At 66.2% G+C, this 57671-nt stretch carries 54 protein-coding genes, 1 pseudogene and 2 riboswitches (1 of these 57 running past the window's edge); of the genes and pseudogenes, 31 read left to right on the top strand and 24 right to left on the bottom strand.

All coding sequences use genetic code 11. The features are described 5' to 3' along the window. Positions 1-1225: the 3' portion of a phospho-sugar mutase gene (locus AU198_RS01920; RefSeq protein ID WP_064345755.1), read on the top strand. It extends 404 nt beyond the left edge of the window; 1225 of the gene's 1629 nt are visible here — the last part of the coding sequence; its start codon lies off the left edge, out of view; it ends in the stop codon at positions 1223-1225. Here AU198_RS01920 and upp read toward each other — a convergent pair. After that, positions 1222-1845 (bottom strand): uracil phosphoribosyltransferase, encoded by a 624-nt coding sequence (gene upp, locus AU198_RS01915; protein WP_064345754.1) that lies wholly within the window; start codon positions 1843-1845, stop codon positions 1222-1224. The genes AU198_RS01920 and upp overlap by 4 nt on opposite strands. Positions 1846-1895: 50 nt before the next feature. Here upp and AU198_RS01910 point away from each other — a divergent pair, with 50 nt between their 5' ends. The 10 genes from AU198_RS01910 to AU198_RS25645 all read left to right on the top strand — a co-directional run bounded on the left by AU198_RS01910 (position 1896) and on the right by AU198_RS25645 (position 9282). Further along, positions 1896-2186 (top strand): type VII secretion target, encoded by a 291-nt coding sequence (locus tag AU198_RS01910; protein WP_064345753.1) that lies wholly within the window; start codon positions 1896-1898, stop codon positions 2184-2186. Between the two features lie 3 nt (positions 2187-2189). Continuing rightward, entirely contained in the window at positions 2190-3233 is a 1044-nt protein-coding gene (locus AU198_RS01905; RefSeq protein WP_064345752.1) for a C40 family peptidase, read from the top strand. Between the two features lie 11 nt (positions 3234-3244). Then, positions 3245-4702 (top strand): recombinase family protein, encoded by a 1458-nt coding sequence (locus tag AU198_RS01900; protein ID WP_156431450.1) that lies wholly within the window; start codon positions 3245-3247, stop codon positions 4700-4702. A 247-nt stretch (positions 4703-4949) separates the two neighbouring features. After that, complete coding sequence (locus tag AU198_RS26055; protein ID WP_156431449.1) at positions 4950-5168, top strand: hypothetical protein; 219 nt, start codon at positions 4950-4952, stop codon at positions 5166-5168. Continuing rightward, a complete protein-coding gene (locus tag AU198_RS26050; protein ID WP_156431448.1) occupies positions 5165-5317 on the top strand; it encodes a hypothetical protein in 153 nt (50 codons plus the stop codon). The genes AU198_RS26055 and AU198_RS26050 overlap by 4 nt, the downstream gene beginning before the upstream one ends. Positions 5318-5588: 271 nt before the next feature. Further along, positions 5589-6488 carry a helix-turn-helix domain-containing protein gene (locus tag AU198_RS01895; RefSeq protein ID WP_064345750.1) on the top strand — a complete coding sequence of 300 codons (900 nt, stop codon included), beginning with the start codon at positions 5589-5591 and terminating at the stop codon, positions 6486-6488. A gap of 534 nt (positions 6489-7022) precedes the next feature. After that, positions 7023-7247, top strand: coding sequence for a DUF2188 domain-containing protein (locus tag AU198_RS01890; protein WP_064345749.1), 225 nt, complete (start codon positions 7023-7025; stop codon positions 7245-7247). 120 nt (positions 7248-7367) lie between these two features. Beyond that, entirely contained in the window at positions 7368-7604 is a 237-nt protein-coding gene (locus AU198_RS01885; RefSeq protein WP_064345748.1) for a hypothetical protein, read from the top strand. A gap of 74 nt (positions 7605-7678) precedes the next feature. Continuing rightward, positions 7679-8263: a DUF732 domain-containing protein gene (locus AU198_RS01880; protein ID WP_197415988.1), complete on the top strand. Its 585-nt coding sequence runs from the start codon at positions 7679-7681 to the stop codon at positions 8261-8263. A gap of 395 nt (positions 8264-8658) precedes the next feature. Next, the gene (locus AU198_RS25645) at positions 8659-9282 is read left to right on the top strand and encodes a DUF732 domain-containing protein (RefSeq protein WP_082690816.1); all 624 of its coding nucleotides are present in this window, start codon (positions 8659-8661) and stop codon (positions 9280-9282) included. A 52-nt stretch (positions 9283-9334) separates the two neighbouring features. Here the strand turns inward: AU198_RS25645 and AU198_RS01875 are convergent, their stop codons facing one another. From AU198_RS01875 to AU198_RS01865, 3 genes are read right to left on the bottom strand one after another with little or no spacing between them, the layout of a single operon-like run. After that, positions 9335-12748 (bottom strand): DEAD/DEAH box helicase family protein, encoded by a 3414-nt coding sequence (locus AU198_RS01875; protein ID WP_064345746.1) that lies wholly within the window; start codon positions 12746-12748, stop codon positions 9335-9337. Positions 12749-12761: 13 nt separating this feature from the next. Beyond that, positions 12762-13946: a restriction endonuclease subunit S gene (locus tag AU198_RS01870; protein ID WP_064345745.1), complete on the bottom strand. Its 1185-nt coding sequence runs from the start codon at positions 13944-13946 to the stop codon at positions 12762-12764. Then, positions 13943-15400, bottom strand: coding sequence for a type I restriction-modification system subunit M (locus tag AU198_RS01865; RefSeq protein ID WP_064345744.1), 1458 nt, complete (start codon positions 15398-15400; stop codon positions 13943-13945). The genes AU198_RS01870 and AU198_RS01865 overlap by 4 nt, the downstream gene beginning before the upstream one ends. Positions 15401-15604: 204 nt before the next feature. Between AU198_RS01865 and AU198_RS01860 the strand changes: the two genes are divergently transcribed. Next, positions 15605-16210 carry a recombinase family protein gene (locus tag AU198_RS01860; RefSeq protein ID WP_064345743.1) on the top strand — a complete coding sequence of 202 codons (606 nt, stop codon included), beginning with the start codon at positions 15605-15607 and terminating at the stop codon, positions 16208-16210. A 250-nt stretch (positions 16211-16460) separates the two neighbouring features. On the opposite strand, the gene AU198_RS01855 is transcribed toward AU198_RS01860, so the two are convergent. The 6 genes from AU198_RS01855 to AU198_RS01830 all read right to left on the bottom strand — a co-directional run bounded on the left by AU198_RS01855 (position 16461) and on the right by AU198_RS01830 (position 22093). Further along, on the bottom strand, positions 16461-17372 hold the full coding sequence (locus AU198_RS01855) for a toll/interleukin-1 receptor domain-containing protein (protein ID WP_064345742.1): 912 nt from the start codon (positions 17370-17372) through the stop codon (positions 16461-16463). Positions 17373-17690: 318 nt separating this feature from the next. Beyond that, positions 17691-18188 (bottom strand): hypothetical protein, encoded by a 498-nt coding sequence (locus AU198_RS01850; protein WP_231744540.1) that lies wholly within the window; start codon positions 18186-18188, stop codon positions 17691-17693. Positions 18189-18310: 122 nt separating this feature from the next. Then, positions 18311-19957, bottom strand: coding sequence for an Rv0964c family protein (locus AU198_RS01845; protein WP_064345740.1), 1647 nt, complete (start codon positions 19955-19957; stop codon positions 18311-18313). Between the two features lie 11 nt (positions 19958-19968). Further along, positions 19969-20223 (bottom strand): hypothetical protein, encoded by a 255-nt coding sequence (locus AU198_RS26860; protein ID WP_502689251.1) that lies wholly within the window; start codon positions 20221-20223, stop codon positions 19969-19971. A 378-nt stretch (positions 20224-20601) separates the two neighbouring features. After that, positions 20602-21018 carry a CBS domain-containing protein gene (locus AU198_RS01835; RefSeq protein WP_064346009.1) on the bottom strand — a complete coding sequence of 139 codons (417 nt, stop codon included), beginning with the start codon at positions 21016-21018 and terminating at the stop codon, positions 20602-20604. 31 nt (positions 21019-21049) lie between these two features. Beyond that, positions 21050-22093: a zinc-dependent alcohol dehydrogenase family protein gene (locus AU198_RS01830; RefSeq protein ID WP_064345738.1), complete on the bottom strand. Its 1044-nt coding sequence runs from the start codon at positions 22091-22093 to the stop codon at positions 21050-21052. 121 nt (positions 22094-22214) lie between these two features. Between AU198_RS01830 and satS the strand changes: the two genes are divergently transcribed. Beyond that, on the top strand, positions 22215-23480 hold the full coding sequence (gene satS / locus AU198_RS01825; RefSeq protein WP_064345737.1) for a protein export chaperone SatS: 1266 nt from the start codon (positions 22215-22217) through the stop codon (positions 23478-23480). Positions 23481-23569: 89 nt separating this feature from the next. Here satS and AU198_RS01820 read toward each other — a convergent pair whose 3' ends face one another. The 3 genes from AU198_RS01820 to AU198_RS01810 are packed head-to-tail and all read right to left on the bottom strand — an operon-like array spanning position 23570 to position 26399. Further along, a complete protein-coding gene (locus tag AU198_RS01820) occupies positions 23570-24658 on the bottom strand; it encodes an adenosine deaminase (protein WP_064345736.1) in 1089 nt (362 codons plus the stop codon). Between the two features lie 14 nt (positions 24659-24672). Beyond that, entirely contained in the window at positions 24673-25980 is a 1308-nt protein-coding gene (locus tag AU198_RS01815) for a thymidine phosphorylase (protein WP_064345735.1), read from the bottom strand. Next, positions 25977-26399 carry a cytidine deaminase gene (locus AU198_RS01810; protein WP_064345734.1) on the bottom strand — a complete coding sequence of 141 codons (423 nt, stop codon included), beginning with the start codon at positions 26397-26399 and terminating at the stop codon, positions 25977-25979. The genes AU198_RS01815 and AU198_RS01810 overlap by 4 nt, the downstream gene beginning before the upstream one ends. Positions 26400-26659: 260 nt before the next feature. Here AU198_RS01810 and sdhC point away from each other — a divergent pair, with 260 nt between their 5' ends. From sdhC to AU198_RS01785, 5 genes are all read left to right on the top strand, one after another. Continuing rightward, positions 26660-27082: a succinate dehydrogenase, cytochrome b556 subunit gene (gene sdhC, locus AU198_RS01805; RefSeq protein ID WP_082690813.1), complete on the top strand. Its 423-nt coding sequence runs from the start codon at positions 26660-26662 to the stop codon at positions 27080-27082. Then, positions 27079-27570, top strand: coding sequence for a succinate dehydrogenase hydrophobic membrane anchor subunit (locus tag AU198_RS01800; protein ID WP_197415986.1), 492 nt, complete (start codon positions 27079-27081; stop codon positions 27568-27570). The genes sdhC and AU198_RS01800 overlap by 4 nt, the downstream gene beginning before the upstream one ends. Before the next feature lie 13 nt (positions 27571-27583). Beyond that, entirely contained in the window at positions 27584-29338 is a 1755-nt protein-coding gene (sdhA, locus tag AU198_RS01795; protein WP_064345732.1) for a succinate dehydrogenase flavoprotein subunit, read from the top strand. A 35-nt stretch (positions 29339-29373) separates the two neighbouring features. Beyond that, complete coding sequence (locus tag AU198_RS01790; protein ID WP_064345731.1) at positions 29374-30165, top strand: succinate dehydrogenase iron-sulfur subunit; 792 nt, start codon at positions 29374-29376, stop codon at positions 30163-30165. A 143-nt stretch (positions 30166-30308) separates the two neighbouring features. After that, on the top strand, positions 30309-31139 hold the full coding sequence (locus AU198_RS01785; protein WP_064346007.1) for an alpha/beta hydrolase: 831 nt from the start codon (positions 30309-30311) through the stop codon (positions 31137-31139). 81 nt (positions 31140-31220) lie between these two features. Here AU198_RS01785 and AU198_RS01780 read toward each other — a convergent pair whose 3' ends face one another. Further along, positions 31221-34433: an ATP-binding protein gene (locus AU198_RS01780; protein WP_231744538.1), complete on the bottom strand. Its 3213-nt coding sequence runs from the start codon at positions 34431-34433 to the stop codon at positions 31221-31223. 47 nt (positions 34434-34480) lie between these two features. On the opposite strand from AU198_RS01780, the pseudogene AU198_RS01775 reads away from it, so the two are divergent. Then, positions 34481-35146: pseudogene (locus AU198_RS01775) on the top strand (carboxymuconolactone decarboxylase family protein); the annotation flags it as partial. Here the strand turns inward: AU198_RS01775 and AU198_RS01770 are convergent. Further along, complete coding sequence (locus AU198_RS01770; protein ID WP_064345729.1) at positions 35115-36023, bottom strand: sigma-70 family RNA polymerase sigma factor; 909 nt, start codon at positions 36021-36023, stop codon at positions 35115-35117. The pseudogene AU198_RS01775 and the gene AU198_RS01770 sit on opposite strands and share 32 nt — an antisense overlap. Before the next feature lie 106 nt (positions 36024-36129). Between AU198_RS01770 and AU198_RS26045 the strand changes: the two genes are divergently transcribed. Both AU198_RS26045 and AU198_RS01760 read left to right on the top strand, forming a co-directional pair. Further along, on the top strand, positions 36130-36651 hold the full coding sequence (locus tag AU198_RS26045; RefSeq protein WP_064345728.1) for a hypothetical protein: 522 nt from the start codon (positions 36130-36132) through the stop codon (positions 36649-36651). Further along, complete coding sequence (locus tag AU198_RS01760; protein ID WP_231744537.1) at positions 36648-37781, top strand: PrsW family intramembrane metalloprotease; 1134 nt, start codon at positions 36648-36650, stop codon at positions 37779-37781. Before AU198_RS26045 ends, AU198_RS01760 begins: the two co-directional genes overlap by 4 nt. Here the strand turns inward: AU198_RS01760 and AU198_RS01755 are convergent. Next, entirely contained in the window at positions 37778-39274 is a 1497-nt protein-coding gene (locus tag AU198_RS01755; RefSeq protein WP_082690836.1) for a gamma-aminobutyraldehyde dehydrogenase, read from the bottom strand. The genes AU198_RS01760 and AU198_RS01755 overlap by 4 nt on opposite strands. A 110-nt stretch (positions 39275-39384) precedes the next feature. Between AU198_RS01755 and AU198_RS01750 the strand changes: the two genes are divergently transcribed. The 4 genes from AU198_RS01750 to AU198_RS01735 all read left to right on the top strand — a co-directional run bounded on the left by AU198_RS01750 (position 39385) and on the right by AU198_RS01735 (position 43680). Then, on the top strand, positions 39385-39906 hold the full coding sequence (locus AU198_RS01750) for an Lrp/AsnC family transcriptional regulator (protein WP_064345726.1): 522 nt from the start codon (positions 39385-39387) through the stop codon (positions 39904-39906). Further along, positions 39903-41273, top strand: coding sequence for an aspartate aminotransferase family protein (locus AU198_RS01745; RefSeq protein ID WP_064345725.1), 1371 nt, complete (start codon positions 39903-39905; stop codon positions 41271-41273). The genes AU198_RS01750 and AU198_RS01745 overlap by 4 nt, the downstream gene beginning before the upstream one ends. A 79-nt stretch (positions 41274-41352) precedes the next feature. Beyond that, positions 41353-42375, top strand: coding sequence for an SMP-30/gluconolactonase/LRE family protein (locus AU198_RS01740; RefSeq protein WP_064345724.1), 1023 nt, complete (start codon positions 41353-41355; stop codon positions 42373-42375). 81 nt (positions 42376-42456) lie between these two features. Next, complete coding sequence (locus tag AU198_RS01735) at positions 42457-43680, top strand: D-alanyl-D-alanine carboxypeptidase family protein (RefSeq protein ID WP_064345723.1); 1224 nt, start codon at positions 42457-42459, stop codon at positions 43678-43680. Here the strand turns inward: AU198_RS01735 and AU198_RS01730 are convergent. Beyond that, positions 43677-44627 (bottom strand): NAD(P)H-dependent flavin oxidoreductase, encoded by a 951-nt coding sequence (locus tag AU198_RS01730; protein ID WP_064345722.1) that lies wholly within the window; start codon positions 44625-44627, stop codon positions 43677-43679. The two genes, AU198_RS01735 and AU198_RS01730, sit on opposite strands and share 4 nt — an antisense overlap. 25 nt (positions 44628-44652) lie before the next feature. Next, positions 44653-44720: riboswitch (guanidine-III (ykkC-III) riboswitch) on the top strand. Positions 44721-44734: 14 nt separating this feature from the next. On the opposite strand from AU198_RS01730, the gene AU198_RS01725 reads away from it, so the two are divergent. Next, positions 44735-45058 (top strand): DMT family transporter, encoded by a 324-nt coding sequence (locus AU198_RS01725; RefSeq protein ID WP_064345721.1) that lies wholly within the window; start codon positions 44735-44737, stop codon positions 45056-45058. On the opposite strand, the gene yhjD is transcribed toward AU198_RS01725, so the two are convergent. From yhjD to AU198_RS01710, 3 genes are read right to left on the bottom strand one after another with little or no spacing between them, the layout of a single operon-like run. Next, positions 45052-46098 carry an inner membrane protein YhjD gene (yhjD, locus tag AU198_RS01720; RefSeq protein WP_064345720.1) on the bottom strand — a complete coding sequence of 349 codons (1047 nt, stop codon included), beginning with the start codon at positions 46096-46098 and terminating at the stop codon, positions 45052-45054. The genes AU198_RS01725 and yhjD overlap by 7 nt on opposite strands. A 15-nt stretch (positions 46099-46113) precedes the next feature. Beyond that, the gene (gene trpS, locus AU198_RS01715) at positions 46114-47130 is read right to left on the bottom strand and encodes a tryptophan--tRNA ligase (RefSeq protein WP_064345719.1); all 1017 of its coding nucleotides are present in this window, start codon (positions 47128-47130) and stop codon (positions 46114-46116) included. Then, the gene (locus tag AU198_RS01710; RefSeq protein WP_064346005.1) at positions 47127-47942 is read right to left on the bottom strand and encodes an exodeoxyribonuclease III; all 816 of its coding nucleotides are present in this window, start codon (positions 47940-47942) and stop codon (positions 47127-47129) included. Before AU198_RS01710 ends, trpS begins: the two co-directional genes overlap by 4 nt. A gap of 69 nt (positions 47943-48011) precedes the next feature. Here AU198_RS01710 and ephH point away from each other — a divergent pair, with 69 nt between their 5' ends. Further along, positions 48012-48854, top strand: coding sequence for an epoxide hydrolase EphH (ephH, locus tag AU198_RS01705; RefSeq protein ID WP_064345718.1), 843 nt, complete (start codon positions 48012-48014; stop codon positions 48852-48854). Here ephH and AU198_RS01700 read toward each other — a convergent pair. Next, a complete protein-coding gene (locus tag AU198_RS01700) occupies positions 48851-51106 on the bottom strand; it encodes an NADP-dependent isocitrate dehydrogenase (protein ID WP_064345717.1) in 2256 nt (751 codons plus the stop codon). The genes ephH and AU198_RS01700 overlap by 4 nt on opposite strands. A 187-nt stretch (positions 51107-51293) precedes the next feature. Further along, positions 51294-51416, top strand: a riboswitch (SAM riboswitch). A 102-nt stretch (positions 51417-51518) separates the two neighbouring features. Between AU198_RS01700 and AU198_RS01695 the strand changes: the two genes are divergently transcribed. Genes AU198_RS01695 through AU198_RS01685 form a run of 3 tightly spaced genes read left to right on the top strand, consistent with a single transcriptional unit; the run spans position 51519 to position 54739 of the window. Beyond that, on the top strand, positions 51519-52868 hold the full coding sequence (locus tag AU198_RS01695) for a bifunctional o-acetylhomoserine/o-acetylserine sulfhydrylase (RefSeq protein ID WP_064345716.1): 1350 nt from the start codon (positions 51519-51521) through the stop codon (positions 52866-52868). Further along, positions 52868-53989 (top strand): homoserine O-acetyltransferase MetX, encoded by a 1122-nt coding sequence (gene metX, locus AU198_RS01690; protein ID WP_064345715.1) that lies wholly within the window; start codon positions 52868-52870, stop codon positions 53987-53989. The genes AU198_RS01695 and metX overlap by 1 nt, the downstream gene beginning before the upstream one ends. An 18-nt stretch (positions 53990-54007) precedes the next feature. Next, positions 54008-54739 (top strand): class I SAM-dependent methyltransferase, encoded by a 732-nt coding sequence (locus AU198_RS01685; RefSeq protein WP_064345714.1) that lies wholly within the window; start codon positions 54008-54010, stop codon positions 54737-54739. Positions 54740-54817: 78 nt separating this feature from the next. Here AU198_RS01685 and AU198_RS01680 read toward each other — a convergent pair whose 3' ends face one another. After that, positions 54818-55111: a DUF3017 domain-containing protein gene (locus AU198_RS01680; protein WP_064345713.1), complete on the bottom strand. Its 294-nt coding sequence runs from the start codon at positions 55109-55111 to the stop codon at positions 54818-54820. Beyond that, entirely contained in the window at positions 55108-55992 is an 885-nt protein-coding gene (locus tag AU198_RS01675) for a bifunctional methylenetetrahydrofolate dehydrogenase/methenyltetrahydrofolate cyclohydrolase (RefSeq protein WP_064345712.1), read from the bottom strand. Before AU198_RS01675 ends, AU198_RS01680 begins: the two co-directional genes overlap by 4 nt. Positions 55993-56018: 26 nt before the next feature. Here AU198_RS01675 and AU198_RS01670 point away from each other — a divergent pair, with 26 nt between their 5' ends. After that, positions 56019-57242: an NADH:flavin oxidoreductase gene (locus tag AU198_RS01670; protein ID WP_064345711.1), complete on the top strand. Its 1224-nt coding sequence runs from the start codon at positions 56019-56021 to the stop codon at positions 57240-57242. Here AU198_RS01670 and AU198_RS01665 read toward each other — a convergent pair. Continuing rightward, positions 57209-57625 carry a hypothetical protein gene (locus AU198_RS01665; RefSeq protein WP_156431445.1) on the bottom strand — a complete coding sequence of 139 codons (417 nt, stop codon included), beginning with the start codon at positions 57623-57625 and terminating at the stop codon, positions 57209-57211. The two genes, AU198_RS01670 and AU198_RS01665, sit on opposite strands and share 34 nt — an antisense overlap. Between the last annotated feature and the right edge of the window lie 46 nt (positions 57626-57671).

Here is a 57671-nt window from a genome sequence, read left to right as displayed (position 1 = left end):
TGCGGCCGGCATCCAGATCACCGCCTCGCACAACCCGCCGTCCGACAACGGGTTCAAGGTGTTCTTCGGCGGCGGCTTCCCGATCAACTCGCCCACCGATCGCGAGATCGAGGCGGCCATGGCCGAGGCGCCGCACGCCGACGAGATCCCCCGACAGGAGGTCACCCCCGGTGGCGTCGACGAAATACAGCGCTATGTCGAACGCGCGGCCACTCTCCGGCACACCCACGGCGCGGTCCGGATCGCGTTCACTCCTCTGCACGGTGTGGGTGGGGAGTTCGCGCTCGACGCGTTCGTGCGCGCCGGCCTGCCCGACGTGCATGTCGTCGACGAGCAGTTCGCACCCGACCCCGACTTCCCCACCGTCTCCACGGCCAATCCCGAGGAACCCGAGGCGGTCGAAGCCGTCCTGAGACTGGCGGCCGACGTCGACGCCGACGTCGCAATAGCACTGGATCCCGACGCCGACCGATGTGCGGTCGGCGTTCCCACGCCCGATGGGTGGCGCATGCTGTCCGGCGACGAAACGGGTTGGCTGCTCGGCGATTTCATACTCTCGCAGATAGAGCCCGGACCGGTGATGGAGACGACGGTCGTGGCCAGCACCCTGGTGTCATCGCGCGTGCTCTCGGCGATCGCTCGTGAGCACGGAGCGCGGCACGTCGAGACACCCACCGGCTTCAAGTGGCTGTCACGCGCCGACGTCGACCTACCCGGCTGCACACTGGTGTACGCCTATGAGGAGGCGATCGGGCACTGCGTCGATCCGTCCGCGGTCCGGGACAAGGACGGCATCAGCGCGGCGGTGTTGATCTGCGATCTGATCGTCGCGCTGCGCGACCGCGGGCACACGCTGGTCGATGCGCTCGACGACCTGGCCCGCCGCCATGGTGTGCACACCACGACCGCGGTGTCGCGACTCGTGGAGGACACCCACGAGGCCGCCGCGGTGATGAAACGACTGCGGGACACACCACCCGAGCGCCTCGCCGGATACGAGGTGACCGTCACCGATCTGCTGCCCGACGAGGGCACCGACGCAGTGGTCATGACCGGAGGCGACGACGACGTCTGGGTGCGGATGGTCGTGCGTCCCTCCGGCACCGAGCCCAAGGTGAAGTCCTACATCGAGGTTCGCTGTAGCGAGGTCAACGATCTGGCCGCCGCCCGGGAGCGGGCACAGCGCGTGCAGGACGAGCTGCGCGAGGTCGCCGGGCGGCTCTAACGCGGGCCGAATTGGCGGTCCCCGGCGTCGCCGAGGCCCGGCACGATGTAGGCGATGTCGTTGAGGCATTCGTCGATGGTCGCGGTGACCAGCCTGATGTTCGGTGCCGCCTTCTCCAGTGCGGCAAGGCCTTCGGGGGCCACAACGACGCAAACCGCCGTGATGTCAACGGCGCTGCGGTCATACAGCAGTTCGACGGTGTGCACCATCGAGCCGCCCGTCGCCAGCATCGGGTCGAGCACGATCACCGGCTGCGTGCTCAAATCCGCGGGCAGCGACTCCAGATACGGTGTCGGCTCGTGCGTTTCCTCGTCGCGTGCGACGCCGACGAAGCCCACACGCGCCTCGGGTATCAACGCGTGTGCCTGGTCCACCATCCCGAGGCCGGCGCGTAACACCGGTACGAGCAACGGCGGGTTGGCCAGCTGGCAGCCGGTCGTCTCGGCGAGCGGGGTGCGCACGGGCACGGTCTCGACTGCGGCGTCGCGGGTGGCCTCGTACACCAGCATCAGCGTCAGATCGCGAAGTGCCGCCCGGAAGGCGGCGTTGTCGGTGTTCTCGTCGCGCAGAGTGGTCAGTCGTGCGGCCGCCAGCGGGTGATCGACCACGCGCACATCCATGGGGCGACCCTAGCGGGAACCGAGGGTCGCCGCGCCGCGTCCTACTCCATATGCACGCTGACACCGACGCGGTCCGGGCGCTGGCCGCGACCACCGCCGCGCATGCCGACGAACTGGCCACGATCGCTTCGAAGCTGGCCGCGGTCAACACACCCGCCGCCGCGTTCGGTCCGGTCGGCCGGCCGTTCCTCGCAGCCCTGGCCGACGCCGTCGAGAGTGAGGCCCGGATGGTGGCCGCGCTGGGCGATCAGGCCTCGGCGAGCGGTGACGCCGCTTACCGGACGGCGCTCGCCTACGACGACGCCGACGAACGCGCGGGCGCACGGGTGTTCGGCCTGTAGACGATGCCGAGTGCGTTGATCGCCGGGCTGACGGCGCCCCTGCGGGACGTCCAGTCGCTGGTCGGGTCAGGTTCGGCGACCGAGCTCGCGACCGCACTGCGCGATGCGCACAACGCGCTGCGCGAGGTGTCGGCGTCGGTCGACCAAACCTGGGGCCGCGCGGCGCAGCACTGGGCGGGCGCGGGTGCCGATGCGGCGGCGGACGTGTTCACCGCGGCCGTCACGCGGACCGATGAGCTCGCGGAGCGGGTGGGGCGGCTCGGTTCCGCGGCTGAGACGGCAGGCGCCGCGGTGGCGCGCGCTCGGGAACGGCTGATCGACATCGTCGACACCTTCGAAACGCGGGCGGCAGCGCTCGAGCCGTTCCTCGACTCCCCGGGGGTGACCGAGGAGTTGGTCGCCGAGGCGCGGCGTTCACTCGCGGAGGCCGTCGCGGTGGTCGACGAATTGCGCGCCGAACTGGACGGGCACGCCGCCGGCTTTCCCACCGCATCGTCAGCGCCGATGACCGGGCCGGCGCCGACCTCGCCCGCGGGGTTCACCGCCCCGACGGTGCCGTCATCGGGGTTCGGTGGTGGTGGTCCGGGACTGCCGATGGGCGCCGGTGGACTCGGTTCTTCCTCCGGGGGTTCTGGTGCGAGCACGGGCGGTCTCGGCTCGCTGGTGCGCGACATTGCCGAGTGGTCGCGCCCCGAGCCGCCTGATGCCGCGAGGTTCGGCGAGGGCGTGGCGGTGCGGCTGCCGGACGGCAGCACGGCAACCGCACCGAACGCGGTGGCCGCGAGCGCTGTTCGGTATGCCCTGACCCAGCTGGGAGTGCCGTACGACTGGGGCGGCACCACGCCGGGCGTCGGCCTCGACTGCAGCGGGCTCACCCAGTGGGCGTATTCCGAAGCGGGACTGAACCTTCCGCGGTTGGCCCAGGAGCAGGACGTCGGCGTCCCCGTCGCGCCGGGCGACCTGCGGCCCGGCGACCTTGCGGTGTGGGACGGTCACGTGGCGATGGTGGTCGGGAACGGCCAGATGATCGAAGCTATTAGTAAATAGCGGTGCATATAATGAGCACCGTGCGCGCCATCATCTACACGCGGGTTTCCAGCGACCCGGAGAGCAACGGGCGGTCTGTTCAATCGCAAGAGTCTGAGTGCCGCGCCATCTGTGAACGCAACGGCTGGGAAGTCGCCGAGGTTCTGGTCGACAATGACCTTGGCGCGTCCCGACACAGTGCCAAGCACCGGCCTCAATACAAGAGGCTGTTGAACGTGCTCATGCCTGGAGACGTTCTCGTGACATGGGAGGCGTCTCGGGCGCAGCGTGACCTCGCCGCCTATGTTGAGCTGCGCGAAATCTGTGCCGAGCGCGGGGTTTTGTGGTCGTATTCGGGCCGTACGCATGACCTCAGACAGGGGGACGCTCGTTTCTCCACCGGTCTAGATGCGCTGCTTGCCGAGCGTGAAGCAGAGCAGATCCGTGACCGTGTTCTGCGAGGCAAGCGTGCCGCCGCACTCGCCGGTCGCCCAGGAGGCCGTCCCGCGTGGGGCTACAAACGGGCCATCAACCCCAACACCGGCGCAACCGACGGTTGGGTCATCGATACCGAAGCCGAGCCGCTGGTGCGCGAGGTCTTCGACCGCGTCCTGGCGGGCGAGTCCTTGTGGGCCATCACCCGCGACTTCACCGCGCGTGGCCTGAGACCTCCGCAGCTGCAACGTAATGCCCGGCAGGAGTGGAAGCCTCAGGCGCTGCGGGTGACTATCTCTTCGCCTACGTACGCGGGCTGGAGGACCCATCAGGGGAAGCCGTTGGTCGACACCGACGGCAACCGGGTAAGGGGCAGGTGGGAGCCGTACATCACGCATGCCCAACATGAACGTCTGCTGGCGCTCTTCTCCGATCCTGTTCGCAGGGCTACGAGTCACCGAGGACACGAGCCTCGCCACCTGCTCACCGGCATTGCCAGATGCGGCGTTTGCGGCTCGGGCATGCGCTACTCCAACCCGCCTAGCCATCGCTCCCGCGCCGGGCGGTACCTCTGCCAGAAGCGCACCTGTGTTGGTAGGCGGGCAGATGCAGTAGATCTTCTTGTCGAGGAGACGATCCTGGAACGGCTCGGACGACCCGACGCAAGGAAGTTGTTTGCAGACGCCGGGGATGACGCTGCGGTCAAGGCCGTGGAGGAGGCCGACACGCTGCGCAAGCGCCTGGCGTCCTTCCTCAATGAAGCCGCTGAAGGCAACCTTTCAGCGGCATCGCTAGCCGCCCTCGAAGCGACGCTCCAGCCCCAGATCGACGCAGCAGAAGCCAAAGTGCGGGCGACGGGTACATCACCTTTGGTGGCGAAGTTGGCCGGACCAGACGCCCGCGAGCAGTGGAAGCAGTTCTCGGTGAAAGACCGCCGCGCCGTCGTTGCCTCGCTCCTGGACATCACGATCAACAAGGCCGTCCATGGCAACACGCGGCGATTCGATCCACGTGACCTTGACATCAGGTTCAAGACTCCCCAGGTCAGCCCTTAGAACCGACCATGGCGCATACCTATAGTCATCACAAAGAGGAATGAAAATCATTCTGGGCGAAGGCTTTACGCTTCTGAGCGATTTGACGGGCCGTAGTTCGGGGCCTTACTCTATGTAGAGCAAGGCGCTGTTTAACTGCCATGGCAGCGCTGAATAATCACTCACTCTCGTTTTCTGCGACGGGAAACCGCGCTCGCGGCGACACACAGACACAGCCAACTCATGGCGTTGACCGAGAGGTCGTTGTGTGTCCGCCTTTACCCGTGCACGTGCCCGTGTAGCCCTTCTCTGCCAGACGCTGCCTCCCGACGATCCTGTCCTGGTGGAAGCGCGGCGCTTGATGCGCGAAGCCTTCGTCGTCGAGAAGATCTCGGAAATCCTTGGGGACGGCCCCACGCTCACGCCCGAGCTTCGCGCTCGGATCGATGAGGTGCTGACCAGCCGCGAGAAGCAGGTGCTCGCATGATGGACGCCGAGATCGTGGCCGCTATCCGCGCACGCGCCAAGGAGCTGGCCGACGCTGCGCCCCCGCTGACTACCGAGCAGGCGGCACTGCTCATTTCCCTCGTTCGTCGTCATCAGGACCCGCCGACCTCAGCGGGCGACGCCGCATGAGCGCGCACACGTGCCCCCGGCACCGCCACTGTGCCTACACGGGCGACGAGCCTGAACTCTGTTCGATCTGCCACGCCACGACGGCTAAGTGCGGCGGTCGGCACGGCAAGGCCCCAGAAGACAACACCTGGGTGCGTGGGAAGGCGGCGGGGAAAACCAACGGGACCTTGAGGGAGGGCCAGGCCCTCCACCCTTACGAAGTTGGTTCGTCGAAGCTTTCCGTGCGTCAGCGTCCGCCAGGCCCCTTCGGGAAGCGCGGCGGTGGCTCACCGTGATCAAGGACTTTCCAGAACAACACATCCCAAACCGTGCCCTGCCCACGTGGGCAATCGACACGCTGATCTTTGGCATGCCGCAGTACACGTCAGCCCAGAAGATCTGGGGCAGGGCAGTGGCCATCGCGATGTGCATGCAGGCACGGGGCTGGACTGAGGCCGAATACCTCACCGAGTTCATGTCGCGCCCCCAGCGCAAGAACCGAGCCGGTCAGAAGCGCCACACCAACCACCGCCTCTGGGAGCAGATCCAGGCTTACTCCAAGCACGGCAACTCCGGTCGCCAGGAATTGGAGAAGGCGTGGAAGCAGGCGAAGGTCAACCGGCTGGCGGGCGAAGGCCTGACCACGCCAGAGGACCTAGTCAACAACGCCATCGGTACGGCATGGGCCTGGGAGGACCGGCTCGCCGAGGGCAGGGATAACCTGTCAGTTGCTGAGGCAGCGGTGATGGCCTACGTGATTGCCTTCGTCGAGAAGCGCAGGATGGCTAGGGTGACCTGCCCACTGCGGGAAGTCGGTGCATACGCGAACATCCCGAAAACCACCGTCAGTCGCACCCTCCAGAGCCTCGTTGAGAAGGGCTTCCTCGTGAGGTTCTCCCGAGGTATCTGGTCCAAGAAGCCTGGCAACCGCAAGGCGGCGATCTACTCCCTCGGGGACCCTTGCAACCTGCGTTACGGGGGACGCGGTACCCCCAGCGTCGTCGCCGACATATGGAAGCGCTTTGTCGCCGACCGTGACTCCGAGGAGGTGGTGCGGACGCGCGAGCGCGGTGTGTGCGTTTGGGGCCATGGCCTTGCGCCTCAACCCAGATTACTTAGGTCCCCTATCGAGTGGGACATAGGAGTACTTCCCAGGGTGTCCTATGTCCCACAGGGACATCCATACGGGTGATTGCAGGGCCTGACCAGGCCTTATACACAGGAACAAGGCTTTGACCAGGGGTTATATCAAGAGCAGGACCAAGAAGGAACAGCAGGGGACGTACACGCAGTAGTTAGATCAACAGCTACTAGTCTCTGCCCAGTCGCAGTTACGCACCAGGCCGAACACCGCCAGCAGTGGCTGCTTCCGGGCTACGTTCCCAGGAGCGAGTCCAGGTTGCGGAGAAGATCTCCGATGCTCTCGCACCGAAACCGTGTCTGCACGGTGTGATTTGGCCCGCCAGGTGAGACCCTTCCTGAGGGTGCCCATCAGCGTGAATGTGGCGACCTTGAGCGGACCTCAGCCTGTAGGACAGTGACAATCTTTGAGCCGGAAGTCCCTGAGTTCGGCCAATGGTCGCTCGCATTACTGTGAATCGAAGTAAGGGTATTTCGGCATGCACGCAGTCTCGAGGCTAGGCGGCTGTCGCTCCATTACTTGGTTACACGTGCGCTCCGATCGGGAAGACGGTGAAGACAGACATCATCGCGACGAGGAGGCATCGTGGCCAAGGGTGACATCTCGACGTACAACGAAGGCGGCGTCTGGAAGTCGAAGGTCGAGGGCAGCAGTAGGGCGGCACACGCCGGGGGCACAAAGGCGGAGCAGGCAGCCATCGGTCGTCAGATGGCGAAGGCTCGCGGGGTGGAGCACACGATCCGTAATCAGGACGGCACGATCGGCGAGAAGAATTCCTACGGGAACGATCCGCACCCCCCGAAGGGCTGAGAGCAGATTCTCAGCCGCGCGGCTCCAGCCGACGAATGGGCTGACGCGGTACTAGCCCCCGATAAACGTCCGAGATCGCGATGAGACTTCGCCCTATGACGTCTGAGGGACGATGGTCACGTGGCCTCCAGCGACGCCGAGCGGCAACTGCGCGCCGAGCTGGCCGCCGAACTTGGCTTCTACCCGGCCTCCTTGGACCCGGTCGACATCGAGCGCCATCGTCGGCTGAATGCAGCCGCCGACCGAGCGCCGACCATGGACAAGATCCATCGCAAGTACGCACACCTCCGAGAGACGAAGCGCCGCGCGCAGGTTGAGGCTGCCGGGCGTGCTGCGGTGGGCGATCTCTACAAGTAGCCGTTCGGTATGAATCGACGCTGGGTTTGCCTATTGCGCGCCGAGGCGACCCTCTTGGCTGTCAAACTTGCCCGGTGGGGAGACCAACACTAGTTGCTACGGCTTTCGTTGTCGGGGCAGCGTTATCGCTCGGCGGGGTAGCCACCGCTCAGCCCGCCTGGGCTGACTCGTCCCAAGACGACCGGTTCCTTTCAGCGTTGGAGTCGATCGGGTGGACGATCACCAACCCTGCGCTGCTGACGCAACAAGCCCATATGGTCTGCAATGAGGGCCTTGCGCACGGTGTATCGGTGCGAGAGATGAGCACAACGCTCATGAAACAGGGGTACTCGTCACGCGATGCCTCAGCGTTGATCAACAACGCAATTCGCGTGTACTGCCCGAAGTATGCCGCCGCTGGGGCAGGTTCGACCTCTTCAGCTGACAACGACCGGAACGACACGTTCGTCGAGATCCTGAAGCAAGAGTGGGGCATCACTATGGACCACGACGCTGCCGCTGACATCGCCAGCGTCGCGTGCAAAGCACCGATCGCGGGCGTCGGTCACTACCGCACACTGCAGGCACTACAACAGCGCTACCCCCGCTACAGCATCAACACGGTGGGCACCGCCATGGGCGCAGCAGTGGTCGCATACTGCCCCGAGCGGATGCCGTAGCGCTGTCGGAATGCTGCACCGACGTTCTCGGAGGCATCAGATGCTTGGTTACATACCGTGAGGTGTCATCGGTGACACGTTGCCTATCGCAGCGCAGGTTGGCGGTATCAGCGCTCCTGCTTTGGGCACTTGCGCTTACCGTCTCATGCGGCGGTAAGGACCCGGATGATTCGACGAGATGGGCAGCGCTTCCGCGCACCCTAGGCTGCACAGTCCAGCCAGCGGGCGGGACAGTGCAGGACGTACCCCCATCACTACAGGTCGGCCAGGTGACGCTTCGAGACCAGGGCGGCCAACGACTCGCCATAGCGCTCGAATTCCCCGGCGGCGTACCTCCCGACCCAAAGGCGGCGAACGGTCCGTACGGCGTCCGCAGCGCGCCCGGAAGCGTCAGCATGAGCATTCTCGTGCTACCTACCGGTTCTCACGACGAGGACCCGTACCTAGTCATTACGTCACCGCAGCCCGCCACCGGAAGGGGCTGGAACGCGGAGGTGGTGTCGGGTGATACGGACGTCAACGCGTTGCAATCCGCAACGATCAGTGGCACGACCCGCACACTGGTGGTCGATCTTCGTAACCATGCGGGTGCATTCGGCTCAGGAAAGTTCAAAGCCGACGTGCACATCGTCATGACTGTAAGTCAGACGCCGCCAACGAGGCCCATCATTCTCAGCGCTCAACACTGCGATTGGGAAAACGCGGTCAGTGCTGGCAGCTCAGCGCCCTCCCAGTCGTCAAACGCCCAGGTGCCCGGTGCTCAAGCTTGTGGAGTCGGTGATCTCAGCGTCCTCTGCCCAATGGAGCAGGCATTCATCGACGATCTGGAGACTGTCGGGATCACCCCGGCAAGAACTCCAAGAGACTTGGTCAATCTGGGTTGGCGACTGTGCGGCCTGCTTTCGAATCACTCCCGAGACGCCGTGGTCCAAGGAGCGTTTAACGACGGCAAACTCAGCTTGAAGGAATGTCAGGATCTCGTTGACATCGCAAACGGTCGCCTCTGCCCGCAGTTCTGAATAAAAGGATTAGCCGGTGCACGCCGCCTACTGGGCTGGCTAGTTTGTGGCCTCAGACTGCCTCATCGGCAGGCAAGGCGTTGGCCCGCACGGTGTTGAGGATGTCGACGATGTTGTCGACGTCGCCTTCGGCGAACATCGACTCGGGTCCGGTGGCGGCGTAGTCCCGGTAGGGGGACTCGTAGAGCCGGGCTGCTTCCATGACACCGTTGGCGGTCAGCTCGTCGACGATGAGGTTGATGAAGTGCAGCTGGTTGGCGTTGAACCTAGTGCCGTCGAGGTAGCGGGCGAAGGCCTCCAGAGCGGCCTGGCGGTCCAAGCCAACAAGAGACCGAATGAACAATCCAAGGCCGTGTGACTGTTCCTTGGCTCGGGCGATGACTTCGGCATCTCCCGCCCCACTATCCACCAGCATCTGTTCAAGGGCCGCCAAGTCCTCCGGGGTGAGCCCCTTATTGCGGCGCAGTCTCTGAAGTGCCATGTGGTCCTGGTGCTGCTTGAGGTATGCAGCTGCTTTGGCGCGGAATCTCTCCCAGTCGGTGCCGGGAGTGATGCCGGGCAGCTCCACGATCGTCGACTCGGTCAACTCGTCCTGGAAGGACGTGTAAATTACGTCCTTCCTTCCCTTGTCGAGGAACTGCAGCAGACCGCGCAGGCGTCGGCGAGCCACCTCCAGCATGGGCAGCGTGACGTCGACCCACCACTGGTCGCTGGCGACCTCGTCGAGCAGCTCGTGATGGGCGGCCACCGAAGGGATCGTCGTCTTGCCCAGCAAGCCGATGGCGATGTTCTGCACCTGTTCACGTAGCCGCTCGGCACCTCCGGCGTCACCTTGGAGTTGGGCAAGCTGGCGGCGCAGGATCAGCAGGTCGAACCGCTTGGCGTCCTCCTCGTCGTCCTTGTGGGTGGAGGGCAGCCCCGCCAGGTTCTGCGCGATTGTCTCGGCGGCTTCGGAGGTCAACGGGGTCCAGGCCGACCACTGGGCATAGTGCTCGACGAGCTGGCGGTGTGGACGCACCAAGAAATTCTCCAGGTTCATCCCGGCCACCGTGGTGTGAAGCTGGCGGGCGATGTCGAAGCGCAGTCCACGTTCGGTCTCGGTGCCCGATCCCTCCGGCGGCTCCTCGCCCTCGGGTTTGCCGCGGGTATCCAGCTCGGCGATCAGACCCAGCCGGGTCTCGAACAGCCGCTGATTGAGCGACTTCTGCAGCGAGCCTTCTGATCCGGGCAGGTCCTGGTTGAAAAACTCCAGGTTCCCGCAGAAGTCGAAGACGTAGAAGTTCTGCTTGTCCCTGCCGGGACCGAACAGATCAGGGCACAGCCGGGTGCCGCGCCCGATCATCTGCCAGAACTTGGTCTTCGACCTCACCGGCTTAAAGAACACCAAGTTGACCACCTCGGGCACGTCGATGCCGGTGTCGAGCATGTCCACCGAGATCGCGATGTGAGGAGCCTTCTCCGGGATCGAGAAGTCATCAATCAGGCTCTGCGCGTAGCTCATTCCGTGAGTGATGACCCGTGCGAAGTGCCCGGCATGCTCGGGGTACTGGATGTCGAACCGCTGCTGAATGAACTCCGCGTGCCGCTGGTTCTTGGCGAAGATGATGGTCTTGCCCAGCCGATCGCCCTCACTGACTTTCTGCCCCTTGTCCATGAGGGTCGCCAGCACCTGGTCCACTGTGTCCTCGTTGAACAAGAAGCGGTTGATCTCGTCCGCCGAGACCTCGTCCGGGGGTCCGTCTTCACCCCACTCCAGCGCATCCCACTCGTCCTTCTCCTCCTCGGACAGGTCGGAGTACTGGATGCCCTGGCGCAGAAACTTCGTGCCGACTGACACCCCCACCGCCGGAACAAGGAAGCCCTCGTCGACTGCGTCGCCGAGTGAGTAGGCATCGGTGGGCACCCCGTCTTCGAGATGGAAGAGTCGGTAGGTGTTGTGGTCGACCTCGTCCTTGGGGGTGGCAGTCAAACCCACCAAGAGGGAATCAAACCAGGAGAAGATGGCCCGGTACTTCTGATAGACCGACCGATGGGCCTCGTCGATAACCACAAGGTCGAAATGACCGGGACCGAAGACCCGCTTCCCTGAGTCGGTGTTGTTGATCAGGTTCATCATCGTCGGGTACGTGCACACGTAAACCCGCCCGTCGCTCACCTTCTCGGTCACAAGGTTCACCGTGGTCACGTCCGGTAGGTGAGCCTTGAAGGCGTTGGCGGCCTGAACCACCAGTGCGGTGCGGTCGGCTAAGAACAACACCTTCTTGACCCACCCAGCCTCCATAAGCTGCTTGGCCAATGCGATGACCGTCCGGGTCTTGCCCGCGCCGGTAGCCATTACCAACAACGCCTGCCGCTGCTTGGCCATGAAGGCCTCGTCGATAGCCCGGATGGCGTGGTGCTGGTAGTGCCGCTCCACGATCGCCGAGTCGATCACCGCCTCCGTCAATGACTTTCGGGCGTGACGGCGGTGCAGCAGCAACTCCAGCTCGTTGCGGGTGTAGAAGCCCTGCAGTTCACGCGGTGGGTAGCCCCCCGCGTCGTCCCATAGCCAGTGCTGGTAGCCGTTGGTGTAGAAGATGACCGGACGCCGCCCGAATATCGCCTCTAGCCGGTCGGCGTAGAGCTTGGCCTGCTGCTGACCTAGCTGCGGACTCTTGGTGGTCCGCTTCGCCTCGACAACCGCCAGCGGCAAGCCGTCGGCACCCCACAGGACATAGTCGACGTAGCCCTTGCCGTCGGCGGTGGGCATGCCGGTGACTTCGAACTCCCGGTCCTGCTTATCTGTCAGCGGCCAGCCCGCCTCGGCTAACAGCACGTCTATGAACCGGTCGCGGGTTTCAGCCTCGGAGTAGTCGCGGTCGTCGACCTTCTGATTCGCGGCCTGTGCCGCCTTGATCTGCTCGCGCAGGGCGGCGATCTCGGCGTCTTTGGCCGCCGCCAGCTCATCCTTCTCAGCCAGAGCTTTCGCGTGCGCCTCGTCCTGCTCCCGGAACTTCTTGGCGAGTTGGGCCACCTCCTGCCGCGTGAGCGGGGCGGCCTTCTTGGCTAGTGCCGGATCGAAGGCCGCCTTCAGCGGCACCGCCTGAGGGTTGGTCGAGTGATGAAACGCTGCCCACACCATCACGTGATGCAGCTCCCGCAGCGCGTCCAAAGCCGCCCGAGGCGGGATGGGCTTCTGGTCGTGCACCGCGTGGTTCCCGAGCTTCCGGATCAGGTTCAGCTTCGTTGCGATCCCGACCCCGACCTTCGACTTGAAACGGGCGTCATTGATCCGCGCCGACAGATCATCTTGATAGGGCACCGGCAGCGCCAAGACGCCGTAGAGGTACTTCACGACCTGCTCGACCGCCCGGCGGCTGTAGATACAAGCCGACCGAGGATCGCTGAGCGCGTAGCTTTCGGCGCGGGCGCAGTCCGCCTGTACCTCGGGCCAGCCGACCGACTCGACGAAGGCGAAGTTGCTCATCTACCAAAGACCCTCACAGCTGGCCCGAGAAGGCGCGGAGACTCAACGCTCGGGACAGTCCCCTCCCGTGCTCTATTGCCGCTAACTGGCGCAGTCGCTCAGCGCCGATGCGTTCCACGGCTTCCGCGAAGGAGATCTGCATCTCGGTCGGGGGCAAGGCAATAGGGATCGACCTCATCTCGGCGGCGTTGATGTTCGCCTGGTTGACTGCAGCCTTTGCCATTCCACGACGGAGCGCCTGGCCGTACCGGCTAGTCATGAAGGCGTTGACGAACTCTGGCCGATGCTGCGGCTTGAGACGGACCCGGACCAGATAGCCCGCGTAGGCTAAGGGCCGGTCTGTCGCGACCACACACGTCTTGCCGACCTTCTCCTTGCTATTCGTCCGGTTAAACAGCAGGTCTCCCCGCCTCAGCGTGTACCTCGGCACGTCACTGTCGGCGAGGTCAATCCACTTCAAGTCGGCGAGATCAAGCTGCCCGTTGTCAGTGACATTGCCCATGCGCACAATTGGCCAGTCCCCAGCGTCACCCGCCTTTGAGGATGTTCCGTACTGGACGCTCTCAGCCATGTCGCCGATGTGGCCCATAGTCCATCGCATTGGCCATGTCGTGGGGTCGCCGAACATATCCTGGAACACCGCCTGCGTAAGCACGTCTAGTTCACCAAGCACCGAACGCTGCTTCCTCACCACGCCATCGGCCTGGTCGAGGACCGCCGCGATCCGCCGCTGCTCATCAAGCGGAGGAAGGGGTATCGGCAGCGCTGCATACTGTTTGGCGTTGATGTTCGGTTGTGCAACTGCCCGTTGAGCTGATGAGACCCAAGTGCGATAAGCAGGACTCTGCGTGTAGCGGAACACATATGGTGGAAAAACACGGTCGGTGTCGAGTTTGAACCGGATGAGATACCCCGCGTATACGGCGAGCGGCGCGCCAGCGGGGTGCAAGTATGTCTTGCCTACGGTCGCACCGGACCTGGCAAACAAAAGGTCGCCCTCTTTGAGAATGGCCTTCTCCCAGTCGCGGCGGTCGCCGTCCGGTGCCACCGCCTCCGAGTTGAGCCGACCATCGTCTTGAATGTCAGTGATCCTGATATACCTCGGGTCACCATCGCGCCAGTAACGCGACGACAGACCTACTCCGTACTGTCCGGCTGTGTCGGAAAGCTCACCCAACACGACGGTGGGCCAGTTCATGACAGCATCTTTTTCAAGTCAGTCAAGCCCTGCGCTATCTCCGCCTCCAACTGCTCTATGTCGGCGATGATCTCCAGCGGGGACCGATGCTTCACGTCGTCGTGAACGATCTCCTTGTACCGGTTGAGGGACAAGTCGTAGCTCTGGGCGACGATGTCGGCCTTGGGGATGCAGAAGGACTGCTCGGTACGTACCCGATCCCGCTCGGTGCTGTTGCGCTGTTTCCAGCGGGAGAGGACGTCAGGTAGATCGTTGGCCTCCACCGGGTTGCGCTTGTCGTCGAGGGAGTAGCCGTCCGCCCGGACGTCGTAAAACCACACATCATCCGTGCCGCCCGAGTTGGTCTTCGTGAACAGCAAGATGGCGGTCGACACCCCGGCGTAGGGCCGGAACACACCGGAGGGCAGCTTCACCACACCGTCGAGCTTCTGGTCCTCGACGAGGACGCGGCGCAGGTCTTTGTGGGCCTTCGAGGAGCCGAACAGCACACCGTCGGGCACGATGACCGCCGCCCGACCACCCGGCTTGAGCAGCCGCAGGAATAGGGCGAGGAAGAGCAGTTCGGTCTTCTTGGTCTTGACCACCCGCTGCAGGTCCTTGGACGTCGACTCGTAGTCCAGGCTCCCGGCGAAGGGCGGGTTGGCCAGGATGACGCTGTACTTCTCCTGCTCGCCGCTGGCCCCCTCGGACAGGGAGTCGCGGTAGCGGATGTCGGGGGCCTCCACACCGTGCAGGAGCATGTTCATGCTGCCGATCCGCAGCATGGTGGAGTCGAAGTCGTAGCCGTGGAACATGCTGTGGTGGAAGTGCTGGCGCTGGGCGGCATCGGTGAGCACGTCGGGGTGGTTGTCGCGCAGGTACTCGGCGGCGGCCACCAGAAATCCCGCTGTGCCGCAGGCCGGGTCGCAGATCTCGTCGGTGGGCTGCGGGGCGACCATGTCGACCATCAGCTTGATGATGTGACGCGGGGTGCGGAATTGGCCGTTCTGGCCCGCTGTGGCGATCTTGGACAGCATGTACTCGTACAGGTCACCGTTGGTGTCGCGATCGGCCATCGGGATGTCGTCGAGCATGTCGACAACCCGCGACAGTAACTGTGGGGTGGGGATGGTGAACCGGGCGTCCTTCATGTGCTCGCCGTAGGTGGACCCGTCTCCGCCGAGGGTGCGCAGGAAGGGGAAGACCTTCTCGCTCACCGTCTTGTACATCAGCGCCGGTTCGTCGTTCTTGAACACAGACCAGCGCAGGTCCTGCTGCTCCGGGCCGAAGATGAGTCCCTCGGCCTTGCCAGTGCGGCGCGCCTTCTTCTCGGCGAGGGTGTTGAGGTCGTCGAGGCGGCGGATGAACAGCAGGAAGGTGATCTGCTCCATCACCTCCAGCGGGTTGGCGATGCCGCCCGCCCAGAAGGCGTCCCACACCCGCCCGACCTTGCTCTTCAACTCACCGGTGATCACGCCAACCCCTTATCGGTTTACTGCTTCCTCCCGAACCCTACAAAGCGCAGCATTCCCTTATTGGGTGCTTGTCGCCGTGTCTCGAAAACGATCACATCTGAGACAAGGTGCTCTACCGCCTCGGAGGGCCACCAGCACCAGGTCGTGGTGTCTCGAAAGTCAGCCTCAGAAATAGGTGTCTCGGTAGTCGCGTTGTCACCGTTTATGAGTCACGGCGCGGATACCTCCTTCAAGTCCACCGGCACACGCATCGGCTACACCCGCGTCTCCACCGTGTCGCAAACCCTCGGCCAACAGAACGAGGCGCTCGCCGCCGCCGGGGTCATGAAGGTCTTTTCCGACATCATGTCGGGTGCACGCGACGACCGGCCTGGCCTCGCAGCGCTCCTCGACTATGTGCGCGAGGGCGACACCGTCGTCGTGTGGAAGCTTGACCGGCTGGGCCGCAACATGATGCACATCCTCTCGACCCTGAAGGGGCTGACCGACCGGGGCGTCACCCTGGTCTCTGTGACCGATGGCATCGATTCCTCCACTCCAGCGGGCCGGATGATGATCGGCGTCCTCGGGTCGTTGGCCGAGTACGAGCGCGAGCTGATCAAGGAGCGCACGGCACTCAAGCGGAGTGCATCGCGGGCCAATGGCACCCGCTTCGGACGGCCCAGGAAGGTGAGCGACGCCGAGCACATCGCCACCGCGAGACGGATGAAGGTCGACGGCCACACCGTGAAGGACATCGCAAAGTACCTCGGTGTCAGTCGTGCGACCTTATATAGGTATCTAGACGAATCCCTCGTTACCAGGGCGTAAGGGCTGCGTTGGGTCGGGGGATCTTCGACATGTGCGGAGACCGCGTCGCTGATGCCGTTCGGTACGGGTCCCCCACATCACCTAGCCGATGGCCTGTCAAAGTCCCACGATCGATCGTGAAAGCACCACTGTGTGAGCTTGCTAGTCATCTGCCAGTACCTGCGGCCAAGGGGAAGGTAAGCACGACCCGCCGCCTCTGCGCCGTCCTTTGAGGAGCCGCGCACGGGCGGCGAGAGTGCGTGAGCCACCTTCAGTCCTCGATTTTCGTCAGCCGGTTATCGTCTGCTCGTACCCGGACGGGCTGTTGAATGTGGCTGCCGAACTTGATGACCGCTACGGCGTCATGACCCTGCCCATCAACCTCGATTACTCGACCGTCCCCAAAGGCCGAATGGGATACTTCATCGCCTGGCGTCAAGTCCAAGGGTCGTTCCCATCGCAGGTGTTGGCCAAAGCGTTCAGCCGATCGCGGCGCAAAGATTACGTCGAAACCTCGGTCTCCTGCCGTCGGCGCTTCGCGCTGCATCCATAACCAGTTCAAGAGATTCTGTGTATTGGAGTGGCTGGCGGCCGATCCCTGATCGCGTGCGATGTCGCGTACCAATGTGAGTATCTCGTCGAGGACATCGTCGCTGTCTCGCGGCGGCGTCGGGGCTTCTGCCTTCACGGCGACCTTGGCTTCATTGAACCGTTGTTCGTATTCAGTCCAAGCCCGGCCAAAGCGCCGCTTCACCGAGTCAACGTCTACGCCTACAACCTTCGCGATCTCGGCCAAGATGTACTCGACGCCGTCCCTGTTGAGCAGGCTCGCCTGGAATTGCGCGAGTGGTCCTGTGACCTCACTCTTGCGCTCGAAGTCCACGAGACAAGGCGCTACTCGAACCGTTGCGTTCCCAAGGTTCTTGGAAAGCGCTCCGGCCTCATAGTTGAGCCACTGTGAAGTCTGGTTTTGTTGAGTGACGACAATGATGCCGAACGACGTGCCGTCTAACTCCTCGGCTATCTTGGCCAGGTTGCGTTCGCCAGCCCCGATGTTCTCCTCGCTCATGAATGGCTCGACGGCATCGAAGGTTTCTCTGATCAACTCCTGCCATAGATGGGCCACACCCTTTGCTAGCTCCCCCGACCACGAAATGAACACTTTGAACTTGTCTCCCACCACGGGGAGAAAGTACAACGCGGGAGCGGCTCAGATGCGCAGATGGCCCGTCGTGGTTGATGTGCTGTCCCGTGCCGGGGCCACGGCAGCGGCTACACCATCTGGCATGGCGGGAGCCGCCCACTTGAAGATGTTCCTATGTCCGATGCGCTGCTGCGACCGCACCGCTCAGTGGTTGATGGCCCGCACACTTGAGCCAGCCGCTTACAGTCAGCCGATCTTAACGGAGCAGCAGCTGGCACCTCGGTGGTGTCGCATGAGATGTGGGCTACACGTACTGCTCACGCGACACCGTGTGGAGGCCAGCCCAGGCCAGCTGCGCTAGTCAGAGCGAAGCGTCAGCGGAAACGGGATGTCGTCTCGCGCAACATCGGCGGGGAAGCACGGCGACGAGCCTGACAAGGTCGGCGGGAACCCTTCACGCCCGGCGATGACGATCTGGAGGCGGTATCCGTCAGGGGCATACCCGAACTGGTTGGGCTTGCGGAACCCGTCTCGCTCGTAGACATACCAACCCCAACTCCGCCAGATGTCACCGACTTGCTGGACGCTGGCGTCGAGGTTGGTCTCTGGTGGGAGCTTGAGGTCGCCTGAAGTATGAAACCGTGACGGCGCGGTTTTCGGGTCGGGAGGAATGTCTTCGCACCAGCTGTTGTGCCCTGCGCTGCCGTATCTCGTCGCGTCAAGGACCGTCCCTCGGGGCAGCTCGTGCAAGGTGCGGGTGATGTAGTTCAGCAGCGTGTCTTGGGCCTGCTGTTGGGTCTCGGGGACAACGTCTTTCGGGTCCCAACCGGGTGGCGGTGGCGGCGCGGATGTCACGGATGGACCTCCAATTTCGGTAGCCCCGGTTGGCACGGGGGGGCCAAGGCGGTCGTCATTGCTGCAGCCGCTAACCACTGCCATCAACAGGGCAAGTGTTGCAACACATCGAACTAACCGACTCACGGCACCACTTTCGGCGGGGGCATCCCGGCAATGATGGCACCCATGTTGGCCAGAGCGGGATTGCCCTCATCCCAGTAGCTGCTGTGCGCGGCCACTGATGGCAGGTTCAGCCAGGGCGGGCCGGTTGACGGGCCGGGAGCCGCTTCCAACTCGACGGCCCCGAAGCCGTCCCATGTCGGGTTCGGTCCCAGTGCTGCACCGGCGACGAGGTGGATGATGTCGTGCTGTGCTCGGGTGGCGTACACGTTGGCCCCTGCGTCGAGGTTCAGGTCGGAGGCGTGACCGGCCAACATTCCCGGGCTGCCGACGCCAATGACGTTCTCGACGGCCAGGTGATTGCCGCCTGACGCCGCACCCCCAACCAGGGTCGAGCCGTAACTGTGGCCGATGACGGTATCGATCGCCGGGGGACCAGCGTGGGAGGCATGCATGCCGTCGATGAACGTGCTCAGCGCCGCGCCACCAGTCTCCGCTCGGCCCGGGAAGGCGGCCTGCCCTAGATCCATAGGACGGTCGTAGCCCATCCAGGTGGTCACGGCGACGTCGTTCATGGTCAAGCTGGGGTCGGCGTCGAGGGCCGCTCGGAACATGTCCAGTGACTTGCCGTCGCTGCCCTCGAACGCGGCTAGATCCTGGCCAGTGCCGGGCACCAGCGTGGCGCTGTGCGAGGCGGTGTCGGGGTCGCCGATCGACACGGCGGCGTGGCCCTGATCGTCGATCAAGCCCAGGAATCGCGGGACCCCGTCATTGCGGTCGAGCACGCCTTCTACGGCGTGGTAGCCCTCCAGGTTGCGGTGGGCGTTGTCCCACTGCTGTTTCCAGTCCTGCCATGCGCGGTAGGTGGGGATGTTGTCCTTGGGGTTGGGTACCGCGCCTCTGGCCCATCCGGGGTGTTCCTGCGCGAGCCGGTCGATTTCGGCCTGGCTTGACTGGGTCAGTTCGGTCAGGTGCATCCGGTTGTAGTGGTTGCGGTCGACGAAGGGCATGCCCGGGTGGTTGCCGATGCTGTGGTCCTGACGGTAGAGCCAATCCTTCTCTTCGGGAGTGAGCTGTCCCCATAGTTCGTTGAACTGCTCGGGGTCTTCAGGCACGGGCTTGGACAGGGCGTCCTGGATTTCGGGGCGGTTGTCGTGAGGTGTATCGGGTATCGGTTCGTGGCCGGTGGCCATGGCGATCGCGCGGGCAAGATCGTTATCGACGCTGGTGGCCTCGGCAAGGATGGCGTCGAGCTGCGGCTGCAACTGCATCCGCTTCAACTCGATCTCCATCGGATCAGCCCCAGAAGACCCGGGGCCAGGCTCGATCGTGTTGGTGACCGGGTCGATGGTCATACCGAGGCTTTCGGCCTCCGCGCGCAGCCGCGCAAGGTTGGATTTGACCTGTTCGATGCTGTCGGCAGCCTTAGTGGCCGCCTGGGCTACGGCCAACGCTTCGTTGCCGTGGGCATCGAGGTCCTTGCGTGTCTGACCGATCGCTTCCTTGGCTGCCTCTGAGGCATCGCCTCCCCAGGACCCGAATGCCGGAAGGTCGGCGATACCGTCCGCCGCCTCGAAAGCTGCTTCTGCTCGGCTGCGAGTGGCATGGAAGACCTCGCGGACATCGCCCGAATCCCAACGATCGATATCAGCAATGGAGATGGTCACAACTGGAGCATTCAGAGGCCCATGTCCTCGGGCCTGATCCTCTCGGCCGCCGAGGCTATTTCTTCGGCGCTGTGCTGATCAGCCTGCTGATACAGGGCCGCCCCGTCGCGGAGGCGGGCAGCGTGATCAACCATGTGACCGACCAGTCCGGTCGTGACCTTCTGCCACTGAGCCATCGCCGTGCTCAACGCTGCAGCAGATGCACCGGGGACCCCTGCCTGAGCGGCTTCAATGCGGCCATCAGCTATCCCGTGGCGTCTTCCCATGCGATCCGCGTGAGCGTCCACGGTGGCCGCCGAGAGCTGAAGCTCCTCCGGCACAACCTCGACCCAACCCGGCAAGATCCCTCCCCGCAAACCGAGCACAACGTGTTCTGATCACGATACTGGGGCCTCTAGGGAGTCAGACGCACTGATCTGCCGTGCCTCCGGGCAACACGTGAGCCTCTTTACTTCATGCGTTACCAGACGGCAGGTGGCAGGACACATCGAACCTGCTAGAACCTGTTATTGGATCTCTCGTACCGCAGGGCGCGACTGTGACCCTTATTCCCACCCAGTTGAAGCGGGCGATCCGGTGCAGATCTCGCCCATCCGCACCACCAACCTCAACCAAGGTTTTCAGGGCTTCTGGCGGCCGACGGCCTAGCTGACGTCCAGGTCGGCGCCGGCGCCGTAGACCCCGAGCAGGTCGCGGGCTGAGACGATTCCGACCAGTTCTCCGTCGCGCTCGACCAGGACGTGGCGGATGTAGCGGTCCATCATCCGAACCGCCACCTCGTTGACCGTGGCGTCGGCCTCGCACCAGACCAGCTTCTTGCTCGCGACCTCCAGTGCCGGCATCGACAGATCCTGACCGGCGGCCACGGCGCGCACGACGTCCCGCTCGGACACCAAGGCCGAGGGCCGCTCGTCGTCGCCGACGACGATCGCGCCGACCTCGTGCTTGACGAGGGCATCGGCAGCCTCAGCGATCGTGGCGTTCGCCGGCACCCGAGCCACCGGGTCACCGATGACATCAGAAACCGGTGTCGAGCCTGGAGAAGGGAGATTGTCGGTCATGTCCGCCATGCTGCCATCCCGGCCTCGACCATCACGCGGCGGTGAGCACCACCTTCAACGCCCCTGTCTCGGCGGCGTTGCTGAACACGTCGTACGCGGTTTCGAACTCGTCGAGCCGGAACCGGTGCGTGACCATCGGCGAGGTGTCGAGGCGGTGGTTGGCGACCAGCCCGATCAAGGTGGGGGTCGAATAGGTGTCCACGAGGCCTGTCGTGATGGTCAGGTTCTTGATCCAGATGTCCTCGAGGTGCAGCGTCGCCGGCCCCCCGTGGACGCCGATGTTGGCTACGTGACCGCCCGCGCGCACCAGGCGCACGGCCAACTCGAACGTTTCCGGTACGCCGACGGCCTCCATGGTTACGTCTGCCCCGAGGCCACCGGTCAGCTCGGCGATCACCGCGTGCGGGTCGTCGCGACGGTTGTTGACCACCGCGTCGGCGCCGAACTTGCGGGCGGCATCGAGCCTGGAATCCGCCATGTCGATGGCCACAATGTGGCTGGGGCTGTACAACTTCGCGGTGAGGATCGCGGCCAGTCCGATCGGTCCGGCCCCGACGATCGCCACCACGTCACCGGGCCGCACCCGTCCGTTGAGCACACCCACCTCGTAGGAGGTCGGCAGGATGTCGGCGAGCAGGATCATCTCCTCGTCGCTGACGCCGTCGGGAACCTTGTGCGTCGAGTTGTCGACGTACGGCACGCGCACGAATTCTGCTTGGGTTCCGTCGATCAGGTGCCCCAGGATCCAGCCGCCGCCGTTGAGGCACTGCCCGTACGCGGCGTCGCGACAGTACCGGCAGCTACCGCAGGCGGTGACGCAGGAGACCAGTATCCGGTCGCCGACGGCGACGCGCTGCACCGCCGCGCCCACCTCCACCACCGTGCCGACCGCCTCGTGGCCCAGGATGCGCCCAGGCGTCACCTCGGGCACATCCCCCTTGAGAATGTGCAGATCCGTTCCGCAGATCGTCACGGTGTCCACCCGCACAACCGCGTCGGTGGGCGACGCTATGGCCACGTCCGGCGCGTCGGTCCATGACCGTCGTCCCGGCCCGTCGTACACCAGCGCCTTCATATCTGTCTCCTTGGCTCGCGCCCGACGCTACGCCGCATCCCATCACCGATAAGAGTTTCGCGCGGGCGTCGTCACGTGCTGGGCGCACTGGCTCGCAGCCAGGGTGGCTATTGTGTGCCGCATGGCTGCTGACATCGTGGCGATCCGGCTCGGCTTGACCAAGGGCGACCTGTACACGTTATGGGCTCCACGCTGGCGTGACGGCGGCGACGAGTGGGAGGCCTTCCTCGGCAAGGACGAAGATCTGTACGGGTTCGAGTCGGTGGCCGACCTGGTCGCGTTCGTCAGGACCGACAAGGACAACGACCTGGCCGATCACCCCGCATGGGCCAAGCTCACCGAGGCCAACGCCCACCGGCTGGACCCGGCCGAGGAGCACCAGTACGACGTCATCGGCGTGCCCGAGATCGTCGCCGAGAAGGTCAACGAGGATGCGGTTCGACAACTGCACCGCACACTGGTGGTCGTCTCGTCGCTCGGTTCGGTGTGTGAATTGCCCGTCGTCACAAGGTTTTTCAACGGCAACCCGGTGCTGGGCATGCTCGGCGGCGGGATCGACGCCTTCGCCGGCCGCAGCGGACGTAAGAAGTGGGGCGAGATCGAGGCGGTCATCGCCCGGGCCTGGGACAACGTCGTCGACGCGCTCGACGAGGTGATCACGACGCCCGACGTCGACAGCTCCGCCTCGCAGAAGGCGCAAGCCGAGCTGGCCGAGCCTGCGCCGGAACCCGAAGACGACGAGCTGGTCGACGGGGTTTCCGAGGCCGACGACACCGAGGAGGCCGAGGAGGACTCCGACGCCCTGACCAGCCAGGCGCAGAGCCAGGTGCTGGGCAGCGACGAGGACTTCTGGCTCAAGGTCGGCATCGACCCGGTCCGGTTGATGACGAGCGCGGGCACCTACTACACGCTGCGCTGCTACCTCGAAGACCAGCCCGTCTTCCTCGGCCGCAACGGGCGCATCAGCGTGTTCGGCTCCGAGCGGGCGCTGGCGCGTTATCTGGCCGACGAACACGATCACGACCTGTCCGGTCTGGCCACCTACGACGACATCCGCACGGCCGCCACCGACGGCTCGCTGCAGGTCGAGATCACCGACGACAACGTCTACGTGTTGACCGGCATCGTCGACGACGTCGCCGACGGGCCCGATGCGCTGGACCGCGACCAGTTGGAGCTCGCCGTCGAACTGCTGCGCGATGTCGGTGACTACTCCGAAGACACGACCGTCGATCAGGCCCTCGATCCCGACCAGCCGCTCGGCAGGCTGATCGCCCACGTCCTGGAACCCGACACCGTCCGCGCACCGAGCCCGCCCTACGCCAAGGCCGTCGAGCAGTGGGAGGCGTTGGAGGCGTTCGTCGAGTCCCGGCTCCGCCCCGAATAGGGCCACGCCTTCGCCGCGAGCGACCGCAGACTGTCACGCGCACGCGGCGTGTCGGGGGACAGACGCGGTCGCTCGCGCGGAAAAAGGACTCAGCCGATCAGGACCGCGTAGCGCGGCTTGATCACGTCGTCGATGATCGACAGGCGCTCGTCGAAGGAGATGAACGCCGACTTCATCGCGTTGATCGTGAAGCGCTGCAGATCGCTCCAGCCGTAGCCGAAGGTCTCGACCAGGCGCAGCATCTCCTGGCTCATCGTCGTGTCGCTCATCAACCGGTTGTCGGTGTTGACGGTGACGCGAAAGCGCAGCCGGGCCAGCAGGTCGAACGGGTGCTCGGCGATGCTGGCCACGGCCCCGGTCTGCACATTGGACGAGGGGCACATCTCGAACGGAATTCGCTTGTCGCGCAACAGCGCCGCGAGCCGGCCCAGCTGCGCGGTGCCGTCGGGCGCGACGGTGATGTCGTCGGCGATCCGCACGCCGTGGCCGAGGCGGTCGGCGCCGCAGTATGCGATCGCCTCGTGGATCGACGGCAGACCGAACGCCTCACCCGCGTGAATCGTGAAGCGCGCGTTGTTTCCTCGCATGTACTCGAACGCGTCGAGGTGGCGTGTGGGCGGGTGGCCGGCTTCTGCGCCTGCGATGTCGAAACCGACCACACCCTTGTCACGGGAGCGGATCGCCAGTTCGGCGATCTCCAGGGAGCGCGCCGCGTGCCGCATCGCGGTCACCAAACAGCGCACGGTGATGGTCCGCCCTTCGGCACTGGCCGCCTTCTCACCGTCGGCGAACCCGGCCATCACCGCGTCGACGACGGCGTCGAGCGACAGTCCGCCGTCGATGTGCAGTTCGGGCGCGAAGCGGATTTCGGCGTAGACCACGTTGTCGGCGGCCAGGTCCTCGACGCATTCGTAGGCCACCCGGTGCAGCGCCTCGGGGGTCTGCATGACGCCGACGGTGTGGGCGAACGGCTCCAGATAGCGCACCAGCGACCCGCTGTGCGCGGCGGTGCGGAAGAACGTCGCCAGCTCGTCGACATCGGTGGCCGGAAGGTCGTCATATCCGGTCGCCTCGGCCAGCTCGAGGACGGTCGCCGGGCGCAGCCCGCCGTCCAGGTGGTCGTGCAGCAGCGCCTTGGGCGCTTGCCTGATCGAGTCCAGCGTCAGCGGCGTCGTCATCTCGCTCTCCGGTTCTAGTCTCCGCTCGTGATTCGGTCGATGATCAGCGGACGCGGCGGCGGTGCGGCGTCGCCGACGGTCCAGTTGCCGTCCAGTTCGGCGATCGCCGCTTCGAAACGCCCGGGGGTCTCGGTGTAGAGCGTGAACAGCGGCTCCCCGGCGCTCACCGGTTCGCCCACCCGCCGGTGGATGTACATCCCGGCGCCCGGCTGGACCCGCTCACCAGGAGCGGAGCGGCCCGCTCCGAGCCGCCACACCGCCAGACCCACCGCCATCGCGTCGATGCTCTCCATCCTGCCATCGCGCGGAGCCGTGATGGTCTCGGTGTGGGCGCCGACAGGCAGCGGCGTCGACAGATCACCGCCCTGCGCGGCGACGAGTTCGTGGAACCGGTCCATCGCGGAGCCGTCCTGAAGGGTCTGGGCCGGGTCCACACCGTCGAGGCCCGCGGCGTCCAGCATCTCGGCGGCCAGCGTCAGCGTGAGCTCCACCACGTCCGGCGGGCCGCCGCCGGCGAGCACCTCCAGCGATTCGGCCACCTCCACGGCATTGCCCACAGCGCGGCCCAGCGGCGTGGACATGTCGGTCAGCACCGCCCGGGTGGCCAGGCCGTGTGCGGTGCCCAGTTCGACCATCGTGCGGGCCAGTTGTCGCGATTCCTCCTCCGTCTTCAGAAAGGCGCCCGAACCGACCTTGGTGTCGAGCACCAGGGCGTCGGCGCCCTCGGCGATCTTTTTGCTCATCACCGAGCTCGCGATCAGCGGCAGCGACTCCGTGGTCGCCGTGATGTCGCGCAGCGTGTAGATCTTCCGGTCGGCGGGAGCCAGCTCACCCGCGGCGAAGATCGCGGCACCTAAGTCGCAAAGCTGTTGGCGGATCTGATGTTTCGGGATTTCGGCGGTGAACCCCGCAATGGACTCGAGCTTGTCGAGAGTGCCGCCGGTGTGGCCGAGTCCGCGGCCGGCGGCCTGCGGCACCGCCCCGCCGCAGGCCATCACCACGGGCACCAGCGGGATGGTGATCTTGTCCCCCACACCACCGGTGGAGTGCTTGTCCACCAACGCCAGAGGCTTACCGTCCCGGCGAAGATCGCTGAAGTCCAGCCGCTCGCCGGAATCGACCATCGCCGCCGTCCAACGAGCGATCTCGTCCGGCGTCATACCGCGCAGGAAGATCGCCATCAGCAGCGCCGACATCTGCTCGTCGGCCACGCGGCCATGGGTGTAGGCGTCGATCACCCAGTCGATCGCCGCGTCCGAGAGCGCCCCACCGTCGCGCTTGGTCCGGATCACCGACGGTGCATCAAATGTGAACTGCGTCACGGAGTTTCCCCACCTCCCGACCGGTCCCGCCGGGCGAGGTCCTGCGGCCCGAACGCGTCGGGCAACAGCTCGGCCAGCGGCCGCGGCCCGTTCGGATGGTCGATCAGCATCTCGGGTCCACCGTGTTCGAGCAGCACCTGACGGCACCGGCCGCACGGCATGAGCAGCTCCCCCGCCGCGTCGACGCACGACAGCGCGATCAGGCGTCCACCACCGCTCGAATGCAGGTCGCAGACCACCGCGCACTCCGCGCAGAGACCAAGACCATATGAGACATTTTCCACATTGCAACCAGTCACCACACGTCCGTCGTCGACCAGGGCGGCCGCGCCCACCGCGAAGCGCGAATATGGCGCGTAGGCGTTCTCAGATACTTGTATTGCCTTGCGGCGCAACCTATTCCAGTTGATCTCCGACATCGTCTCACCCTCGCCAGGCCGGTTCTGAATGCATTCCGATGCCCCCTCCGCGGAGCCGGAGATCGGAATAGGCAACCCTAACTTCGGCGTTTTTCAAGACATCGACGGCTAAACCGTAGTTCGTTTAGCAGTACGACTGGGTTTAGAGTCGCCGCTGAGGTTTGGGTGAAGTGCGCCAACCGGAACCGACCGCCAGGAAGGAACCTGCCACCCGGTGCAGCTCCGAAGCCCAATCGTCCACCGAAGGCGTTGGAGGCCAGATGAGTACTGCGACACCCGAGAGCCCAGCCGCTCCACGATCGCGACCGTCGCGCAGGCGAACCCTCTACCGCGGGGATCCCGGAATGTGGTCGTGGGTCCTACACCGCATCACCGGTGCGACGATCTTCTTCTTCTTGTTCGTTCACGTGCTCGACACGGCGCTGGTGCGGGTCAGCCCGCAGGCCTATAACGAGGTCATCGAGACCTACAAGACTCCGCTGATCGGACTGATGGAGATCGGGCTGGTCGTCGCCGTCCTCTACCACGCCCTCAACGGCGTTCGGGTGATTCTCATCGACTTCTGGCAGCACGGCGCGCGCTATCAGCGGGTGATGCTCTGGATCGTCGTCGGCGTCTTCCTGGCCATCTTCATCCCGTCGCTGGGCGTCATCGGCATGCACATGGCGGAGCGTTTCCTGTGAGCGCGCCAGCCGGTGGCCCCTCGGGAGCCTGGACGCCGCACCACCGCGAGGGCCGCATCGCCCCGGTGATGCAGAAAGAACACGACAGGCCGGCCGGCCTGGACCACCCGCGAGCACCACGGCGTCCGCGCGGCATCCCCTACTTCGAGAAGTACGCCTGGCTGTTCATGCGGTTCTCGGGCGTCGCGCTGGTCTTTTTGGCGCTCGGCCACCTGTTCGTGATGTTGATGTGGGAGGACGGGGTCTACCGCATCGACTTCAACTACGTCGCCCAGCGCTGGGCGTCGCCGTTCTGGCAGATCTGGGACATGGCGCTGCTGTGGCTGGCCCAACTGCACGGAGCCAACGGCCTGCGGACCATCATCGGCGACTACGCGCGCAAGAACACCACGAAATTCTGGCTGAACTCGGTGTTGCTGCTGGCGACGGGATTCACGCTGGTGTTGGGCAGCTACGTGCTGGTGACCTTCGACGCGAACATCTCATGAGGGTGAACTTCACATGATTCTTGAACATCGCTACGACGTCGTGATCGTCGGTGCGGGCGGCGCCGGTATGCGCGCAGCGGTGGAGGCGGGTCCGCGGGCCCGCACCGCGGTGCTGACGAAGCTGTACCCGACGCGCAGCCACACCGGCGCGGCCCAGGGCGGCATGTGCGCCGCGCTGGCCAACGTCGAAGAGGACAACTGGGAGTGGCACACCTTCGACACGGTCAAGGGCGGCGACTACCTCGCCGACCAGGACGCGGTCGAGATCATGTGCAGGGAAGCCATCGACGCGGTGCTGGACCTCGAGAAGATGGGGATGCCGTTCAACCGCACCCCCGAGGGACGCATCGACCAGCGCCGTTTCGGCGGGCACACGCGCGACCACGGCAAGGCTCCGGTGCGCCGGGCGTGTTACGCCGCCGACCGCACCGGCCACATGATCCTGCAGACGCTGTACCAGAACTGCGTCAAGCACGACGTCGAGTTCTTCAACGAGTTCTACGCGCTGGACATCGCGATCACCGAGACGCAGGCCGGGCCGGTGGCCACCGGCGTCATCGCCTATGAGCTGGCCACCGGCGACATCCACGTCTTCCACGCCAAGGCCATCGTGTTCGCCACCGGCGGGTCGGGGCGGATGTACAAGACGACCTCCAACGCGCACACCTTGACCGGGGACGGTCTGGGCATCGTCTTCCGCAAGGGACTTCCGCTGGAGGACATGGAGTTTCACCAGTTCCATCCGACCGGTCTGGCCGGCCTCGGCATCCTGATCTCCGAGGCGGTCCGCGGCGAGGGCGGCCGGTTGTTGAACGGTGATGGCGAGCGCTTCATGGAGCGCTACGCGCCGACGATCGTCGACCTGGCACCGCGCGACATCGTCGCCAGGTCGATGGTGCTCGAGGTGCTCGAGGGCCGCGGTGCGGGGCCGAACAAGGACTACGTCTACATCGACGTGCGCCACCTCGGCGAGGACGTGCTCGAGGCGAAGCTGCCCGACATCACCGAATTCGCCCGCACCTATCTGGGTGTCGACCCGGTCAAGGACCTGGTGCCGGTCTACCCGACGTGTCACTACGTGATGGGCGGCATCCCGACCAACGTCAACGGCCAGGTGCTGCGCGACAACACGACGATCATCCCCGGGCTCTACGCCGCGGGTGAATGCGCGTGCGTGTCCGTCCACGGCGCAAACCGCCTGGGCACCAACTCGTTGCTGGACATCAACGTGTTCGGCCGTCGCGCGGGCATCGCCGCGGCCAACTACGCACTGGGGCATGACCATGTCCCCCTCCCGCAGAATCCGGCGGGCATGGTGGTCGACTGGGTCGGCGACATCCTCTCCGAGCACGGCAACGAGCGCGTCGCCGACATCCGCGGCGCTCTGCAGCAGTCGATGGACAACAACGCCGCGGTGTTCCGCACCGAGGAGACCCTCAAACAGGCGCTCACCGACATCCACGCGCTCAAGGAGCGTTACTCGCGAATCACGGTGCACGACAAGGGCAAGCGCTACAACAGCGACCTGCTCGAGGCGATCGAGCTCGGCTTCCTGCTCGAGCTCGCCGAGGTCACCGTCGTTGGGGCGTTGAACCGCAAGGAGTCTCGCGGCGGACATGCCCGCGAGGACTACCCCAACCGTGACGACACCAACTACATGCGCCACACCATGGCCTACAAGGAGGGTGCGGATCTGCTGTCCGACATCCGGCTGGACTACAAGCCCGTGGTTCAGACTCGCTATGAGCCGATGGAACGGAAGTACTGATCAATGACTCCCGACGAGCACTTGTGCGAGGAGAAATGACTATCGCGCCTGAAGTCGAGACCAAGAATCCCGAACTGCCGCCCGTGCCCGAGGGCGCGGTGATGGTGACGCTGAAGATCGCGCGGTTCAATCCGGAGGACCCCGACGCCTACGTCGATTCGGGCGGCTGGCAGAGCTTCCGCGTTCCGTGCCTGCCGACCGACCGGCTGCTCAACCTGCTGCACTACGTGAAGTGGTACCTGGACGGCACATTGACGTTCCGGCGGTCGTGCGCGCACGGTGTGTGCGGCTCGGACGCGATGCGGATCAACGGTGTCAACCGGCTGGCCTGCAAGGTGCTGATGCGCGACATGCTGCCGAAGAACCCGAAAAAGCAGCTCACCATCACCATCGAGCCGATCCGCGGGCTGCCCGTGGAGAAGGACCTCGTGGTGGACATGGAGCCGTTCTTCGACGCCTACCGCGCGATCAAGCCGTACCTGGTCACCAGCGGCAATCCGCCTACGCGCGAACGGATTCAGAGCCAGACCGACAGGGCCCGCTACGACGACACCACCAAGTGCATCCTGTGTGCCTGCTGCACGACGAGCTGCCCGATTTACTGGAGCGAGGGGTCGTACTTCGGTCCCGCCGCGATCGTCAACGCGCACCGGTTCATCTTCGACAGCCGCGACGAAGCCGCCGCCGAGCGGCTCGACATCCTCAACGAGGTCGACGGGGTGTGGCGCTGCCGCACGACGTTCAACTGCACCGAGTCCTGCCCGCGCGGCATCCAGGTCACCCAGGCCATCCAGGAGGTCAAGCGCGCGCTGATGTTCGCGCGCTGATAGCGAACCAAGGCGCTCCTTTCGCCGTTGTATCCACTACAACCTCTGAGAGGAGCGCAGTGTCGATACTGTCCTGGCAGCCCGTCGCTGACGGCGTGGCGCGCCTGTTCGCCCGAGCCTTCAACACCGAACCGAAGCCGGGCGTGCGATTCGGAGACATCGAGGGCGATACCAGCACCGACGTCGTCGCGACCCGGCACGGACCCACCGCGGTGACGATCTACCGGCCACCGCCCTCGGCAACACCGGGCCCCGGCGTCTACGTCAACATCCACGGCGGTGGTTTCGTCGCCGGCCATCCGGAGCAGGACGACCCGTGGTGTCGCTACCTGGCCGCGCACGCCGGGGTGGTCGTCGTCAACACCGACTATGTACTCGCGCCCGGCCACCGGTTCCCCACCGCGGCGCAACAATTGCTCGACGTGGTGCGGTGGGCGGCCGCCGAGGAACGGGACTGGGATGGCAGCCGGTTGTGCGTCGGCGGACAGAGCGCCGGCGGCAACCTGTCGGCCGCGGTCAGCCGGATGGCCCTCGAAGAAGGGGGCCCGGCGATTGCGCTGCAGGTGCTGCACTATGCGCCGCTGGACCTGGTGACACCGGCAGCGGAGAAGCGCTCCCCGCTGGGTCGTGACGCCATGCTCAAACCGTGGATGGCCGAGGTCTTCGACACGGCCTACATTCCGCGCCGCGAGGACCGCACTCACCGGTTCGCCTCGCCGGCGTGGGGGTCCAACGCCGACGACATCGCCGGGATCGCCCCCGCGGTCGTCATCACCACCGAGCTCGACATGCTCCACGACGAAGGCGTCCGGTACGCCGCCAAGCTGGACGCCGCGGGCTCGTTGGTGCGCCATCACGATGTCGTCGGCGTCGACCACGGCTACAACGTCCGAAGCGACAACACCGACGTGACGCGGCACATGTACGACGTGCTCGTGGACCACGTGCGCGATGCGACCGCTCCGCGGACCTGACCGCGAATCGGAACGCACAGAAACCCGTATCGCACCCCTCCCCGCCATCCAGGAGTTCAAGCGCGCGTTGATGTTCGCGCGCTAGGAGCGAGGCATCGCGTCGGCCAGCTGGATGTGTCCCCGGAAGCCGAATTCGACCGCCAGGGCGCGATAGCGTTCGACGAGGTCGCGAAAGCCGCTGTCGTCGCCTTGCGCGCGGGCCAGTCGGGCACGCATGCGCAGCAGCTGGATCTCGTTGACAACCACGCCGGGTTCGGTGGCCATGTCCGCGAACCGGTCGATGTGCTCGGCCGCCTCCCGGATGTCATCGGGTCCGCCGCGCCGAAGCAGCGACTCCACCAGAACCGCGATGGCCTCCACAGAGAAGAGCTTCTCTTCGTTTCGCACTAGCGTGTTGACAATCGATCTCAGGTCCTCGATGGCGTCGTCGAGGTCGCCTGAAGCGGCGGCGATCTCGGCGATGCGAACTCTGGCGCCGACCGCGGGCGAGAAAATGGAACTGCCCTCGTACAGGTCGCACGACTCGCGGAGAGCCTCCAATCCGCGTCGCCGCTCGGCTTCCGTCGGCTGCGAAGTGAGAACCAGTCCCAGGGCCGAACAAGCGGTGGCCAGCGCGAGAACGTCGCCGATCTCCCGTCCCTTCTGGACCGCTTCCTCCGTGTCCGCGAGGACGCGATCGTCGGCAACGATGGCCTTTGTGTGCATGCCGAACGAGTAGCCGATTCCGATAACGAACACCAGGAGTGTCCCAACCGGGCGAACTTCACGTTCCAGCGTGGCACTTCGGCGTGCGCTCTGCAACCAATCGGGTTCGCCAAGAACGCATTTGGCGACCGAACCCCAGATCAACGCCGTCGCCAGCGCCGAGCTGACCTGCTCGCCGCTCATGTCCGCGCCTGTGTAACCCTCGAGCAGTCCGGCCGCCCAATCCGCGATGTGATGCGCCTCTCGCACCTCCCCGGCGAGTATCTTCGCCATCACGCCCGCATGGATGTACGCGAGCGCCCTCACCGCACCGTCGCATCGCTGAAGCAATTCGAATTGCTCGGACGCCAGCGCGGAAGCTTCGCGGTGGCGATGCTGGAAACTCAGCAAAGCGATCTGGCCGTACATGCCGATCGCCAGCGACAGGTAGTCACCGCAACCCTCACACAGTTCCCGGAGTTCTTCGAAGCCGGTGTCGGCCAGGCCACCGCCGACTCGCCAGGTCGACATGCACAGCATCGTCTTCGGCACGATGCGCAGGGCCGTGCGGTTCGGGTCGCCCTCGGGCAACGCGTCGGCGGCTTTCGCGGCGCGCTCCCAACCCGCCCGCGCGCCTCGGATGTCGCGCTGTACCGACCAGGAGGCCGCTCGCAGGTGCCAGTTGTACGCCGCTGCCAGATCACCTGCCGCTTCCAGGTGTTCGGCGATCAACGCCGCGTTCTCACCCGCCGGGCTACGCTCTTCGATTGCGGCCGCCAGGCGCCGATGCAGCTCGGCGCGTTCGGATTTCAGCTGCGACTCGAGTGCCACCGTGCGGATCAGCGGATTGCGGAAGACGAACTCAGGCCGACGACCGAACCTGATCTGCTCGATGAGCTGCGCATCGAGCAGATCCTCCACGGCGGGTTCGACCCCGAGCGCACTCACGAGATCCAAACCGAATTCCGCGCCGACGACCGCCCCGGCGCAGAGCGTGCGCTTCGCTTTCGAGTCCAGACGGTCGATGCGCGCCGCGATCGTCGTCTGCAGAGTCGCGGGCACGCTCACACCGGCGTCGTCTGCCGCGTTGCGAAACCGCCCGGGCTCGCCGTCGAGCACGCCGCGCTCGGCGAGTTCGCGCACCATCTCCTCGGCGAACAGCGGATTGCCCGCTGCCCGTTCGCGAATCGTTTCGCGCAGCTCCCCGACCGAATCGGCGGCGCCGAGCAGTGCGTCGACGATCGCGCGCACGTCCGCGTCGCGAAGCGGCGCCAGCGCGATGGTGTGCCCGCCCCGGATCCGCGTCAAAACCCCTTGGTACTCGGGTCGATACGTGATCACCGTCAAAAGATGCGTCTGAGGGACCACCGTCAGGAAGTCCGCCAGCATCGACTCGCTGACCTCGTCCATCCAATGCACATCCTCGATGACGTACACCGCAGGAATCTTGCGAGCGAGGCAGTAGGTGTTGACCATCGCGGTCAACCGCCGCCGCCTGGCCTCCGGGGTGATGGTCGCCGACGCGGCATGCGGCTCGCCGATGCCCAACAGATCCTCGAACAGCAGCACGTCCTCGGCGTCGACATCGGGGAGGGCAGCGCGGAGCCGGGCACGCGCGGAGGCACCGTCGAGACGCTCCACGCCGGTAGCCGTCCGGAGTAACGCGGCCAGCGCATGGAACGGGACCTGCTTGGTGTGCGACTCGCAGAAGGAGCGGATCACCTCGATGCCCCGTCGATCGGCCAGCGCCGCGACCTCGCGCGCGAGCCGGCTTTTGCCGATACCCGGCGGTCCGACCAACCCGACCACGGCGCCGTGGCCGTCGATCGCGCCCTCCAGCAGCCCCTCGGCGGCCGCCAGCTCCCACCGTCGGCCGACCAACGGCGATTCGTCGCGCCGATCGGGGCGGTGGAGCCTACTGATGCTGATCAGTCGGTGAGCCGCAACCGGTTCCTCGGCGCCCTTGATCCGTACCCGCTCGGGTTCACCGAGGACGGCCACGCCGTCGACCAGCCGCGCCGTCGACTCGCTGAGCATCACCGCACCGGGCGCGGCGACCGCCTCCATGCGTTGCGCGATGCCGACCTGCTCGCCGATCGCGGTGTAACCGAATGCACCGGAACCCATGTCGCCGGTGATGACCCGGCCGGAGTTCAGCCCGACGCGCAACCGGAGCTCGACACCGTCGCGTCGTGCGACGTCGGCCGCTAGGCGTTCGGCCTCCTCCTGCAGCCCCAAGGCCGCCAGGCAGGCGCTCGCGGCGTGGTCCTCCAACGCTACGGGCGCGCCGAACACCGCCATCAGCCCGTCGCCGGTGAACTTGTCCACGGTGCCGTCGTAACGCCGGATGACCGCGGCGCAGCGCTCGACGAGGTCGGTGATTATCTCGCGCAACCGTTCGGCGCCGAGCGCCGCCGCGATGTCCATGGACCGCACCACGTCGGCGAACAACACGGTCACGTGCTTGTACTCGGCGGATCGGGCGGATTGCACGACCGCGGCGCCACACTCACTGCAGAACTTCGCGGTCGCCGCCAGCGGCGCTTCGCAGCCGGCGCAACGAAGGTCCGCGGCGGTCGCTGTGCCGCCCGGACCCCGCCCTGCGTCCACTTGGACATCGTGTCACCAGCGCGGACGCCATGTCGCACATTCGGCTGTCACACATCGGCGGGCTGTCTCGTCTACCCGGTATGACGACATCACGTATCGAACCCCTGCCCCCGCAGCGCGCCTCGCTGCTGACCAAGCTCCTGTACCGGGTGGCCAAGCGCCGGTTCGGCGAGGTCCCCGAGCCCTTCGCCGTCGCGGCGCATCACCCCCGGTTGATGATCGCCAACGTCGTGCACGAAGGCATGCTGCAGTCGGGGTCGAAGAAACTACCCAAGAGCGTCCGCGAGCTCGCCGTGTTCTGGGCCGCACGGACGGTCGGATGCTCGTGGTGCGTCGACTTCGGCGCGATGCTGCAACGCCTCGACGGCCTCGATGTCGACCGCCTCAAGAACATCGACGCATACGCGACATCGCCGCTGTTCTCCGACGACGAGCGCGCCGCGATCGCCTACGCCGACGCGATGACCGGCGATCCGCACACCATCACCGACGAACAGGTCGACGACCTTCGCCAGCGGTTCGGCGACGACGGTGTGATCGAGCTGACGTATCAGATCGGTGTCGAGAACATGCGGGCTCGGATGTACTCGGCGCTGGGCATCACCGAGCAGGGCTTCGGCTCCGGCGACGCGTGCCGGGTTCCGTGGGCTTCCGACGAGCGCTTGCGCGAGGAGACGACGGCTACCGACGAGACCTCAGCGGCGAACCGGTGAACTTGTCCGGGTTGGCGATATCCCATATCGCGCAGACCTTGCCGTCGCGCACGGTCATCGCGGTGACCCGCGGCATCATCTCCGGATAGCCGTCGCGGGCCGGCGATCCCGGCGTCCAGCTGCCGAACTGACCGTTGATCAGCGCAGGCACACCCGCCTCGAGCCAGCCCGGTCCATACCGGCGGGCCAGCCCGAACAGGAACCGGGCCACCTTCTCCGGTCCATGGATGACGCGCGGCGCGGTCGGCGCCCTGCGGTTCGAGTCGCCGGTGAAGGTCACATCGGGATGAAGCAGTGCCACAACGGCTTCCATGTCACCGTCGGCGAGCGCCGCCATCAGCGCACCCGCCACCTCGTTGTGGGTGTCATCGGGTACCGGCGGCGGCGCGTCCGCGACGGCACGGCGTGCCCGGGAGGCCAGTTGCCGCGCCGCGGCCTCACTGACACCGAGCACGCCGGCAACTTCGCCGAACGGCACCGAGAAGCCGTCGTGCAGCACGAACGCCACCCGCTGATCCGGGCTCAGCCGTTCGAGCACCACCATCGCGGCGAACCGGGCATCCTCGCCGGCGACCACCGACGCCAACGGGTCATCGCCGTCCAGCGCGGTGACGACCGGCTCCGGAAGCCATTCCCCGACATAGGTTTCGCGCCGGTGCGCCGCCGAACGAAGCCGGTCCAAGCCCAACCGGCTGACCACCGTCGTCAGCCATGCCCGCAGGTCATTGATCGACTCGTGGTGGGCGCCGTTCCAGCGCAACCAGGCATCCTGCACGATGTCCTCGGCGTCGGCCATCGTGCCCGTGAGCCGGTAGGCGACGGACAACAGGTGCGGCCGCAAATCCTCGAACTCGTCGACCCGCGCGCTGGCGGTCATTCGACCAGCCTAGTGCGCCAATACTTCCAGCGTGGCGTGCCCGCGCCGGTGTGCGTCGCTTGCTAGGTTCGACCCCGTCATAGCCGGACTTATCGAGGGGACGCCGTTGATCGAGATTCGCGCAGCGCTGCTGCTGGCGACGGGACTGATTGCGGTACCGGGGATCCCGATGGCCGCCGCGGCAATGGTCGAAGACGACGCCTGGCAGCCGAGTTCCGAGACGACGGTGCTGACCAGCGAGGACGGCAACGAGATCTCCGTCGCCGGCCCTGCGGGCTGGGATGCCCGCGAATTCGGCAACGGGGTCGGCTACCGCTCCGGTGACGAGCTGGTCATCGTGCAGGTCTTCGACCGGGGAGGCCGAGACGTCGACGCGGTTGCGCGGCGGCTCATGCGGGCCGACCGCGTCACCGGTTCCAGCGCCGCGATGACAGGCGAAATCGTCACGACCGCCGACGGCACCCTCACCGGTGTGGGGTGTGAGCTCGTCGCCGAGGACCGGCTGGGCGAATGCGCCTTCCTGGCCGACGACGACGTGATCGTGTGGGTTCAGACCCTGGGGACAGCCGACCAGCCCGCACCGCCGCTGGACCTCGTGGTGGCACCGATCGGAAGGGAACAGCCGTGAGCGCCCAGACGGTGCCGCAACGGCGTCCTGTGGTGTACCGCCCTGAGTCCGCGGTGTTCTGGGTGTTCGTGGTGGCGCTGATTCTCGGAACGCTCGCGCTGCTCGACGATTCCGGCCCGGTCATCCGCGCGACGCTCGACGCCAACGTCGCCCTGTCGTGGCTATGGCTGCTGTTCATCGCGTTCATGGTGTGGCTGATCTTCCGGTTCGACCCGTTTCGTAGTGGGCGGCGTTATCCGCAGGCCCTCGTGGCGGGCTTCGCACTGGGCGGCACCGCAGCGGTGGCGATGGCGATGAACGGCAACGGTGGACTCGGCCAACTGTGGAGCATGGTGCTGGCGCCGGAGACATTCACCGACTGGGAGGCCGCGCTTACCGCACCCATCATCGAGGAAGCCTCCAAGGCGTTGTGCGCGGCGGTGGTGCTGGTGCTTTGTGCCCATGTGTTGAACCGCATTTCGCATGCGCTGATGGTCGGGATGTTCGTCGGTTTCGGTTTCGACCTGATGGAAGACCTGTCCTACGCGGCGAACAGCGCCTTGCAGGACCTCGACTCAGATATGGCCGGTGCGGGTGGAAACCTCCTCGTGCGGTTCTTCACCGCCGTGCCGGCGCACTGGACCTACACGGCGCTGACATCGGTGGGCGTGCTGCTGTTGCTGCCGTCGTTCCGCGACCGCGACCGATGGTCGACCGGGCGGCGGCTGGCAATCGCGTTCGGACTGCTTCTGAGCGGCCCGCTGCTGCACTTCACCTGGAACGCACCGGGTCCGCTGGCGGCGATGCCCCTCAAGATGCTCGGCAGCCTGGTGTTCTTCCTCATCGTCGCGGCCTTGTTGCTACGTGACGAGCGGCGCTGGGTGATCGCCCGCATCGAGGCCGGTCGCGCCAGCGGCGAACTCGCCACCATCGGCGACGACGTTCTGGATTCGCTGCCGACGCGACGCCGGCGCCGCGCCCTGCGCAAGTCGGCCAAACGGTCCGGTGGCCGCGCCGCGGCAAAAGCGGTCAAGGCCCAACAGCGCGCCGCCCTCGACCGTATCCAACGCTACGGCGAGACTACGGTTTCTGACGAATTCGGCTCGGATTCCGTCAGAAACAGCACTCTCGGCGCAGCGCGAAGCGGCTAGCGCTTGGCGAAAACCGTGCGGTGCCACTCTTTTTCGGCCACCCCGGTGATGTCACTCATCACGTGCTTGACGGTGAGGTACTCCTCGAGCGAGTAGTCGCTCATGTCCTTGCCGAACCCGGAGGCCCCGACACCGCCGTGCGGCATCTCGCTGATGATCGGGATGTGGTCGTTGATCCACACGCAGCCGGCCTTGATCTCCCGCGACGCCCGCTGCGCGCGGTAGACATCGCGGGTCCACGCTGAGGCCGCCAAGCCATACGTGGTGTCGTTGGCCTGCCGCAGCGCGTCGTCGTCGTCGGTGAACGAGCGCACCGTGAGGACCGGTCCGAAGATCTCGTCGCGATACACCTCGGACTGCTCGTCGACGTCGGCGATCACGGTCGGCAGATAGAACGAACCCGGCCGGTCGGGGGCCGACCCGCCGCAGACGATCCGCCCGCCCTGTCCCGGCGCCCGCTCGACCATGCCGGCCACCTTCGCCCGGTGCGCCATTGAGATCAGCGGTCCGAGGTCGGTGTCCGGGTCCTGTGGGTCGCCGACGACGACCTTGGAGAACACCTCGGCGACGCCCGCGACGAAATCGTCGTAGAGCTCGCGCGCGACGATCGCCCGCGTCGCCGCCGTGCAGTCCTGACCGGTGTTGATCAGCGCGCCGGCCGCAGCGCCCTGGACGGCGGCGTCGAGATCTGCGTCGTCGAACACCACGAACGGCGCCTTGCCGCCGAGCTCGAGCTGCACCCGGTGGCCGTGCACCGCCGCCGCAGCCATCACCTTGCGGCCCACGGGCGTCGACCCGGTGAAAGTCACGACGTCGACATCGCGGTGGCCTGCCAGCGCCGTGCCGACCTCGCCGCCCAGCCCCGTGACCACATTGAAGACGCCGTCGGGCAGGCCCGCCTCCTTCGCGAGGCGCGCGAGCGTCAACGTGGTCAACGGTGTCAACTCACACGGTTTGATCACCACCGAACAGCCGGCGGCCAACGCGGGCAACACTTTCCACACCGCCATCTGCAACGGATAGTTCCACGGCGTGATGGTCGCGACCACACCGACCGCCTCACGCCGGATGCTCGAGGTGTGATCGGCGGAATACTCGGCACTGGCCTTGCCCTCCAGGTGACGCGCCGCGCCGGCGAAGAAATCGATGTTGTCGACGCTGCCGGGGACGTCGAATTCGGCGGCCAGCCGCACCGGCTTACCGGTCTGGCTGACCTCCTCGGCGACCAATGCATCCGCGCCCTCGCCCGCCAGGTGCGCCAGCTTGAACAGGACCGCCGAGCGGTCCGCTGGCGTGGCGGTGGACCATTCGGTCAACGCCGCGCGGGCCGAGGCCACCGCGGTGTCCACGTCGGCGGGCGTGCCCAACGCGTATTCGGCGACGGCCTGCCCCGTCGCGGGGTCGGTGACCCGGTGGGCGGGTCCGCCGGTCGCCACCGCGGCGCCGTCGATCCAGCTGCCCGCCACACTGGCGGAAACGGATGTCGCAGTCATGGCCATACGCTAACGGACCCCTACGCTTTCCCATAGCCGAGCCGGGCCTGAACGAGTGATTTCATGGCTGTGGTTGCCTCTGACGACGAATTCCGTGCACAATCACTGGCATGCCTACTCCGGGTGCGACGCACGGCCTCGGCCCCGTTTCGTTCCGACTCAACCAGTCCCGTCCCGGCGCCGCGTTTCCCCTCGACGACTTGAGCAAGCAGATCATCGAGAAGCTGCAGCAGGACGGCCGCCGCTCGTACGCGGGCATCGGCAAGTCGGTCGGGTTGTCCGAGGCCGCCGTCCGGCAGCGGGTGCAACGCATGGTCGACGCCGGTGTCATGCAGATCGTCGCCGTCACCGATCCCATGCAACTGGGTTTCGCCCGCCAGGCGATGATCGGGATCCGCTGCACCGGCGACACGACCAAGGTGGCCGAGAAGCTGGCCGCCATCGAGTCCGTCGACTACGTCGTGCTCACCGCCGGGTCCTTCGACGCCATCGTCGAGGTCGTCTGCGAGGACGACGACGACCTGCTCGACCTGCTCAACACCCAGATCCGAGCGCTGCCGGGAGTGATATCCACCGAGACACTCGTCTACCTGAAACTCGTCAAGCAGCAATACAATTGGGGCACTCGATGACTACAACCCTTTCGGCCGACCTCGGCGCGAAAGCCAACCGTCACCTGTGGGGTCACTTCGCCCGGCACGGCGCCGGCATCACCCCGCCGATCATCACACGCGGTGAGGGTGTCACGATCTGGGACAGCAACGGCAAGAGCTACATCGACGGGCTGTCAGGGCTTTTCGTGGTCCAGGTCGGTCACGGCCGCCAGGAACTGGCCGAGGCCGCCGCCAAGCAGGCCGAGCAGTTGGCGTTCTTCCCGCTGTGGTCTTACGCCACGCCGACCGCGATCGAGCTCGCCGAACGCGTCGCCGGTTACGCACCCGGCGATCTGAACCGGGTGTTCTTCACGACCGGTGGCGGCGAGGCCGTCGAGTCGGCGTGGAAACTCGCCAAGAACTATTTCAAGCTGACCGGCAAACCCGGTAAGCACAAGGTGGTTTCGCGTTCCATCGCCTATCACGGCACACCGCAGGGGGCGCTGGCCATCACGGGGTTGCCGGTGTTCAAGGCACCGTTCGAGCCGCTGACACCGGGCGGATTCCGGGTGCCCAACACTAACTTCTATCGGGCCCCCGCGCCGTACCAGGGCGACGAGAAGGCGTTCGGACAGTACTGCGCCGACCGCATCGCCGAAGCCATCGAGTTCGAGGGCCCCGATACGGTCGCGGCCGTCTTCCTCGAACCGGTTCAGAACGCGGGTGGGTGCTTCCCGCCGCCGCCAGGCTATTTCGAGCGGGTCCGGGAGATCTGCGACGAGTACGACGTGCTGCTGGTGTCCGACGAGGTCATCTGCGCATACGGCCGGATCGGGTCGATGTTCGCCTGTGACGACTTCGGCTATGTCCCCGACATCATCACCTGCGCAAAGGGTTTGACGTCCGGCTACTCGCCGATCGGTGCGATGGTCGCCAGCGACCGGTTGTTCGAGCCGTTCAACGACGGCAAGACCACGTTCGCGCACGGCTACACCTTCGGCGGGCATCCGGTGTCGTCGGCGGTGGCGCTGGCCAATCTCGACATCTTCGAACGCGAGGGGCTCAACGACCACGTCAAGGAGAACGCGCCGAGATTCCGGGCCACCCTCGAGCAGTTGTACGACCTGCCGATCGTCGGCGACGTTCGCGGCGAGGGCTACTTCTACGGCATCGAACTGGTCAAGGACAAAGCCACCAAGGAGACCTTCAACGACGAGGAGTCCGAGCGGATGCTGCGCGGGTTCCTGACCCCCGCACTCTTCGAGGCCGGCCTGTACTGCCGCGCTGATGACCGCGGCGATCCGGTCGTCCAGTTGGCCCCGCCTCTGATCAGCGGCCAGAAGGAATTCGACGCGATCTACCAGATCATGCGCGACGTGCTCGCCGAGGCCGGCCGCCGCATCTGACTTTTGCGCGAAATTGCATTCCAGCAGCGAAAGTACGAGTAACTGCCTGCTGGAATGCCATTTCGGCGAGACTGGCGGCGTGTCCACCGAGCCGAAGCCCAAGAAGCCGCCGATCGATCCCGTCCGCTGGCAGCCGCCGCCCGTCGATCCGCTTCCAGATCTGCCGTCGGCCGACCTGACCGTCGTCGGAGTGCCCGGCAACGCGCCCGAGGACGTGGTGGTCGACGCCGAGGGTTCCATCTGGGCGGGCCTCGACGACGGCCGCATCGTTCGCCTCGCGCCCGGCGGTGGCGACCCGGTCATCGTCGCCACCACCGAGGGCCGGCCGCTGGGCATGCACGTTGCGCACGACGGCCGGATCCTGGTCTGCACCAGCCCCGGCGGCCTGATGTCGATCGACCCCACCGACGGAACGGTGGAGACGCTCGTGGCCGAAGTCGACGACCGGCGGCTGATGTTCTGCTCGAACGTCACCCAATCACCGGACGGCACAATATATTTCACCGAGTCGACGAGCGCGTTCGACTACGCCCACTTCAAGGGCGCGGTGATGGAGGCGCGCCCGCGCGGCAGCCTGTTCCGCCGCGACGCCGACGGCACCGTGCTCACCGCGGTGGCCGGGCTGTACTTCGCCAACGGTGTCACCCCCACCGCCGACGGGTCGGCGTTGGTGTTCGCCGAGACGATGGGGCGCGGGCTGTCGAAATACTGGCTCACCGGCGAGCGAGCCGGGTCGGTGACCCCGCTTCGAGAGAACCTGCCCGGCCATCCCGACAACCTGTCCACCGGCGCCGACGGCCGCATCTGGTGCGCGATGGTCTCACCGCTCAACGCCGCCGCCGAATGGCTCGCACCGCGCTGGCCGGCGTTGCGCAAGCTGTTGTGGAAGCTGCCCGACAAGCTGCAGCCCCAGATAAAGCCCGAGGTGTGGGCGGTGGCGTTCGATCCGGACACCGGTGACGTCGTCGCGGGTATCCGCTGCGAGCATCCGCACTTCGGCATGGTGACGGGTCTGGTCGAAGCCGAGGGCCGGTTGTGGATGGGCAGCATCGGGTTCCCCGCCGTCGCGCACGTCGACGTCGCGTCGCTGTCGATCCGCTAAGTCACAAATGAAACTCAAGTAACACCAGTCACAGCGCGCCTACGCGCGATCCGCCCTTTCGCGGCTTAATGTGCGGTCACGATGGCGAAGTTTCGAAACCCGCTGCTCCGCGCCGCCGTACTGGCCACGGCCTTGTTCGTGGCCGCGGGACCGGCCGTGGCAAGCGCGCAGCCGCCGGCGGCCCCCGAGGCGAGCGCATGCCCGTACCGCGAGGTGACGCCACCCGCGGTCGACGCATCCGAGGTGCCCAAACCGGGTCAGGCGCCGCCCGCACCGTTGCCGGTGCCCGCCACGCCGATGGGCGGCGATAAGCTCTCCGGCTGCGGAGTCATCACCGCGCCGGGCACTCCGCCACTGCCGAACGACGTCTCGGCCGAGGCGTGGCTGGTAGCCGACCTCGACTCCGGCGACGTCATCGCCGCGAAGGATCCGCACGGCAGGCACCGGCCCGCGAGCATCATCAAGGTGTTGACCGCGATGGCGGCCATCAAGGAGCTGCCGCTGCACAAGGTCGTTCCGGGCACCGCCGAGGACGCCGCCCAGGAGGGCACCAAGGTCGGGGTCGGCGAGGGCGGCCACTACTCGATCAACGACCTGCTGCACGGGCTGCTGATGTACTCGGGCAACGACGCCGCGTTCGCACTGGCCCGCCAGATGGGCGGCTGGGACGCCACGCTGCACAAGCTCAACGACCTGGCCCGCAAGTTGGGCGGCCTCGACACCCGGGTCGCCACGCCGTCCGGTCTCGACGGTCCCGGCATGAGCACCTCGGCCTACGACATGGCGCTGTTCTACCGGTATGCCTGGCGCAACCCGGTTTTCAGCGACATCGTGTTGACCCGCGCATTCGACTTCCCCGGCCGCGGCGATGTCGGCTACCCCATCGAGAACGACAACAAGCTACTGCTCAACTATCCCGGCGCGATGGGCGGTAAGACCGGCTATACCGACGACGCCGGCCAGACATTCGTCGGCGCCGCGGACCGCGACGGCCGTCGACTCGTCGCCGTGCTCCTCAAGGGCACCCGCCAGCCGATCGCACCGTGGGAGCAGGCCGCGCATCTGCTCGACTACGGCTTCGCCACGGCGCCGGGTACCAGCGTCGGCACACTGATCGAGCCCGACCCGTCGTTGCTCGGAACCAAGCCGGGCGCCGACGGCACCAACCCTGCGGTCAGCGCGGCCCCGATGATGTCGGACATCGACGCGATGCCGGTGCGGGTCGGGGTCGCGGTGGTCGGCAGCGTGATCGTGTTCTCGTTGATCATGGGCGCGCGGTCGCTGAACCGGCGCCCGCAGCACTAGCCCCAGCGGCGCAACAGCTGCTCCGCCTCGGTGCAGAGCCGTTCGACCACGTCGGCCGCGGAGCGCGTTTCGCGGACCATTCCGACGCCCTGCCCGGCGTTGAGGGGCGCCACCCGGTAGTCCTCGGCGGCTGCCGCAGCGGCCAGTACGGCGCGCGCGTCGGCATCGATGAGGTCCTCGCGCCCGTCGAAGCGGTCGACGAACTCGTTGCGTAGCACTCGTTCGGGAAACGTTGTCGGCCAAGGGTAATCGAGAGCAATGTCGAAGACGCGCGTCGTCACAGTATCCTCGCCCGATGCGCGCAGCAGGTGCTCGCGGGCGGGATCGGACGTGGTCGCTTCGGTGCAGGTTGTGAACGCCGTACCCAGCCAGGCGCCCGAGGCTCCAGCGGCCAGCACCGCCGCAAGCCCGCGGCCCGTGCAGATACCCCCGGCGGCCAGTACGGGCACCGTGACCGCGTCGAGCACCTCCGCGAGCAACGGCAGGGTGCCGATGCGCGCCTCGCCGTGCCCGCCGCCCTCCGCCCCGCGCGCGACGATCACGTCCACACCCGCGTCGACCGCCCGCCGCGCACCGGTCACATCGGCGACCTGGGCGGCCACCGATACGCCGGCGCCGTGGGCCTGCCGGAGCCAGGACCAGTCGTCGCCGAAGCTGACGGCCAGCAGCGCGGGCTTCGCGGCGATCGCCATTTCCAACAGTTCCGGTTCGGCTGCCGTTACCCAGTGCACCAGCCCGATACCGAACGGACGCCCGAGCTCCGAGACGTGCGGGAGTTCGGCCGCCAACTTCGCGGCGGTGGCCGAACTTCCCATCCCGACCATGCCGAGGCCGCCCGCACGGGATACGGCGGCGGCCAGGACGCCGCCCGCGGTGCCGCCCATCGGCGCGTTGACGATCGGCACCTCGAGGCCGATGCGGCGGGACCAGGGCGTCGCAAGGGGCACGGATGCGACGTTACCGCTTTGTTACGGTGGGGCTGTCAGCAGTCGACACCGGACGAGCGGCGCCGTACCCGGCCAGCGACAAGACGGCGTTTCGGAGGTGTTGTTCCATGCCCTGGGTCATCCTCATAGTTTCGGGTGCGTTCGAAGCTGTGTGGGCGGTCGCCCTGAGCAAGTCGGAAGGTTTCACCCGCCCGGTTCCGATCACCGTTTTCGTTGTGGCACTGATCATCTCGATGGGCGGCTTGGGTATCGCCCTGCGGGATCTGCCCGTCGGCACCGGGTACGCGGTGTGGGTGGGCGTGGGCGCCGCGCTCACCGTCGTCTATGCGCTGGCCACCGGCGAAGAGAGCGCGTCACCGATCAAAGTGGCACTGCTGCTGGGCATCATCGGCTGCGTGGTCGGCCTGCAGCTGGTCAGCCAGAATCAATGACGCCGCCGTAGCCTCGAAATCCCCAGCGCGCCAAGCGCTCCCGCCGCAGCGGCACCCAGCACGCCGCCAACCCCGACACCCTCGCGCACCTGCACTCGGGGGGCGACCTGCGCGAGCCCGGGCGGCGGGAGCGGTGCGGCCTCCATGTTCTCGATCGACGTGGCCGCCCACGCCGTAGCGAAGAGGATGAGCCGAGCGGTGATGTAGGCGAACACCATCAGGCCGAGAACCGGACCGAATGTCGCGCCGGCCGGGCCGGTCACCACCGAGCGCAGGTAAATCGACGCCACCTGTTTGAAGACCTCGAACGCGACCGCCGCGAGCAGCCCGGCCCGCATCGCCGAGCGAAAGCTGATCGATTCGCGGGGCAGCCGCGCGATGATCCAGGTGAACAGCAGCCAGCTGATCAACACCGAGAACGCCAGCGAGATCACCCGCAGCAGGATGCTCATGCCCGGAACATCGCCCAGCCCAACCCATTCGACGGCCTTGCGGGCCACTCCAGAGCTACTCACCACGGTCAGCGCGATGGTGGCCGCGATCGCCAGGAACAGGCCGGCGATGGCGGTCAGATCCGACAACTTCGTGCGCACGAAGCCGGGGGTCTCGCGTCGCATCAGGCCCCACATCTGGCTCAGCGCCTCGCGCAGGTTGGCCATCCAGCCGAGCCCGGCCCATGCCGCGGTGGCCAGCCCGATGATCCCGACCGAAGTGCGGGACTCGATCGCGGAGTCCATCAGTTCGACGAGCTGCGTGGCGACGTCGCCGGACACCGACGCCCTGATCCGGTCCTGAATGTCGGCGAGCAGTTCGGGTTGGCTGACCAGGATGAAACCGCCGATGGCGAATCCGACCATCAACAGCGGGAACATCGCGAAGACCGTGAAGTACGTGATGCCCGCCGCGTAGAAGTCGCCCTTGCTGTCGTTGTAGCGCTCCTGGGCCCGCATGACGTGGTCGAACCATTCGTGCCGCGCGCGCAGCCGGTCGACGAACCCCTTCTTACCGTCGGGCTCTTCCGGCTCCCCCGGAGGTGTCATACCAGGCTCCCCACGTCAGCCCCCCGGCCGCAGAAACCCCAACCGGTCATATACCCGCCGCAGTGTCGTCGCAGACACGTCGCGGGCCCGTCCGGCGCCCACCGCCAGGATCGCTTCCAATTCGGCGGGATCGGCGAGCAGTTCGTCGACCCGTTCCTTGATGGGTGTCACGAACTCGACGACAGCCTCCGCGGTGTCCGCCTTGAGGTCGCCGTATCCGCGACCCGCGTAACCCTCGACGAGCTTGTCGATGTCGGAGCCGGTGACCGCGGACTGGATGGTCAGCAGGTTCGAGACGCCGGGTTTGGCGTCGGGGTCGTAACGCACTTCGCGGTCGCTGTCGGTGACGGCCGAGCGGATCTTTTTGGCCGACGCCTTCGGATCGTCGAGCAGGCCGATCAGGCCGGCCTCGGTTCCCGCGGATTTGCTCATCTTCGACGTGGGGTCCTGCAGGTCGTAGATCTTGGCCGTCGCCTTCGGGATCATCGGCTCGGGTATGACGAAGGTGTCCGGGAAACGCGCGTTGACCCGTTGCGCCACATCGCGTGCCAATTCCAGGTGTTGGCGTTGGTCTTCGCCGACCGGGACGAGTTCGGTGTCGTACAACAGCACATCGGCGGCCATCAGCACCGGATAGGTGAACAACCCCACGGTGGTGGCCTCGCTGCCTTCCTTCTGCGACTTGTCCTTGAACTGCGTCATCCGCGACGCCTGCCCGAAGCCGGTGAAACAGCCTAGCACCCAAGCCAATTCGGCATGCGCCGGAACGTGGCTCTGCACGAAGATCGTGCTGCGGCCCGGGTCGATGCCCAGCGCCAGGTATTGCGCGGCGGTGACCAGCGTGCGCCGCCGCAACCGTTCGGGGTCCTGCGGGATCGTGATCGCGTGCAGGTCCACCACGCAGAAGAACGCGTCGCGGTCGTCTTGAAGGCCGACCCACTGCTGGATCGCTCCCAGCGCGTTGCCGAGGTGCAGCGAGTCGGAGGTCGGTTGGACACCGGAGAAGACGACGGGTTTGGGCGAACTGCTCATGATCGTCCGATCATTCCACGCGAGCGGTACTCGACGGTCACCGGAGCGTGGTCCGACCAGCGCAGCGCGTACGCTTCGGCGCGCTCCACACGGGCGGCGATGGCCCGCTTCGCCAGGGCTTTCGTGGCCAACTGGTAGTCGATGCGCCAGCCGGCGTCGTTGTCGAAGGCGCGGCCCCGCCACGACCACCACGCGTACGGACCCGGCTGGTCGGGGTGCAACTCGCGGACCACATCGGTCCAACCCGAGGCGAGCAGTTCGGTGAGCCACTGCCGTTCGCTGGGCAGGAATCCGGACTTCTTGAGGTTGCCCTTCCAGTTCTTGATGTCGTTCTCGGTGTGGGCGATGTTCCAGTCGCCGCACACGACGGCCTCGGAGTCGGTCAGCGTCGCCATCCGCGCGGCGAGCTCGGCCATGAACCGTTCCTTCTCGAGCTGGCGGTCCGTCTCTGCCTCGCCGGTCTGGACGTAGACACTCGCGACCGTCACCCCGGCGGTGTCGACCTCCAGATAGCGGCCGTGCGCGCCGAACTCGTCGGACTCGAGCAGCCGGGATGCCGAGATCGGGTGGCGCGACAGCACGGCCACGCCGCTGCGGCCCTTGATGTGCGGTTCGGCCGAGGCGAGGCGCCAACCGTCGGCCAGGGCGGGCGCCAACGCGGCCGCGAGCTGGGCATCGTCGGCGCGGGTTTCCTGCAGACAGATCACGTCGGCGGTGGTCGACGCCAGCCACGGCAGCAGCCCTCGGTTCTGCGCAGAACGCTCCTTGACCGCGGCGCGGATGCCGTTGACGTTGATGGTGCTGACGATCAGCGAGGTCACAGCGGCAGACCATACCGACGCACTTGCGGTACCGGCGGTATCACCTTTACTGTCGGGCTGATGGCTAGAAAATCGCCGCGCGACCCGCTCCATGTCGGCTCAGGCGAGCCCATCGTGTTGCTACATCCGTTCATGATGTCGCAGAACGTTTGGAAGAAGGTCGCCCCGCTCATCGCCGACACCGGCCGCTACGAGGTGCTGGCCCCGACGATGCCCGGGCACAACGGCGGGGTGAAGGGGCACCGCTTCCTCGACACCAAAGAGCTCGCCGACGACGTCGAACGCAGGATGGATGCGCTGGGCTGGGACACCGCGCACATCGTGGGCAACTCGCTCGGCGGCTGGGTGGCCTTCGAGTTGGAGCGCCGTGGCCGGGCCCGCACGCTGACCGGCATCGCACCGGCGGGCGGATGGCGCAAGTTCACCCCCGCCAAGTTCGAGATCGTCGGCAAGTTCCTGGCCGGCTTCCCGGTGTGGGTGTTCACGCTGGTGTTCCGGCAACGCGTGCTCAAGCTCCCCTTCACGCGCTGGCTGGCGCACTTCCCGATCAGCGCCACGCCGGACCGATTGTCCGACGACGACCTCCTCGACATCATCGACGACGTCACCCACTGCCCGGCCTACTACCAGCTGCTGGTGAAGTCGCTGCTGACCCCGGGGCTGATGGAACTGGCCGAGGGCGCGTGCCCCACGCACCTGGTGATCTGCGAGAAGGACCGGGTCCTGCCCCATCCGCGGTTCACCCGCCACTTCACCGCGCATCTGCCGTCGAGCACGCAGATCACGCACCTCGACGACGTCGGCCACATCCCGATGTACGAGGCGCCGCAGCGCGTGGCCGACCTGATCGTCGAGTTCGTCGACCGCCACGCCGAGCCGCCCCGGGAGGCGCTCGGCGGCTAGAGCTTTGTGACAGGCTTGCTCGTCACGCCCTCCAGCACCGAGTTCAACGTCTTGCTGGGCCGCATCACCGCGGTGGTCTTCTCCGGGTCCGGGTAGTAGTACCCGCCGATGTCGACCGAGTCGCCCTGCACCTCGACGAGTTCGTTGACGATCGCATCTTCGTTGTCGGCCAACGACTTCGCGAGGTCTGCGAAGTGGTCGGCGAGTTCCTTGTCGTCGGTCTGCTCGGCGAGCTCCTGCGCCCAGTACATCGCGAGATAGAACTGGCTGCCCCGATTGTCGAGCTCGCCGGTCTTACGTGACGGGCTCTTGTTGTTGTCCAACAGCTTTCCGATGGCCGAGTCCAGCGTCTTGCCCAGCAGAACGGCCCGCTTGTTGTCGGTCTTGCGCCCGATGTCCTCGAAACACGCTCCCAGAGCAAGGAACTCGCCGAGCGAATCCCAGCGCAGGTGATTCTCCTCGACCAGCTGGTGGACGTGCTTGGGCGCGGAGCCACCCGCACCGGTCTCGTACATTCCGCCTCCGGCCATCAGCGGCACGATCGACAGCATCTTCGCGCTGGTGCCCAGCTCCAGGATCGGGAAGAGGTCGGTCAGGTAGTCGCGCAGGATGTTCCCGGTCACGGCGATGGTGTCCTGGCCGCGGATCAACCGTTCCAGGGTGTACCGCATGGCCCACACCTGCGGCATGATCTGGATGTGTAGGCCCTCGGTGTCGTGCTCCTTGAGGTACTCCTTCACCTTCTTGCGCAGCTCCACCTCGTGCGGACGCTCGGTGTCGAGCCAGAACAGCGCGGTCATGTCCGAGGCCCGCGCCCTCGTCACGGCCAACTTCACCCAGTCGCGGATCGCGGCGTCCTTGACCACCGGCATACGCCAGATGTCGCCGGTCTCGACGTTCTGGGTCATCAGCACCTCACCGGTGTCGACGTCGACGATGTCGGCGACGCCGTCCTCGGGGATCTCGAACGTCTTGTCGTGGCTGCCGTACTCCTCGGCCTTCTGCGCCATCAGCCCGACGTTGGGCACGGTGCCGATGGTCGTCGGATCGAACTGCCCATGGGTCTTACAGAAGTTGACCATCTCCTGATAGATCCGGCTGAACGTGGACTCCGGGTTCACCGCCTTGGTGTCCTTGGTGCGCCCGTCGGCGCCGTACATCTTGCCGCCGAGGCGGATCATGGCCGGCATCGACGCGTCGACGATCACGTCGCTGGGTGAGTGGAAGTTCGTGATGCCGCGGGCCGAATCCACCATCGCCAGTTCCGGCCGGTTCTCGTGCACGGCGTGGATGTCCTGGACGATCTCCTCGCGCTGAGAGGCCGGCAGCGCCTGGATCTTGTCGTAGAGGTCGGACATGCCGTTGTTGACGTTCACGCCGAGCTCGTCGAGCACCTTCTGATGCTTGGCGAACGCATCCTTGTAGAACACCTTCACCGCGTGCCCGAAGACGATCGGGTGCGACACCTTCATCATCGTGGCCTTGACGTGCAGCGAGAACATCACGCCGGTCTTGTAGGCGTCCTCGATCTGTTCTTCGAAGAACTCGCAGAGCGCCTTGCGGCTCATGAACATGCTGTCGATGATGTCGCCCTCGTCGAGGGTCACCTCCGGCTTGAGCACCAGGGTTTCACCGCTCTTGGTGGTGAGCACCATCTTGACCTTGCGGCTCTTGTCGAGCGTCATCGACTTCTCGCCGTGGTAGAAGTCGCCCGTCTTCATGGTCGCCACATGCGTGCGCGATGCCATCGACCACTCGCCCATGCTGTGCGGATGCTTGCGGGCGTACTCCTTGACCGCCTTGGGGGCGCGCCGATCCGAGTTACCTTGGCGCAGAACGGGGTTGACCGCGCTGCCGAGAACCTTGGCGTAGCGATCCTTGATCTCTTTTTCTTCGTCGTTCTTCGGTTCACCCGGGTACTCGGGAAGGTCGTAACCCTTGGCCTTGAGCTCCTTGATGGCGGCCAGCAGCTGCGGCACCGAGGCGCTGATGTTGGGCAGCTTGATGATGTTGGTGTCCGGTTTCTCGGTGAGCTCGCCCAGCCGCGCCAAATTGTCGGGCACGCGCTGCTCGTCGGTGAGGCAGTCCGAGAACTCCGCAAGAATGCGTGCGGCCACCGAGATGTCACTGGTCTCGACGTTGATGCCCGCCGGTTCGGTGAAGGTCCGAATGATCGGCAGGAACGCGTAGGTCGCCAGCAGCGGCGCCTCGTCGGTCAGCGTGTAGATGATGGTCGGCTGCTCGGCAGTCATGTTGGGGTTCTCCCGGCTCGCTAATCGGTCAGGCCTCGGTCAGTCGACTACCAGTATTGCGCCGTACCCGACGCTTCGTGTGAGCCAGGGGGTCCGGCCGGGGGACTGTGATGCGCTACTGGCGGGTAGCCGGCCGACGGCATCCCTCGCTGGCACGACGCGGCTGACGTGCGATAAGCTTCTCAGCGGTCATGAGTGCCAGCGACAAGCCCCGGCTTGCTGGTCGGCAACCCTCCAACCGCGGTGGGGTGCCCCGGGTGATGACCAGGTTGAGTACCCGCTGACAAGCGGTTACCGGCAAGCGCGGGTCCGTTGTGACGGGCCCCCAGAGAAGACAGCGGAGGTCCGGCGTGCGCAGTTACCGCTGAGTGCGTGAAATGCCCCTTTTCGGCCCCTCACAACAGGAGAAGCTATGAGCACCGAACACGACGACCCGAGCGCTCGCTGGGCCTTCGAAACCAAACAGGTCCACGCCGGACAGAGCCCTGACATCGCGACGAACGCGCGGGCCCTGCCGATCTACCAGACCACGTCGTACACCTTCGACAGCACCGATCACGCCGCCGCGCTGTTCGGCCTCGCCGAGCCCGGCAACATCTACACGCGGATCATGAACCCGACGACCGACGTCGTCGAACAGCGCATCGCCGCGCTCGAAGGCGGCGTCGCCGCGCTGTTCCTGGCGTCCGGACAGGCCGCATCGACGTTCGCGATCCTGAACCTGGCCGACACCGGCGACCACATCGTGTCCAGCCCCCGGCTCTATGGCGGCACCTACAACCTGTTCCACTACTCGCTTCCGAAGCTCGGTATCGAGGTCAGCTTCGTGGAAGATCCCGACGACCTCGACTCCTGGCGCTCCGCGGTGCGCCCGAACACCAAGGCCTTCTTCGCCGAGACGATCTCGAACCCGAAGATCGACGTGCTCGACATCCCCAACGTCGCCGCGGCCGCCCACGACGCCGGGGTGCCGCTGATCGTCGACAACACGATCGCCACGCCGTATCTGATCCAACCGTTGAGCCACGGCGCCGACATCGTCGTGCACTCGGCCACCAAGTACCTCGGCGGGCATGGCAACGCGATCGCGGGCGTGATCGTCGACGGCGGCGAGTTCGACTGGACCAACGGGAAGTTCCCCGGCTTCACCGAACCCGACCCCAGCTACCACGGCGTCGTGTTCGCGGAGCTGGGTCCGCCGGCCTATGCCCTGAAGGCGCGCGTGCAGCTGTTGCGCGACCTGGGTTCGTCGGCGTCGCCGTTCAACGCGTTCCTGGTGGCCCAGGGACTGGAAACGTTGAGCCTGCGCGTCGAGCGGCATGTCGAGAACGCACAGAAGGTCGCCGAGTATCTGGCGGGGCACCAGGACGTCATCTCGGTGAACTACGCCGGGTTGCCGTCGTCTCCGTGGCACGAGCTCGGAAAGAAGCTGGCGCCCAAGGGGACCGGTGCGGTGCTCGCGTTTGAACTGGCGGGTGGGGTCGACGCCGGAAAGGCCTTCGTCAACGCGCTGACCCTGCACAGCCATGTCGCCAACATCGGCGACGTGCGCTCGCTGGTGATCCATCCAGCGTCCACCACACATGCGCAGCTGGCGCCGGAGGAGCAGGTGGCCACCGGTGTCACACCCGGTTTGGTGCGCCTGGCGGTCGGCATCGAGGGCATCGACGACATCCTGACCGATTTGGAGCGGGGCTTCACCGCCGCCAAGCGGTTCAGCTCCGCCGGCAAGTCCGACCCGAACACCGCGGCGGCGTTCTGATGACAATTCCGGAGGTACTGACTTTGAATCTGCCCGCGGAAGGTGAGATCGGCGTGGTCGACATCGGCCCGCTGACGCTGGAGAACGGCGCGGTCATCGACGACGTGTCGATCGCCGTGCAGCGCTGGGGCGAGCTGTCCCCCGAGCGCGACAACGTCGTCGTCGTGCTGCACGCGTTGACCGGCGACTCCCACATCACCGGACCGGCGGGACCCGACCATCCAACCCCCGGCTGGTGGGACGGCGTCGCCGGTCCGGGTGGACCCATCGACACCGACCGTTGGTGCGCGGTGGCGACCAACGTGCTCGGGGGGTGTCGCGGTTCCACCGGCCCGAGCTCACCACATCCCGACGGCAAGGCGTGGGGCTCGCGCTTCCCGGTCGTCTCCGTCCGGGACCAGGTGCGCGCCGATATCGCCGCCCTGGAGGCGTTCGGCATCACCGAGGTGGCCGCGGTCATGGGCGGCTCGCTGGGTGGCGCCCGCGCGCTGGAGTGGATGGTCGGCCATCCGGACAGGGTGCGCGCGGGGCTGCTGCTGGCCGTCGGCGCGCGTGCCACCGCGGACCAGATCGGCACCCAGAGTTCGCAGGTCGCGGCGATCAAGGCCGACCCCAACTGGCAGAACGGCGACTACTACGGCACGGGCCTGTCCCCCGATCTCGGCATGGAGATCGCGCGGCGGTTCGCCCATCTGACCTACCGCGGGGAGCTCGAGCTGGACACGCGGTTCGCCAACGATCCGCAGGATGACGAGGACCCCGGCGTCGGCGGCCGCTACGCCGTGCAGAGCTATCTGGAGCATCAGGGACGAAAGCTGGTGTCCCGTTACGACGCGGGCACCTATGTGGCCCTCACCGAGGCGCTGTCCAGCCACGACGTCGGACGCGGACGCGGGGGTGTCGAGGCGGCGCTGCGCGGCTGTCCGGTGCCCGCGGTGGTCGGCGGCATCACCTCCGACCGGCTCTACCCACTTCGGCTGCAGGAGGAGCTGGCCGAATTGCTGCCGGGCTGTGCCGGTCTCGATGTCGTGGAGTCGATCTACGGACACGACGGCTTCCTGGTGGAGACCGACGCGGTCAACAAGCTGATCCGCCGGACGCTGGACCTGGCAGCAAAATGACGGCGAAATGAGCCCGCGGTGAGCCGACCGGAACAGGATCGCTCGCTGTCCTTCGGCGCCGAAGCCGCGGCCTACGAACGCGGCAGGCCGTCGTATCCGCCCGAGGCGATCGACTGGCTGCTGCCGTCGGCCGCCGCCAAGGTGCTCGACCTCGGGGCGGGCACGGGCAAACTGACCACGCGCCTGGTGGAACGCGGCCTCGACGTCGTCGCCGTCGATCCGATTCCCGAAATGCTTGAGCTGCTGAGCCGTTCGCTTCCCGAGACGCCCGCTCTGCTCGGCACCGCCGAGGAGATTCCGCTGCCCGACGACAGCGTGGACGCCGTGCTGGTGGCCCAGGCCTGGCACTGGTTCGATCCCGACATCGCGGTCAAGGAGGTGGCCCGCGTGCTGCGCCCCGGCGGCCGGCTGGGCCTGGTGTGGAACACCCGCGACGAGCGGCTCGGCTGGGTCAAAGACCTCGGCCGCATCATCGGCCACGAGCACGATCCGTTCAGCAACACCGTGTCGCTGCCCGAGCCGTTCACCGGCGTCGAACGTCATCAGGTCGAGTGGACCAGTTACCTGACGCCCCAAGCGCTCATCGACCTCGTCGCGTCCCGCAGCTACTGCATCACCTCACCGGAGCAGGTGCGCACCAGGACGCTGGACCGCGTGCGCGAGCTGCTGGCGACCCATCCGGCACTGGCCAACGCGACCGGGCTGGCGCTGCCGTACGTCACGGTGTGCATCCGGGCCACACTGGGCTGACCGCCGCGCCGAACGTGGGTTACCCGCACGTCCTTTTCGAAAAAGCGTGCATCAAGCCCACACTCGGCGACGGTAGTGCTAGCTGGTGCCCAGCGGGTCGATGGTCCACGCGATATAGAGCATCGTCGCGCTGACGGTCGCAGTGGTGACGAAATCGACACCCCGGCTGCGCACCGCCAGCAGCCCCGCGCGGTCGTCGCTCAACAGCAGCCGCAGCGCGGCCGCCACGCCGACCCCGATCGCCATCACGAGCGCGCCGCGTCGCCAATAGCCCGCGACCACCAGGACGAACGCGGCGGCGAAGATCAGCCCGACCGACCAGAACGGCCATTGACCGGTGAAGACCTTGCGCGCGAACTCCTTTGGCGTCACGTCGCGGCCAGTACCTCCGCGCGCTCGACCACGTTCGTCAGCAGGAACGCCCGCGTCAGCGGGCCGACACCACCCGGATTGGGCGAGACGTGCCCGGCGACGTCCCAGACGTCGGGGTGGACGTCGCCGACGAGCTTGCCGTTCTCGTCGCGGCTGACCCCGACGTCGACAACCGCCGCCCCGGGCCGCACCATCTCGGCGGTCACCATGTGCGGCATCCCCGCCGCGGCGATGATGATGTCGGCCTCTCGCGCCAACTCCGGAAGATGACGGGTCGCGGTGTGGCACAACGTCACCGTCGCGTTTTCCGAACGACGGGTCAGCAGCAGCCCGAGCGGGCGGCCGACCGTCACACCGCGGCCGATGACGACGACATGCGCGCCGGCGATCTCCACCTCGTAGCGACGCAGCAGGTGCACGATCCCGCGCGGGGTGCACGGCAGCGGGGCGGGTTCGTTGAGAACCAGCCGCCCGAGATTGGTCGGATGCAGACCGTCGGCGTCCTTGCCCGGATCGACGCGCTCCAGCGCGGCGTTCTCGTTGAGGTGCTTGGGCAGCGGCAACTGCACGATGTAGCCGGTGCACTCGGGGTTGGCGTTGAGCTCGTCAATCGTCTCGTCGAGCGTGGCCTGGTCGATGTCGGCGGGCAGGTCGCGGCGGATCGAGTTGATGCCGACCTTCGCGCAGTCGGAGTGCTTGCCGCGCACATAGGCATGAGAGCCGGGGTCGTCGCCGACGAGCACGGTCCCCAGCCCGGGCGTGCGTCCCGCCACCGCGGCCGAGCCGCGAAGACGGCCTTGGGTCAGCGCCGCGACGCGTTCGGTGAGGTCGACGAAGATCTCGTCGCGCGTGGCCTTGCCGTCCAGTGTGATCGCACCCACGGGTCACAGTCTGGCATGCTCCTTTTATGAACACTGCGCCCAATGTGTTCACCCCGGCCAAGCTCGGCCCGGTGACGCTGCGTAACCGGATCATCAAGGCGGCGACGTTCGAGGCGTCGACGCCGAACGCGCTCGTCACCGACGATCTGATCAACTACCACCGGCTGCCCGCCGCCGGCGGAGTCGGGATGACGACGGTCGCCTATTGCGCGGTCGCCCCCGGTGGACGCACCGACGGCTGGCAGATCTGGATGCGCCCGGAGGCGGTGCCGGGACTCAAGCGGCTGACGGACGCGATTCACGCCGAAGGCGCGGCGATCAGCGCGCAGATCGGCCACGCCGGACCCGTCGCAAATGCGCGGACCAACAAAGCCAAGGCGCTGGCGCCCATCCGCTTCTTCAACCCGCTGTCGATGCGGTTCGCCAAGAAGGCCACCCGTGAAGACATCCGCGAGGTCACCGAGGCGCACGCCAACGCCGCGCGCCTGGCCATCGAATCCGGTTTCGACGCCGTCGAGATCCACCTCGGCCACAACTATCTCGCCAGCTCGTTCCTGTCCCCGCTGCTCAACCGCCGCACCGACGAGTTCGGTGGCTCGCTGGAGAACCGCGCGAAGGTGGCCCGCGGCGTCGTCATGGCGGTGCGGCGCGCGGTGGAAAAGGAAGGCACCCCGCTCGCGGTCACCGCGAAGCTGACCATGACCGACGGTGTGCGCGGCGGCATTCCGATCGAGGAGTCGCTGCAGACCGCGAAATGGCTCGAGGAGGACGGCGGCCTGGACGCCATCGAACTCACCGCGGGCAGTTCGCTGGTCAACCCGATGTACCTGTTCCACGGCGACGCGCCGATCAAGGAGTTCGCCGGCGCGTTCAAGCCGCCGATCCGGTGGGGTATCCGGATGACCGGCAAGAAATTCCTACGCGAGTACCCCTACCGCGAGGCGTTTCTGCTACGCCACGCCCAGAAGTTCCGCGCCGAACTCAAGATGCCGCTGATTCTGTTGGGCGGCATCACCAACCGCGAGTCGATGGACCTCGCGATGGCCGAAGGCTTCGACTTCGTTGCGATGGGGCGTGCGCTGCTGGCCGAACCGGACCTGATCAACCGCATCCAGGCCGACAGTTCGGTGCGCTCGATCTGCGATCACTGCAACAAGTGCATGCCGACGATCTACAGCCACACCCACTGCGTGCTGACCGGCGCGCCCGACAACTATCAGCCGTCGACGGCGGGCCGCGGTTCGACGTAGGCCACCATCGGCTCGGTCACCAACACGCGGTCCTCGGCGGTCACGACGAGTTCCTTCGCCGAGAACGTGTACGTGGCGCCCTCGTTCTCGACGGTGAAGACGCCGTCACTGTTTTCGACCGCGGGCGCGGTCAGCACCAGACCGTCGCTCATCCGCACCCCGCGGTACTCGTAGTTGCCGCCTCGCTCGCAGATCGCGACGAGCGCGAACTGAGTGCGGCCCAAAGCCGCTGGCCGCCATGGCGCCTCGCAACGGGCTTTGGAGTCGACGAACCCGCGGGCATCGATCGCGATGGCGCTTTGCGCATCGACCGTCGGCGCCAGGAACGCCGCAACGACACAGAGCCCGCCAATGCCGACGACCAGAAACGGCGCCCGAGACACCATGACCTATGGTGACCACGTTTCGTCGCCATCTGCGCGCGACTCG

Source organism: Mycobacterium sp. GA-1199 (assembly GCF_001500045.1).
GTDB lineage: Bacteria > Actinomycetota > Actinomycetes > Mycobacteriales > Mycobacteriaceae > Mycobacterium.
The sequence above is the reverse complement of the archived record's forward strand: the minus strand, read 5'-3'. Positions and strand labels throughout refer to the sequence as shown.

Coding starts and splice junctions, on each gene's coding strand:
- AU198_RS01875 (WP_064345746.1), bottom strand. CDS start 12,748: ATGAGCAACTTCGCCTTCGTCGAGTCGGTCGGCTGGCCCGAGGTACAG.
- AU198_RS01725 (WP_064345721.1), top strand. CDS start 44,735: ATGCCCTGGGTCATCCTCATAGTTTCGGGTGCGTTCGAAGCTGTGTGG.
- trpS (WP_064345719.1), bottom strand. CDS start 47,130: ATGAGCAGTTCGCCCAAACCCGTCGTCTTCTCCGGTGTCCAACCGACC.
- AU198_RS01755 (WP_082690836.1), bottom strand. CDS start 39,274: ATGACTGCGACATCCGTTTCCGCCAGTGTGGCGGGCAGCTGGATCGAC.
- AU198_RS25645 (WP_082690816.1), top strand. CDS start 8,659: ATGAGCATTCTCGTGCTACCTACCGGTTCTCACGACGAGGACCCGTAC.
- AU198_RS26860 (WP_502689251.1), bottom strand. CDS start 20,223: ATGGGAAGACGCCACGGGATAGCTGATGGCCGCATTGAAGCCGCTCAG.
- AU198_RS26050 (WP_156431448.1), top strand. CDS start 5,165: ATGATGGACGCCGAGATCGTGGCCGCTATCCGCGCACGCGCCAAGGAG.
- AU198_RS01745 (WP_064345725.1), top strand. CDS start 39,903: ATGACTACAACCCTTTCGGCCGACCTCGGCGCGAAAGCCAACCGTCAC.
- AU198_RS01700 (WP_064345717.1), bottom strand. CDS start 51,106: ATGACTGCCGAGCAGCCGACCATCATCTACACGCTGACCGACGAGGCG.
- AU198_RS01695 (WP_064345716.1), top strand. CDS start 51,519: ATGAGCACCGAACACGACGACCCGAGCGCTCGCTGGGCCTTCGAAACC.
- upp (WP_064345754.1), bottom strand. CDS start 1,845: ATGGATGTGCGCGTGGTCGATCACCCGCTGGCGGCCGCACGACTGACC.
- AU198_RS01860 (WP_064345743.1), top strand. CDS start 15,605: ATGAGTCACGGCGCGGATACCTCCTTCAAGTCCACCGGCACACGCATC.
- AU198_RS01735 (WP_064345723.1), top strand. CDS start 42,457: ATGGCGAAGTTTCGAAACCCGCTGCTCCGCGCCGCCGTACTGGCCACG.
- AU198_RS01670 (WP_064345711.1), top strand. CDS start 56,019: ATGAACACTGCGCCCAATGTGTTCACCCCGGCCAAGCTCGGCCCGGTG.
- AU198_RS01910 (WP_064345753.1), top strand. CDS start 1,896: ATGCACGCTGACACCGACGCGGTCCGGGCGCTGGCCGCGACCACCGCC.
- AU198_RS01870 (WP_064345745.1), bottom strand. CDS start 13,946: ATGAACTGGCCCACCGTCGTGTTGGGTGAGCTTTCCGACACAGCCGGA.
- yhjD (WP_064345720.1), bottom strand. CDS start 46,098: ATGACACCTCCGGGGGAGCCGGAAGAGCCCGACGGTAAGAAGGGGTTC.
- metX (WP_064345715.1), top strand. CDS start 52,868: ATGACAATTCCGGAGGTACTGACTTTGAATCTGCCCGCGGAAGGTGAG.
- AU198_RS01820 (WP_064345736.1), bottom strand. CDS start 24,658: ATGACGACGCCGCTGACGCTGGACTCGATCAGGCAAGCGCCCAAGGCG.
- AU198_RS01835 (WP_064346009.1), bottom strand. CDS start 21,018: ATGACCGACAATCTCCCTTCTCCAGGCTCGACACCGGTTTCTGATGTC.
- AU198_RS01770 (WP_064345729.1), bottom strand. CDS start 36,023: ATGACCGCCAGCGCGCGGGTCGACGAGTTCGAGGATTTGCGGCCGCAC.
- AU198_RS01830 (WP_064345738.1), bottom strand. CDS start 22,093: ATGAAGGCGCTGGTGTACGACGGGCCGGGACGACGGTCATGGACCGAC.
- satS (WP_064345737.1), top strand. CDS start 22,215: ATGGCTGCTGACATCGTGGCGATCCGGCTCGGCTTGACCAAGGGCGAC.
- AU198_RS01750 (WP_064345726.1), top strand. CDS start 39,385: ATGCCTACTCCGGGTGCGACGCACGGCCTCGGCCCCGTTTCGTTCCGA.
- AU198_RS01810 (WP_064345734.1), bottom strand. CDS start 26,399: ATGTCGGAGATCAACTGGAATAGGTTGCGCCGCAAGGCAATACAAGTA.
- AU198_RS01900 (WP_156431450.1), top strand. CDS start 3,245: ATGAGCACCGTGCGCGCCATCATCTACACGCGGGTTTCCAGCGACCCG.
- AU198_RS01905 (WP_064345752.1), top strand. CDS start 2,190: ATGCCGAGTGCGTTGATCGCCGGGCTGACGGCGCCCCTGCGGGACGTC.
- ephH (WP_064345718.1), top strand. CDS start 48,012: ATGGCTAGAAAATCGCCGCGCGACCCGCTCCATGTCGGCTCAGGCGAG.
- AU198_RS01790 (WP_064345731.1), top strand. CDS start 29,374: ATGACTATCGCGCCTGAAGTCGAGACCAAGAATCCCGAACTGCCGCCC.
- sdhC (WP_082690813.1), top strand. CDS start 26,660: ATGAGTACTGCGACACCCGAGAGCCCAGCCGCTCCACGATCGCGACCG.
- sdhA (WP_064345732.1), top strand. CDS start 27,584: ATGATTCTTGAACATCGCTACGACGTCGTGATCGTCGGTGCGGGCGGC.